This window comes from Marinobacter salicampi (assembly GCF_011074795.1).
GTDB lineage: Bacteria > Pseudomonadota > Gammaproteobacteria > Pseudomonadales > Oleiphilaceae > Marinobacter > Marinobacter salicampi.
In genome coordinates this window covers 57,672-115,342 of the sequence record NZ_JAAMPF010000002.1, presented here as the reverse complement: position 1 = coordinate 115,342, position 57,671 = coordinate 57,672, and the positions used below count along the sequence as shown (strand labels likewise).

Genomic DNA, 57,671 nt, shown 5'->3' with positions numbered 1-57,671 from the left:
TTTGTTGTTGCCTGTCTTTGTTCTTCTCATTCTCGCGGCGGCAGCTCAGCTTTTTCTGAGTCAGTGGCTGATACGCTCCCAGGTGGCTGCTCTGACTGAATCCGTTGAGACGGCAATGGAAGCCGGCCAGCAGCGGGTAGGCGGAAAGTTCAGTGAGGCGAGCGCTGATGTGGCTGAGCGACTGGTAGCCATGAGTGACCAGGCATCCCTTGAGCTGGGCCGGCAACTGGAGAGCCAACTGAACGAACGGCAACAGCAGATTGCTGGAAACCTCAAACGGGCGGTCATTGCCGAAGCACAGGGGCTGGCTGATGCCATGGCTGCGGTGGCTGCGCCCCTGATCTGGGACAGGGATACGCCTAAACTGACCGGACTGGTCGAGTTGATGGACAGTCGGGAGGCGGTCCTGTTTGCGGTCTATTTTGATCAGTACGGCGAGCGCATGACCCGTTATGTCGACCGCACCGATGCCAGGGTTAAAACCCTCATGGATGCCGGGGAAGGCCGGGGCGCAATAACAAAAGTGCTAGATGCCGCCTCTCGCGACCCGGAAGTGGTGGTTATTACGGCCGATATTGCACCTCAGGGGTCTGTCGTTGGCAAACTGAAACTGGGGCTCTCCACCCTGGCCATCGCCCGGGACATGCAACAGTTGGAAGAGCGGTTTGGTGTCACCGTGCGTGAAAGCTCTGCTGCGGTCTCCTCGGTGCTGGCCTCCCAGACCGGCGAAGTGAGCGAGCGTCTTCAGCGCCAGCTGGCGGATATTGAAACGAGCACCCGCAATGAGATCGGTGCAACCATCGAGCGCATAGAAAGCCAGACCTCTGAGCTTTCGGGCACCCTGTCCTTTTTTTCAGTACTCACCAATGTGCTCCTGCTGCTTTTAATTGCGGTAGTGCTGGGGGTCGGGGTGCTCGCCAAGGTAAACCGGCTGAATCTTGCCATCTGGGGTATTGCCCGGGGTGAGGCGGATCTCAAGCAGCGGGTCAATCTCAGTGGTAATGACGAACTTACCCACATGGCGTCTGGCGTTAACGAGTTCATCGGCCGTATTCAGGCCATGATCAGTCGGGTGAACCTGGCCGCCGGCACCGCAAGCACCCAGGCTCAGGCCCAGAGCCAGGCAAGTAGTCAGGCAGTGGTTGCCGTTAACTCCCAGCGGGAGGAAATAGATCAGGTCTCGGCCACGGTCAACGAGATGTCCGGCAGTATCCAGGAGGTGGCTGAGAACATACAGCAGGTGGCCGAATCGGTTCGGACCATCAATAGCGAAAGTGAGGCAACGGCCGAGATCTCGCGCCAGGCGCGGAATGAACTCGACCTGATGGTGGCTGAAGTGGATGCGGCCGTGGCGGTTGTGACCGAGCTGAATCAGCGCAGTGAGGAAATAGGTTCGGTGCTCGCCGTCATTGGTTCCATTGCCGCCCAGACCAACCTGCTGGCACTCAATGCGGCCATTGAGGCGGCCCGAGCTGGCGAAAGTGGCCGCGGCTTTGCGGTGGTGGCCGATGAGGTTCGCACACTGGCAAGCAGGACCCAGAAATCCACGACCGAGATCCAGGCCATCATTGATCGGCTGCAGGCCGGCAGTCAGAAAGCCGTGGAAACCATTGGAGGTGCCTCGGAGCGGGTTGTGGCGGCGACCGGGCAGTTCCGCCTTGCAGACGAGCATTTTGAGAAAATCAGCGCACTGCTGGCACAGTTGCAGGAGCGCTCAGTGACTATCTCTGCCGCCGCTGAGGAGCAAAGCACCCAGGCCAGGCAGATAAGCGACAATGTCACAGATATGGCCAGGGCCGCAGAGTCTACGGTGGACGCGATACGCCTCTCTGACCGGTCAAGTACGGAAATCAGGTCCGCCATCGGAGAACTCCGCTCGGCGGCCCAGCAGTTCAGCGTGTGACAAAATGGGGCGCCTCGCCAGAAGAGGGCACCATGTCGGGGTCCTCTTCTGGAGCAGGCGTGGGGAAGCTACAGATTCGCCTCGGCGTATTCCGCCAGCGCTGACCGCGGTACTCCCTGCAAATGGATGTGACCGCCGTGCCTGAAGCCCTTGAAGCGCTCAGTCATATAGGTCAAGCCGGAGCTCAGGGCGCTGAGATACGGAGTATCGATCTGGGCCAGGTTGCCCAGGCAGATCACCTTGGAACCATTACCGGCACGGGTGATGATGGTCTTGATCTGGTGCGGGGTCAGGTTCTGGGACTCATCGATGATAATGAGGCTGTGCTGAAAGCTGCGGCCCCGAATGTAGTTCAGGGATTTGAAGTGTAAGGGCACCTTGCTGAGGATGTAGTCGACGCTGGCGGTCATGTTCTCATCGTCTTCGTGCAGGGCCTCCAGGTTATCGACGATAGCGCCCAGCCAGGGTTCCATCTTCTCGGCTTCGGTGCCGGGCAGAAACCCGATATCCTCATCCAGACCCTGGGTGCTTCGGGTGGCGATGATGCGCTTGTACTGTTTGCTGGCCACCGTCATTTCAATACAGGCTGCCAGGGCCAGAATGGTCTTGCCGGAGCCCGCAGAGCCGGTCAGGTTGACCAGGTGAACTTCCGGATCCATCAGCAGGTTCAGGGCCAGGGCCTGGTAGATGTCCCGTGGCATCAGACCCCAGACCTCTTCACTCATCAGGTCCCGCTGGTGCAGGTCCTGAAGCACCAGTCGGTCTTCGGTGAGGTCCACAACCTTGCCTACAAAACCCTGCTCATCCACCACGTATTCGTTGATATTGAGTTTTGAAAGCTCGCCTTCCCGTCTGAGGATATGTTCGGTAACACCCTCCCTCTGTACCGTCTCGACCTTGGCAATGGTGTCCCAGAAGGAGTTCTTGAACACCTTGTAGCCCATGGGCAGCAGATCAATGTCATCAATGAGCTGATCGTTGTGGTAGTCCTGGGCCTCGACACCAAAGCCCCTGGCTTTCAGGCGCATATTGATGTCTTTGCTGACCAGGATGATATCCCGTGACTTGTGCCGGGCCTGAAGCGACGCCAGGTTGTTGATAATCTTGTTGTCGTTAAGATGCTCGGGCAGGGAGTGGTTGCCGGTATGCTCTGTACTCATCAGTATCGACAGCGAGCCCAGCGGCGCTGCTTTTTTAGCCCTCACGATAGGCACGCCCCGCTCGATCTCCTTGGGAGACGCATCTCCGAGCAGCCGGTCAATGGTCCGGATGGCCTGGCGACAGTCGGCGGCCACGGACTGCTTGCCGGTTTTAAGACCGTCCAGCTCTTCCAGCACAGTCATGGGAATAATAACGTCGTGTTCTTCGAAATTGAGAAGGGCGTTGGGGTCGTGGATGAGGACATTGGTGTCGAGGACGTACATTTTCTTCCGAGCTTGAGGTGCTCTGGGCATAAGATGCGATACCTCTCTTTTCCGGCGGCGCCCTGGTAACGGCTCCGGCACCCGGGCGTTGGTTTGGGTTCTGTTCAGTACTTCGTTCAGCTGAGCTCAGAACTTCAGGGACGGCCTCACTCGTCGCTGGCGCAGCGCTGGGTCAGCGCTTTGTCCGAGATCAGTTTTAACATGTCATAGGTGGTAATAATGCCTGTGATTTTCTTGTTATGTGTTACAAAAATGCGGTGCACGTGTTCTTTCATCATCAGGTCGGCGATGTGTTTCACCGCCGTATACTCGTCAACACAGAGCACGATTGGCGTCATGATATCGCGGACTTCCACCGGTACCTTGCCCATCTCTTCAAAAATAGCCATGCGCAGGCGGCGTGCCTCCTGTTCTTCCTCGGGAGTCAGATCAGCCTGGTGGCTATCCGGACGGCTGGAAGACCAGCGGAATTCGGTGATGTCCTTGAGGGTGGCAATGCCGACGATCTCGCCCTCGTCATCGGTGACCGGACTGCCGGTGATTTCGTTATCCGTCAGGAAGCGGGCCAGCCGCTCCATGGTCCAGGACTGAGGTACGGCCTTGACGCTGGGGGTCATGATCTCGTGGGCGAGAACAGTCATGCTACGCGGTCCTGCTGAGGTGAAACCTGGTTACCATCGAGCTTAGCGGGTCGCATCCGATTCGTCATCACCTGATTCTTCCGGGGCCACAACTGCGGTGAGATTGCCCTCCTCATCAAAGTGCAGCTCATGATTCTGGTAACGGGCTTCCTGAGCCACCGCTTCCAGTCTCAGTATCGATTTGAGGGGAATGTCCACCACCAGGGAGTTGACCAGCCAGCTCGGGATAGAGCCGTTAGGGTTGGTATGCTGCAGCCAGACCATACGAGTCTGGCCGCCCTGCGGCGTGAATCGGTAGAAGGTATCGGACTGATCCACCCGAATGCGGCCTTCCTCTTCATCCCGCATGTTGGGCACCGCATTAAGGTGCATGACCACTTCCCCTGAGCCTTCATCGCCCTCGGTCTGAATCCGGATCACATAGTCCCGGTCGGTAACGGGCCAGGGCATATCGTTAACGGAGTAGGCATAACGTTCTTGAAAGTCGCCATCACCGAACGCCTCGGACTCGACACAGCCGTGAACCCACTCCGTGCAGGAACCGGGGTTGATCATCACCGCCATAACGTTGGCAAGGGGCGCATCGAGAAGTGCCTCTGCCTTGAAGGCCTCAAACTTCGAATCAGGATGATCAATAGTGTAAATACGGATGTCCCCCTCCCGCTTCTGAAGTTGCCAGTCAGCATCTTCTGCCGGCAGTTCAGCCAGGGCGAGAGGTGACAGGGCAAGGCCCAGAATCATGAGGCCGGAGGCGATCCGGGTAAACGTGTATGGCATCGGGAAGCTCCCTGAGCTCGGCCAGCAGGCGATTAAGTGCATAGGCTCCGGAGTTTAACATGGGCTGGAAGCCGGCCAGAAAGCCAGCTCCTGGTTTGTGATGCAGGCAGGGGTTTGCAGAAAAGAAACGGACGGATTGGCCTGATTTGACGGGTGGGCGCACCGAGGCGCACTGACCCGACGTTGCCTGCCGGGGCCAGTGCGCAACAATGTCAGTGTTCCGGCAGCGTCACGTTCAGCTCAAGTACCGAACAGTCCTTGTTGCGGTCAAGTTCGACCTGCACCATGTCATCATCTATCTGCACGTACTTGCGAATGACCGCCAACAGTTCCTGCTGGAGCTGTGGCAGGTAATCCGGCAGGTCCCGCTGGCCACGTTCATGGGCAACGATAATCTGCAGGCGCTCCTTGGCCACACTGGCGGACGTGTTTTTCTTACTCTTGAAGTAATCGAAGAAACTCATCCGTCATCACCCCTTGAACATCCGTGAAAAGAATCCTTTTTTCTGGCCGGTCAGGAAGCGGTGTTCCCGCTCCTCGCCAAGCAGACGCGCCACTGCATCTTCATAGGCCTGGCCCGCATCGCTTTCGTCTTCAAGTATAACCGGTAGGCCCTGGTTGGAGGCGTTAAGCACGATCTGGGACTCCGGAATGACGCCCAGTAGAGGGATGGCAAGAATTTCTTCCACATCAGCCACCGACAGCATCTCGCCCCGTTCCACCCGTGCCGGGTTGTACCGTGTGAGCAGCAGGTGTTCCCTGACTGGCTCCAGCCCCAGTTCGGACCGCCGTGACTTGCTCTGCAGGATGCCCAGGATCCGGTCGGAGTCGCGAACGGAAGATACTTCCGGGTTGGTAACGACAATAGCCTCGTCGGCATAGTAAAGGGCCATGAGCGCGCCATGTTCGATCCCAGCCGGGGAATCGCACACGATGTAATCAAAGGTCTTGGAAAGCTCGGTAATGACTTTCTCGACCCCTTCCTGCGTCAGCGCTTCTTTTTCCCGGGTCTGGGAGGCAGGCAGGATGTAAAGCGTGTCGACCCGCTTGTCGCGGATGAGGGCCTGGTTAAGGGTGGCTTCGCCCTGGATGACGTTGACGAAGTCGTACACGACCCGCCGCTCACAGTTCATGATGAGATCCAGGTTGCGCAGGCCCACGTCGAAATCAATCACCACCGTTTTATGACCGCGACGGGCCAGTCCGGTACTGATTGAGGCGCTGGTCGTGGTTTTACCTACGCCACCTTTTCCTGAGGTAACGACAATGATTTTAGCCAAGGTTGCAGTCCTGTTTGCTGATTCGAATTAAGTCGGTTTCAGGCCTTGTCGAGGGGCGTTACCACTAACAAGTTGTCCCTGAGCTGGATCTGGACCGCGGACTTCCAGCCCTGGTCCTGAAGATCTTCCGAGATTTTATAGTGTCCCGCGATAGACACAAGCTCCGCCTCGAGGGACTGGCAGAATACCCGGGCTGTTTCCAGGCCATGGACTCCGGCGAGGGCCCGGCCCCGAAGCGGTCCGTAAACATGGATGTTGCCCGCGGCCAGCACTTCGGCACCGGCCTGAACGGGTGCCAGAATGACCAGGTCGCCTTCCGGTGCGTACACTTGCTGTCCCGAGCGCACCGGTTGGGTCACGATACGAGCGGCCACCGGGGACGCTGCCTGGGGGGTGGATGCCGGCGTTTGGACATCCTCGGTTACGATTTTGTCATCCGGTTCCGGAGCCGGACGTTCACGTACGGCGCCAGCAGGTATCAGCGCAAGGGAGGCATTCCGGGCCAGCCGGTTATGATCGTCATCGCCGCCTCGAACCCCGACCACATGGATGCTGTGTCGCCGGCAGATGCCGATCATCTGGAAGAAATCCAGCTCGTTAGCTGCACCCTGGTACTTTTCGAGGCTGATCACCAGGGGTACATCCCGGAAAAAGCCGGGGGCCTGGCGGATCTTGTCCCGCAAGGTGGCCTCAAAGGAGTCACTGTCGAAATACAGGAGCTCCAAAGATGTCATGGGAACGGTCGCACCCTTGAGCTGAAAACTCTGCTGCGCTCCGGTGGTAGCGGTTTCGGTCATGATGCGGTCTTGTCCTCGGGGGTTTGGGTCTCGTCGGCTGGCCGAGCGCGGAGCGGCATGGCGTCAAACGCAATGCCGGACCAGCCCGTGCCCATAAACTGCCGGATATTAGCATGATCACCACCGGTGGGGTTTTCCAGAACGTGGCGATAATGACGCCCAAAACAGGCCAGCGTATCCGTTTCGTTGAGATTGCAGTGCTGGGCCAGGGCAAAAAGTTTGCAGGAACCTTCGTTCTCACCGGCACCATTATGCAGGAGGCTATTGCGAAAAGCGGTCGGGGTATAGTTGAAAAAGCGTTCAACCAAAGCCAGAGTGTCCTCGAAGTCGGCACGGCCTGCACCCAGGGCAGCCAGATGAATCTGCATTGCCCGGCTCAGGATCATGACGACCCTCCTTCCGTATGAGGTTGTTTTTCTCCAGTCTGAAAGCGGGCTTTCCAGTCTTCATAGGGCATGCCGTAGATGTGCTCCCGGGCCTCATCATAGCTGACTTCGACATTCCGTTCGGCGGCCTCGGCGCGATACCATTTCGCTAGGCAGTTCCTGCAAAAACTCGCCAGATTCATTAGGTCGATATTCTGTACCTCGGTGTGGGTCTGGAGATGTTTGACCAGATGGCGAAACGCAGCGGCTTCGATCTCGGTCTGGGTAGCTGGGCGCTTATTATTGTCCATGGTATCTCGCTCTGTCGGTAAGGGGGTCCACGTAAGCAATTCTGACATTCTCGGCATGTTACCGTAAGATACAAGGCTGTATAAGCATACAGGTGCCTACTATGAGCCGCTATTGCCATGACACAGCGCAAGATAATTCACCTTGATTGCGACTGCTTCTATGCAGCGGTAGAGATGCGGGACGACCCCATCTTGCGCAATGTACCGCTTGCCGTCGGGGGCGAGGGCGGGCGCGGTGTGGTCACTACCTGCAATTACCGGGCCCGGGAATACGGCATTCGCTCGGCCATGCCCGGTGCCGAGGCCCGGCGCCGTTGTCCGGATCTGGTGACGGTGCCAGTGGACATGCCGCGGTACCGGGCGGTGTCGCAGCAGGTGATGGCCATACTGCGGGAACTGACCGACCAGGTAGAACCCTTGTCCCTGGATGAAGCCTTTCTCGATGTCAGTGAGGTTGAGAGCCATCGTGGCAGCGCTACCCTGATGGCGGAATACCTGCGCCGGCGGGTAAAGGATGAGGTGGGCATTACCATCTCCGCCGGCGTCGCACCCAACAAGTTCCTGGCCAAAATCGCCAGTGACTGGCAGAAGCCCGATGGCCTGTTCATCATCCGGCCGGAACAGGTCTTCGATTTTGTACAAAACCTCCCGGTAGAGAAACTGCATGGCGTGGGACAGGTGACCGCAGCGAAGCTGCATGGCTTGGGGCTGACCACCTGCGGCGACATGCGTCAGGTCAAACCCGAGTTTCTGGTGGAGCGGTTCGGTCGCCAGGGTGTCAGGCTCTGGGAGATGGCCCATGGGGAGGACAACCGCCAGGTCATGGTGACCCGGATCGCCAAGTCGGTAAGTGTGGAACGGACTTTTTCCCAGGATCTGCCGGATAAGTCCGCCTGTGAGCAGGTGCTCGGCGCGCTTGTGGACGACCTTGGCAAGCGGCTGGTTCGCAAGGGCGGGCGCAAACCGATCCACAAGTTGTTCGTTAAGATCCGATACAGTGATTTTTCGACCCATACCCTGGAGCGGGTTCGTGACGGCATCGCCGAGCCTGCCAGTGACGATTTTGCGCCCCTGTTATCGGAGTTGATGGTCGATGCCTCACGCCCTGTGCGTCTGCTCGGGCTTGGAGTCAGGTTCCGTAATGATGAGGCTCCTGTTACCCAGTTAAGGCTGTTCGACTGAGCCGGACTAGATTGCGAAATAGCCGACCAACGCCGGCCCGAGCATGACCGTGCCCAATGCGCCCAGGCTGCCTCCGATCAGCGCCCCGAACAGGACATCGCTGGGGTAATGGAGGCCCAGTATTACCCGCGAAGCGGCTACGCTCAGGGTGAACGGCAGTAGGGCGATGGCGAAGGCCGGCGCGGTCATGGCAAGCACCACCGTAAAGCACACTGCGTGGAGAGTGTGTCCGGAGGGAAAACTGCAGCGATCCAGCGGCGGAATGCCGCAGTTTATGGAGGGAAAGGATATAAAAGGCCGCTCGCGGACAAGGCGGCTCTTAAGGAATTTATAGGTAAGCGTGCAAGAAAGTCCGCTAACGGTCATGAGCAGGGCCAGGGCAAAGCCCTCGGCGGGTCTGATGATGGGTAATGCCAAAATCACCAGGTACCAGAGCCAGCCGTCCCCCAGGCGACTTACAACCCGGAAATAAGCCAGAATTCCGGGTACGGCCAGGCTCCGGTTCACGCTCTGGCAAAACGCAAACTCTCTCTGGTCTATGGTCTCAAATAGTCTGGAGGCTCTGCTTGACGTCATTCTGGCGGCCCTTTATATGGTTGCTGAGTACAATATTCACGAACTGGTCGATTACCTGTGTCCAACGCAGTTCAAGAGCATCCCGGCGGGCCTGGGTGCGCACGCGGCTAAGCAGGCTGGGTTGTTCCAGTAGTTTCATGGCATGGTCTGTAAAGCCTGAGTCATCATCCAGTGCCGACACCAACCCATTGTCTTCGCTACGGATATGCTCGCCTGCAGCGCCGTCGTCATAGGCCACGATACCGAGTCCGCTCGCCATGGCTTCCAAAACCACATTGCCGAAGGTGTCCGTTTTGCTGGGGAACAGGAAAATATCTGCCGAGGCGTAGTGTCGGGCAAGAGCTTCGCCCTGCAGGGTACCGCAGAAAATATAGTCCGGATGCCGGGCCGCCAGGCGGGGGCCCAGGGGGCCATCCCCCACCAGCACAAAACGGGCGCTGGGATAAAGGCTGCGGATCCTTTCGAAACTTGCCACCGCCATAGCGAGGTTCTTCTCCGGCGCCAGCCGACCAACATACAGGAAGGCCCGGTCCAGAGGCTTGAGCCCCCAGGCCTGTCGTAAGCCCATATCCCGTTTCTGGGGTGTGAAGCGCTGGCAGTCCACGCCCCGGCTCCATAGCGCTGTCGGACCTATCCCCATGGTATGGAGAGCCTGCAGGGCTTTGCGGGAGGGTGCGAGCGTGATGTCGGTTCTGTTATGGAACCACCGGCCGTACTGGCATATAAGCCCGGCAAGGAAGCCAACGCCATAGTGTCTGCTGTAGCTGTGAAAGTTGGTGTGAAAACCCGAAAAGACCGGTATGCCAAGGCGTCGTGCCGCCGCCACGGCCACCACGCCCAGAGGCCCCTGGGTAGCTACATAGACGGCATCAGGCTGGCGTTGACGCCACTGGCGAGCGAGTGTGGAGGTCCGAGCCAGTCCGAAGCGAAGCGACGGATACCCGGGCAGAGGCAGGCTATGGACAAGCTGCTCTTCAGTGAACAGAGCATTTCCGGTGTTTGTTCTCGAGGTTTTTGGGTCCGCAGCCTGTCGGGGGCGGACAACTGTGACCCGAAACCCGCGTCCCAGCAGCCCTTGGCAAAGATACTTCAGGGTATTGGCAACGCCGTTGACCTCGGGAGCGAAGGTTTCACTGATCACTACGATATTGCCATTACAGCGCTCAGTCCTGCTTTGATTTGTCATGACAGTTTCCTGCTTGCTGGTCGCTTTTCTCTCAAGCACGTATAAGCGGTTCTGGTTTTGCTACTATGAAAAACGTTTATGACATTCCCGGGGCTGGACTTTGACAATCCGTTTAAACCTGGCTTCGTAAGTTACCGGAGTTCTGAGTTATCGGAGTTCTGAACGAGGTGGCCGCTCGGCCTGAGGCATTCATTGGAGAAATCTATGCAAAACCGCAAGCTGGGACGTACCGGTCTCGAAGTAAGCCAGATCTGTCTGGGCACCATGACATGGGGTGAGCAGAATACCGAGCAGGAGGCCTTTGACCAGCTTGACCTGGCCATCTCTGAGGGCATTAATTTTATCGACGCGGCAGAGATGTACCCGGTGCCACCCCGGGCTGAAACCCAGGGCCTGACCGAGCGTTACCTGGGCAACTGGCTCAGCCGCCGGGGACGCCGGGATGACCTGATAATAGCGTCCAAGGTGGCCGGGCCAGGCAATGGCCTGAGCTACCTGCGCAACGGACCGCGCCTGGTACGAAACCAGATCAGGGAAGCCTGTGAGCAGAGTCTGAAGCGTCTACAGACCGATTATCTGGATCTGTACCAGGTGCATTGGCCCGACCGGAGCACGAATTTCTTCGGCCAGTTGGGCTATCGGCACAACCCGGATGAGGATGCGACGCCCATTGAGGAAACATTGTCTGCGCTGGCTGAGCTGGTTGCTGAAGGCAAGGTGCGGCACGTGGGGATCTCCAACGAAACGCCCTGGGGCACCATGACCTACCTCAAGCTGGCTGAACAGAGAGGGTGGCCAAGGCTGGCCAGCATTCAGAACCCCTACAACCTGCTTAACCGGACCTTTGAGGTTGGTGGTGCCGAGATCGCGCATCGGGAACAGGTGGGCTTGCTGGCCTATTCACCCCTGGCATTCGGTGTGCTGACCGGAAAATACCTTGATGGCCAGCAGCCGGAAGGTGCCAGGCTGACCCGCTATACACGGTTCAGTCGCTATGCTGGAGCGCGGGCCGAAGCGGCAAACCGGGCCTACGCTGCTCTGGCCCGCAGGCACAACCTGTCACCGACCCAGATGGCCCTGGCCTACGTAAACGACCGGGATTTTGTCACCAGCAACATCATAGGTGCGACCAGTCTTGAGCAGCTCCGGGAAAACATCGGCTCGGCCTCGGTGTGCCTGAACGACGACCTGTTGCAGGCCATAGAAGAGCTGCATTCCGAGTTCACCTACCCCTGTCCGTGATGTTCCGGGGGTGCGAACCCCCGGTTTACACGTGCTCACCTGGCCTTTACGCAAGTGTTCCGAAACCGGGTGACACGGAACCTGTTTGCAAAAGTTTACAAACAGCGCCTAAAAGTTGACAGAACGGCGTCGGTCCGTTGACAAAATTGCCGAGTAAGTGTGCGTAAAATCACAGTTAAAGGGCCTTTAAACGTTAGACTTTAGCCTGAGAGATCCCTACTATTCCTTCCTCAAATTATGGGTCAGGCCGGTTATGATTATTCGTCTTTTTCTACTGCTTCTTGTGCTGAACATGGTCGCCTTCGTGGTGCGGGCCGAGGCAGGTGAGCGAGCGACGATTGTGGCAGAGCTCTATCCTGAAGAACTGGAAGAGTTGCAGGAACGCATGTCCGGCAATTTCGACGACCAGCAGGAAGAAGATGTGATCACAACCCTGGGTTCCCGTTTGCTGAGCTGGCGCTTCAGCAAGAACCATGAAGGACGGCAATACGCCTCTTACGGAGCCACTCCGGACCATGGTCTGGCCTTGATTGAAGAAGGCGCCTGCCTTAATTTACGCTGGAACTTTTAACCTCTACCCAGCATTTGCTGTTTTGGCTTTGCTGCCTGACTGACTGATCCCGCCTGTTTCCCTGTTTGGCTATCCCCAGCCTCTGCATTGTCTGTTCCGTCCCGGCATGTGATCATTCACGCCTGAACCCAGCGCGTGGTGCGCTCGGAAATGTGCGTCTATCATTGTGTACACGGAGCGTGACCTTATGGCGGAAAGTCCAATTACGCTGGCAGACCCCGATGCCTGCATCGACAGGATTATTGATCAGGTCGGGAAAGAAATTGTGCTGGGGCTTCCGTTGGGGCTTGGCAAGCCGATTCATTTGGCGAATGCTTTTTATCGCCGCGCCTGTGACGACCCTTCAGTGAAGCTGCATATCGTAACGGCCATTTCGATGTTGGCGCCTGCAGGAAAATCGGCCCTCGAGAAACGCTTTCTCGAGCCGTTTGTCCAGCGACTGTTTGGCGACATTCCCCAGCTTGAATACGCTGCAGCGGTGACTAAGGGCAAGCTGCCAGACAATGTCAAAGTCTCCGAGTTCTTTTTCCGGGCAGGCAGTTTCCTGAATCATCGTTCACAGCAACAGAATTACGTCTGTACCAACTACACCCATGCGGTTCGCGACCTGATGAACCTGGGCGTCAATGTGGTTGCACAGATGGTTGCGCCCAGTGGCGAGGTTCCGGGCAAGAATCTGAGCCTGAGCTGTAACCCCGACCTGTCTCTCGACCTCATCATAGAGCTCGGCAAGGCCAGGGCTGACGGCAAGAGGATCGCGCTGGTAGGCGAGACCAATCGAAACCTGCCATACATGGCCCGTGACGCCGAAGTGCCATCCAGCAGCTTCGATATCCTGCTGGACAAACCCGCCCTGGACTACCCGCTGTTTCCGGTACCGCAGATGGCAATCAGCCCGTCCGATCACCTGATCGGCTTCTATGCCAGTACGCTACTGAAAGATGGCGGGACCCTTCAGGTGGGGATTGGCTCCCTAGGTGCGGCCGTGGTGCACAGTGCCATCCTTCGACACAAGCATAATCAGCAATGGCAGGCTCTGTATGCCGACCTCCAGATTGCCGAGCGCTACCCGGTAGCTGCGGAGTGGGGTGACAAAGGGGTGTTTGAGAAGGGCCTCTACGGCTGCAGTGAGATGATGGTGGATGGCTTTGTTCATCTGCTGGATGCCGGGGTTCTCAAGCGGGAAGTATTCGATCACGCTGGCCTTCAGGAACTGCTAAACCGAGGATTGATCGGGCAGGAAGTGACGCTTGAGATGCTTGATGCGTTGCGGGAGCATGAGCTCGTCGATTCACCCTTAAGGGCCCGGGATGTCCAGTGGCTCCAGCAATACGGCATTCTCGATCCTGGTGTGTCCTTCCGTGGGGGGCGCCTGGTGTTCGGAGATCATAGCCTTGAGCCTGACCTGGACGATGAGGAAGCGCGCCAGCGCCTGGTGGCGTTTGGCTTGGGGAAGCGGCTTCAGAGCGGCGTCGTACTCCATGGCGGCTTTTACCTTGGCCCGGCAGCCTTCTACCAGCGGCTGAGGGAGCTCACGCCAGCGGAGCAGGACAGCATCTGCATGACCAGTGTCAATTTCATCAATGACCTCTACAATCATCGACTGGGCGACCAACGACTGAAAACCGCCCAGCGCCAGCACAGCCGTTTCATCAATTCTGCCATGATGCATACTCTTAACGGGGGTGCTATCTCGGACGGGCTCGATGATGGTCGCGTGGTAAGCGGGGTCGGAGGACAGTACAATTTTGTCGCCATGGCCCATGAATTGCCTGGCGCCCGCTCGATCATATCCCTGCGCAGCACCCGTGAATCCGCTGGCAAAACCGTATCGAACATTGTTTTCAGTTATGGCCACTGCACTATCCCCAGGCACCTGAGAGACATCGTCATTACCGAGTACGGCATTGCAGACCTGCGGGGAAAGAGCGATGAGGAGGTCTACCTGGCCCTGATTCGCATTGCTGACTCCCGGTTCCAGCCCGGGCTCCTGAAGCGGGCCCAGAAGGCGGGCAAAGTATCGCAGTCATTCAGAATGCCGGCGGACTGGTGCCAGAACACACCGGGATTCGTGACCCGCAGCCTTCAGAAGGCCGGCCCGGAATGGTTTCCGGCGTTCCCGTTCGGCTCGGCCTTTACCGATACTGAACTTACCCTGGGCAAGGCCTTGCGAACCCTTAAATCTGCAACAAGTACTCGAAGTGGCAAGATCGCCACCCTCTGGCACGCCTTGCGGACCGATACCAATGCTCCGGAGCTGCAACCCTACCTGGAGCGGATGCAGCTGGCGCATCCCCACAGCCTGGGGGAGCGCATCAATCAGCGCCTGCTGATCCACGGCCTTCATAGCACCGGCAAACTATCAGATTCTGGGAGTCAGGAGACATAATGCAAAGACCCGCTGTATACACCGTTCATTACCGCCTCAAGAATCGCGCAGGCGAAGTGGTCGATACCTCGGAAGGGGGAGAGCCACTGTACTTCATGCAGGGCTCGGAAGGAGTTATCAAGGGCATTCAGGAAGCGGTTGTCGGACGAGGCCCTGGTGATTGCCTGGAAGTGACTGTTCCGCCCGAGATGGCCTACGGCGAGCATAATCCGGATTTTGTTCGTAAAGTCCCTCGTTCCGCGTTCGAGGGTGTCGAGGACCTGAAGGTGGGCATGACCTTTCAGACCAATACCGGCGAGCAGGCCCAGGTTGTCAAGATCGTCGCCATTGATGGCAATCTTGTGCACGTGGATGCGAACCATCCGCTGGCCGGCTTCACGCTCTACTTCGACCTTGAAATCATTCAGGTTAGGGAAGCCACTGACGAGGAATTGGCTCTCGATCGTCCCCAATAACCGGTGAGGCATGTCACACTCTGTAACCAGACGTGGCTTCCATGTATTTTTCCAAGCTGCATGTATGATTGCTGTTACAGGAAGTTGCCTGTATTGTCGCTAAGAAGAACTGGATTATCAGAAGCTTCGGTCTGGAAACTGATAACGAGTTAAACCGGGTGATGAGGGAACTGCAAGACTCGGCTATAACATGGGTCAGGCGGATCGCCATAAAGGGTCCCCTGTAACGGTAAAAACAAGATCAGAGATGGACGCGTGGAACAGACAAACGAGGGTTGGCGTATTCTCATCGTTGAAGACGATGAGAGACTTGCAGATTTAACGCGGGAGTACCTTGAGAGCAATGGTCTCACGGTAACCCATGAACCTCATGGTGGGCATGCCGTCGAGCGCATCAAGAACGAGCAGCCGGATCTGGTGGTACTGGATCTGATGTTGCCTGGTGAAGATGGCCTGTCCATCTGCCGCCGGGTACGTCCGTTCTTTTCGGGCCCGATTATCATGTTGACCGCCCGGACAGAAGATCTGGATCAGGTGCTGGGGCTGGAAATGGGTGCCGACGACTATGTTGGCAAGCCCGTCAAGCCAAGGGTGCTTCTTGCCCGCATTCGTGCGTTGCTGAGGCGGGTAACGGAAAATTCGAATGCCAATGAAGCGGCTGCCCAGAGCAAAGAGGAGCCGGTCAGGCTGCAGTTCAATGATCTGGTTGTTGACCGGGCAATGCGAGAGGCCTGGCTCAATGACGAGAGCATTGATCTGACCAGTGCCGAATTCGACCTGCTTTGGCTGTTGGCCAGCAGTGCCGGGCGGGTCCTGAGCCGGGAGGAAATCTTCACGGCGCTTCGCGGCATTGAATACGATGGTCAGGATCGTTCCATTGATGTTCGGGTGTCTCGCATACGGCCCAAGATCGGAGATGACCCTGTTCATCCCCGTCGTATCAAGACAGTGCGCAGCAAGGGCTATCTGTTCGTAAAAGAAGCCTGAATCTCCAGCTACTGGCGTCTGCCCTTGGCAGGCGTCCGTTTCCAGGGTGGGCCCCATGCCCCTGAAGTTCTTCCTGAAACTGTTCTTCCGGCTGGCCGGACTGATTCTGCTCGTGTGCGTGCTGAATGCGCTGCTCCTGACGGGAGTCAATTCTGTACGCCTTCAGGCCTGGCAGGAGCAGTTGCCAGCACCGCTGATGCGCTGGCTTACCGCTGTACCCGAGCCTCAGGCAAAATACCATTGGCTGCCAACCCTGTTCGACTTCCAGGCTCTGGAGCATGGCTCCCTGACGCTGTCCCCGGTGTTGAAAGAACGACTTCTTTACGGCCACGTTCTTACCCTTGATAGCCCCATAGGCCCGAGGGTTCTGGCCGCAGACCCCATGGGTGTAGTCTTGGAGATGCGTTTCAACGACCTTTACCAGGGTGTCTCTGAGGCAACGGGACTTATTGCCCTGGCACACCTGAACGCGGCTCTCCCGGCCGATCGCGAAGCGATTATGGACAACCTTGCGGTCGCGCTGGGAGTAGGTATTACGCGGGTCGACCATGCGGCCCAGGTCCCACCACCGGAAGTGCTCGGCCGGGTCATCGAGCGCAATATTGCGTATTACCAGGCTGATTCTGATAAGCGGGCCAAAGTGCTTTTGAGACTATCGGACGGAGAGCTTGTGCAAGTGACCGCGGCAGCTCCGTTCAACCCTTGGGCCTGGCCGGTCCTGTTGCTGCTGGTGCTTGTGGTAGTCGCGGTGCTGGCCCTTGGCCTTTGGTTGTTTCTACGCCGGGTTGACCATAATCTTCGCGCCGTTGAGTCGGTCGCGGTTCGTATTGCCCGGGGTGAAATGGATGCGCGGGTGGAAGCCACTGATCCGGCGATGGTCCCCAGGCTTGCTCTTGCGTTTAACAGCATGGCTTCGCATATACAGCGTCTGGTGGGCGTGCAGCGGGAAATGATCCACGCCGTGTCCCACGAGCTCAGGACGCCGGTGGCGCGGATCCGGTTCGGCGTCCAAATGATCGAAGACTGTGAAGACAGTGTGGCGCTGCAGAAGCAACTGGACGGAATTGACGGCGACATCCAGGAGTTGGATGAGCTGATCGACGAGATACTTACCTATGCACGTCTGGAGCAGGGCGGTCCTGTTTTTTCGCTACAGGAGCGCTCGGTTACCGATATTGTAAGACAGGTTGTGGACGAGCAGCGGCTGATCCACAGCGGTGTGGCCATTGAGGCCGTTATCCCCGAGCAGGCGGAGCGCTGGGCGCAATCTGATGTTGAGCCCCGGTATCTGCATCGGGCCATTCAGAACCTGGTAGGCAATGCAGCCCGTTATGCCGACAGCCGGGTGCGGGTCCAATGTCAGCTTGACGAGCATACCTGCCGTGTTGATGTGGAAGACGACGGCCCCGGCATTCCTGAGCAGGACTGGGAGAAAGTGTTTACGGCATTCGCACGGCTAGACGATAGCCGGACCCGGACATCCGGAGGCTATGGCTTGGGCCTGTCCATTGTCCGCCGCATTCTCTATTGGCACGGTGGCCAGGCCTTTGTTAATCGCAGCATCGAACTGGGAGGTGCCCGGTTCAGCCTTGTATGGCCGCGCAAAAAGCCCGATGACGATGAGGTGTGAACAGGGTCTCGCAGGCTCACCTGATGTAACAAAGTCACTACAGAACCACCACTGATGAAAGCCGCCGGACGGGCAATAATTCAAAGCGTAAGGGATGACTTTTGAGGTTGTAGTTCTTACGAACTTTCCTTGTTTCATTCGTCATTTAGGGGCCGGTTTTTCCGGCCCTTTTTTTATGCCTGCCGTTCAGGCCCGTGCAAAGGCAATAAGATGTTCTGCTTCAACTCGGACAGGTACCTGTTCACCCAGGTGAAAGTCCAGATGGCTGCGAAAGAGGGCTTCGAACTCGGTATCTTCCGATACCCTGAAGCGGTATAGGGTCGAAGTCCCGGCGAAGGTTTTCTCGATCACTTTCGGTTTCAGGTCCGAATCAGGATCGTAGACGATGTCGTCCGGTCGGATGAGCACATCCACAAGCGTACCCTCCGGCCAATGTGAGAGCCGGTTACCCTTGATCCGGCCCAGCTCCGAGTCAATCGAGTCATCCCTGGCAGTCGTGCCCGGAATGAATCCGCCCTGTCCGACAAAACCGGCCACGAAACGATTGGCAGGTTCGTGGTAGAGATTGTAGGGCACGTCCCACTGCTGTATTTCGCCGTCCTTCAGAACCGCCACCTGGTCGCACATGGCGAAGGCCTCCTGCTGGTCATGGGTAACCAGTATGGCGCTGATCCCGAGGGTCTTGAGGATGTCCCGGACGTCCAGGCTCAACCTGCGCCGCAGATCGGCGTCCAGGTTGGAGAAGGGCTCGTCAAGCAGTATCAGGGTCGGTTCTGGCGCCAATGCCCGGGCCAGAGCCACTCTTTGCTGCTGCCCACCGGAAAGCTCGTGGGGGAACTGATTGGCCAGATCCTGTAGGTGGACCAGTTTAAGCAGCTCAGAGACTTTCTGGCGACGGTCGGCCTTGCTTTGGTGGCGCAATCCGAAGCCGACATTGTCGGCAATACTGAGGTGTGGAAAGAGTGCGTAATCCTGGAACACCATGCCGATACGCCGCTTTTCGGGGGGCAAGCTACGCCCTGGCAGACTGATCACTGATTTTTCCAGGCGGATCTCACCATGGGTAATGCCCAGGAAGCCCGCCAGGGCCCTCAGGATCGTGCTTTTACCACAACCGCTGGGGCCCAGCAGACAGCCGATGTCACCCTGACCCAGGGCGAAGCTGACGTTATGGACAATGGTGTCGTCCCCATACCCGCAAGACAGGTGGTCGACTTCCAGCAGCCAGTCGGCGGGTATCATCTCGTCAAGGGCCATGGCCTATTCCAGCTCCCCTAGAATAAGGAATTCCAGCAGGGCCTTCTGGGCATGAAGCCGGTTCTCCGCTTCGTCCCAGACCACCGAGGCTGGATGTTCAAGCATATGCTCGGATATTTCTTCTCCCCGGTGGGCTGGAAGGCAATGCATGAAGATGGCATCCGGGTGTGCCATGGCCATGAGGTCCGGGTTTATCTGATAGCTGGCAAAGGTGCGTGCCCGGGTGGTCTGCTCGTCTTCCTGGCCCATGGAGGCCCATACATCGGTAACCAGCAGATGCGAATCACGTGCCGCCTCGTGGGGATCATTGAATACAGCGACGCGGTCGCCAGCCGATTCCAGCAACTGTCGGTCCGGCTCATAACCCGGGGGGCAGGCTATTCTGAGCTGGAAGCCGAACTGCTGGGCGGCGTTGACGTAGGAGTTGCACATGTTATTGCCATCGCCAACCCAGGTCACGGTGGCACCTCGAATGTCTCCTCTGTGCTCCCGGAAAGTCTGCATATCTGCCAGTAGCTGGCAGGGATGATAGTCATCGGTTAGAGCATTGATGACCGGGCAGTTAGCAACAGAAGCGAATCTTGTGACTGTCTGATGGTCGAATGTCCGGATCATCACCGCATCCGCCATACTGGAAATAACCCGGGATGAGTCTTCGATAGGTTCGCCCCGGCCAAGCTGGGTATCACGGGGAGACAGAAACAGTGCCGAGCCGCCCAGTTGGGCCATACCGGCTTCGAATGAGACCCGGGTGCGAGTTGATGACTTTTCGAAGATCATCGCCAACACGCGGTTTTTAAGGCTATCCCTGACGTTTCCGGCGCGCCAGTCCCGCTTGAGCTTGCTCGCATGGTCGAGGACGTCGTAGAGCTCGTCGGTCGAGAAGTCGTTCAATGTCAGGAAATGTCTTACTGGCATAGCTTTGCCTTTCATCAAGATATTAGAGAGTTGTTAATGGCTCGCGGATGTCGCTGACTCAGTGGCTGGTACCACGTCTGCCTTCAGGGGGAGGAGGCGTGCGGGGTCGCTGACGGTCATCTCCGGCGTAAAGCTTGATAATGCGGACCACCCGCTCAACCATGAAGTCCGCTTCTGCATCGGTTAGGGTCAGTGCTGGCAGGAGTCTTATGACCCGCTCCGAGGTTACATTCAGCAGCAGGCCCTGGGTTTTTGCCAGTGGCACCAGTTCCGGGCACTCCGACGTCATTTCGATGCCTATCATTAACCCCAGCCCTCTTATGGCCTTTACGTAATCAACGCCGCTGAACGCTTTTTCAAGCTGCGCGACAATGCGTGTACCCAGATCGCGGGCCCGTTGCATCAAGTGTTCGCTGTGCAGTGTGTCGAGAACCGCAAGGGCAGCAGCGCAGGCCAGAGCATTGCCGCCGAAGGTAGAGCCATGGTGCCCGGGCTTGAAAAGATGGGCTGCCTTTCCCCGGGCCAGGCAGGCTCCGATCGGGAAACCGTTGCCAAGGCCTTTGGCGGTGGTGACAATGTCCGGCAAGATACCAAAATGCTGGTAGGCAAACAGCTGGCCACTCCTGCCGTTACCGGTCTGGACTTCATCAAGCATCATCAGCCAGTGCTGTTGGTCACAGAGCTTTCGTACGTCCCGCAGCCATTGTTCGTCGGCGAGAATGAGGCCGCCTTCACCCAGCACGGGTTCCAGTAATACCGCCACCACGTTCCGGTTCGAGCTCGCCACTGCCTCCAGGGCGCCGATGTCGTTGAAGGGTACCCGGATGAAGCCGCTGACTAACGGTTCAAAACCCGCATGAACCTTGCGGTTGCCGGTAGCCGTCAGGGTGGCTAGGGTGCGGCCATGGAATGATCGCTCCATCACCACTATGGCAGGCGCATCAATTCCTCGGCCGTGACCGTAAAGTCGGGCAAGCTTGATGGCTGCCTCGTTTGCCTCGGCACCTGAATTGGCAAGAAAAACACCATCCATTCCGGAGTACGAGCAGAGCTCCTGGGCCAGTTTGTGCTGGATCGCAGTATGGAACAGATTGGAGCAGTGAAGGAGTTTCTCAGACTGGACCTGAATGGCCTTGGTGACGGCCGGGTGGGAGTGTCCGAGCCCCGAGACAGCGATGCCTGAAAAGGTATCAAAATACCGGCGCCCCTCGATATCGAACAGCCAGGGACCTTGCCCGTGATCAAAGATGATCGGCAACCGGCCGTACGTGTTGAGTAGCGGCTGATCCGCCATGGTGGGTCCCCGTGGTGCTTGTATGCCGAATCCCGGCCCATATCGTCAGAGATTTCGGAAGCAGCTGGCCCCGTCGTGACCGATTTCCGAAAACGACGACAGACCGGGTTGCGGACCGCACCGGCAAGATAACGTGACGGGAACTGCTCTGATAGCCCGAAAACCAGGCACGAATCCAAGTCTAGCGGTTAACCCTTATAATGACAATGGGATGGGCTACGGCGGGGCTGTGCCGCGCTTTCTGCCATTCACCCCTTCTCAGAAGAGGGTTGGAGAAACCAACCGTGCGTAAGGCGCTTGGTGCCGAATCGCCCCAGTGTGTACAATGAGTCAACGATAAAGATAAGTAAGCAGTCAATTTCGATACCGGTTGATTCAGAGGTAGGTGAAGCATGGACATTAACGAGACCATCAAGGGCCAGCTTGAAGAGAACCCGATCATTATCTACATGAAGGGCTCACCCCAGGCGCCACAATGCGGGTTTTCCGCCAAGACTGTGCAGGCGCTTATGTCTTGCGGCGAGCGCTTTGCATTCGTCAATATTCTTGACAACCAGGAACTGAGGGAAGGGCTCAAGGCCTACTCGAACTGGCCAACTTACCCCCAGCTCTATGTTGGTGGCGAGCTTGTCGGCGGGTGTGACATTGTCCTCGAGCTGGCTGAAAGCGGAGAGTTGGCTGAAATGGTCAAGGGCGCTGCGAACAAGGCAGAAGCTTGAGAAGGTAGCCTCCTGTCAGATCATTGGGGCAAATCGGGCTCAACCAGAAACCTGACTTGGTAGCGCAGCGCGCCAGAACGGTCCTCTTCAGGTGGTTCAGGGTAGGGGCTGGCTCTAAGGGCCGCCCTTACTGCTGACTGGTCGAGACCTTGATTGCCTGAACTGTCGGTTATCCTTGCATCTATTAACGTCCCGTTTGTCATCAATTCAACCTCCAGCTTTATGGGTTTCAGCTGTTTTCGGGCAGAGGCCGAAGGCAGGCGGACCGATGCCCTGCCCAGTTCGGCTGATATTTTTCGCGCCAGTTCAGCTTCATAATCCGTTTCTTTGTCTTCATCAGGCCCCACCTCGGTTACTTCTGCCTCGTCTTCACCAGTGACCGGGCTTGGTTTTCCTGCGGTGGATGGCGCCGCCTCTTTTGAGGCAGGAGCAGGAGCTTCAGTTGGTTTGTCCTCTGAGGGGGCTTCTGCGGAACCTGGGTGTCCGGTCGTCTCTGCTGGCGCAGGGGTTGGCAAAGTTAAGGGTTTTACAGCCTGGATAAGTTTGCCCTGGCGCCGTTCGTCAGGTTCAGGTTCATCGTTGGGGGCGGGTGCCGAGGCTGGGGATGCCTTGCTGGCGTTGGCACCTGCTGGCACTAGGATAAAGCTCAGCTCAGAAGTGTCCTGCGGCGGCTGCTCGGGGAGGTTCGATGCGATCAGTGCGCCTAGAAGAGAGTGGAAAAAAAGCGCGAGGGAGACGGCTAGAGCAATCCGGTACTTGGCCGGGATACTGTCTGGTTTGCCGGAATAGAGCATGGCGTTTCGGTCATCTCGGGTCTCAGGATAGGGTTGGGCCGCCTCAGGCCGACTTTCTCCGGAGGCTGCCCATCACCGCATCCAGTGCGCGGTCGATCAGCGCGCCCTGCTCCAGAGTGGCCAGACGTCCGCGGCGCATCTCATGAGCCAGTTCGGTGCGGGTTTTCTCGATGACCTTGAGCCCCATGCGGTTCACAAAAACAAAGCAATCGGCCTCTTCAATGACAGCTGAAAGCTTGCACCTGAAACTGGTACCGTTAACCAGCTTAAACTCTACCCAATGACCAATCTCGATGGTATCCACCTGGGTGACGTATTCCGCGATAGCGGCGTCTTCGAACTCCTGCTGTCGCTCAATAGCGCTTTTCTGGGTTGCTAGCGTCTCTTCCGGCTCGGTCATGGGCTCGGGATCGCGGGCCTCTGCCAGCGCATGGGCACGAAAAGCTTCGGTAAGCTCATGCTTGAGTTCCGACATCATGTCGTCAAGCCTGGTGGAGTTGTAGGACACTTCCTCAAGCCCTGCTCTGAGCGCCTTCAGCAGCCCGGGTACAACGCGCACCCACTGGTCACGTTCCTCATCTTCAAGATGAGGATGCAGGCACCAGATCAGGTCATCAACAACCCTGACTGCCTGGTTCCAGCGATGTTCAACGTCATTGCGAAGATAGGCCAGAAACATCACCCGGCTCCAGCCGTTGAACAGGATGTCCCGTATGGAATCAGGAACCCGATGGCGAGCCAGCTTTTCGGTGAGTAGTTGGTCAACGGTTTCCTGGGCTTTTTGCGATTTTATGCGCCCGCGCTCGGACTCCCGGGTTCTCTGCTCTACCAGCGAAGCTTTGCGGTTTTCCCTGGCCAGGAATTGGTCGAACTCCTCGCCGAGCTTTTCAAAAATAGTGACGTCGCCCTCGAACTCGTTGAGGATTCTCAGGACGATGGTATGGATCTGTTCGTAAAGTTTGTCCCGGGTCTTCTCGTCGCTGTCGCTCCAGCCAATGCCCGCCCGGGCCAGAGAGTTGAGAAGTTTCCGGGCAGGGTGGTTGGCCTTGCTGAAAAAGGTTTTATCCTTGATCACCACCTTCAGTATGGGGATTTGCAGGCGACTGATGAGCACCTGTATAGGGGCAGACAGATTATAATCATCGAGAATGAACTCGAAGAGCATGGAGACCAGGTTGATCAGGTCCTCATCCATCTCGTTCAGGGCGGGCTTTTTACCATCCTCGGTGCGGGTACCGCGAATAAGATGTTCGACAACCTCATGGAGATTGATAACCAGTGGTTCTCCAGCGCTCAGATTGCTGACACTGCCATAACTGACCGGTGCCTGGGGTAGCCCGGTCAGCAACTGTGCCAGTTCAGCACCGCCAACCACATGGAGAGCGGGATCGGCAGCCCGGGGAGCGCCGCCCTCGGCTCGTTGCTGGGCCAGCATTTGACGGATCTGTTCGAACAGGACCTCATCCTTGCGGCTCTCGTTCTCGTTCCATGCCGGCTGCTCTGGCTGCTTGGCGCTGACCTCTGCGGTCTGCGGAACCGCTTTGCGCTGGGCTTGTTCTCCGGTCTTGCCGTGAAAACGAAAATTGGGAATGATGCCTGCTTGGGCAAGAATGCGATTCGCTTCGTCCAGTAACATGCCGAGGTTGGATACCACGTACCGATCGAATTGTTTGAGCACGATCAGGCGTTCGCGAATCTGGATCTCGAGGGCCTGGGCAGCTTCCACAAATGCGCCACACAGATGTTCCGGGGAGAGCGGGTTAACCGGGTCGCTCTCACTGGCGTTGGCATAAACCTGGCTGAACCGCGCCTGAAGCTGGATTAAAGGGCCCTGAAAGTAAGCCCGGGATTTCGTGACCATGGCATTGAGCGCGACCTCTTCTTCCAGGTCGTCGTTATGAACCAGGGAAAGGCTATCAGCTGTTGGCTGGGTAGACTGGTCAGGTGCCGCCAGAGCTGCCGTTCTCGGTGGAAAGCTGAAAAGGTGGGCAACGGCCGACTGGAAGTGTTTTTCTATACCCTTGCGTTTGATCCTGATCTCGCGCATGGCTTCGAAATAGCGGTTCTGTTCGTTGTTACTGCGGGCATTATTTGCCAACTCAAACAACGAATCATCGACCGCATCAAAAGCGCCCTGAAGCAGATCGCCCAGCCCGGCTACCACCGTGTCACGAATCCGTACCAGTTCTGGTGACAAGACTGCCGCCGCTCCTGAGCTTTTACGCTCATGGAGATAATGTATGCCGGACTGCTTATTCATGACCGACTCCTGCTAACACCTCAACCGGATACATGACCGAGCTTACCTTGGTGTTTCTCATTTTTTTGGTAATTTACCGCAGAATAACATAACGAAACATAAACTCATGCTAATGAAATTACGAATTTTCGTAATAAAGTCAGGGCAGCTCACTGGCCGCCCTGGAATGGTTGCTTGCGATTGCTCGGGATGTCGACTGGCTGGCATTGCCTAGCTGACATAAACAGGGCCAATGCCCATGCTCCAGACAACCACGCTCATGGCCAGTAATCCGACGAACATGACCAGCCCTACGGTAAGAACCGATGAGGCAAACATGAAGCCGCGCTCCGGCGGGATCTTCATCAGGATGGGCAGGCCTTCATAGAGGAGATAGACGCTGTAGGTTACAGCTACCAGGCCGACCATCATGTTGATCCATACGTTCGGGTAAATGGCGATAACGCCGAGAAGGAAAACCGGGGTGGCGGTATAGGCAGCAAGAATAACGCCTCTTGGCTTGTCGTCCTTTACCTCGTAGGTAAGGGCGAAAAAGTCGATGAAGCGGCCGAGCAGGTAGATGCCGCCGAGCATGGCAACGTAGAGAAGGGCGCATAGCTGCAGTGCGCTGGTTTGGGTAAGCCGGATAACCTGGCCATCTCCGACCTGCCAGCCTACCTGTGTGGTGCCGTAGAAGCCTGCAACCGCGGGGATAAGGGCGAGTAGAAGAATGTGTCCGAGGTAAAGCATGCTGACCGTTTCGGTATCGTTGCGGATAGCTTCCCATTCGCGATCAGGGTGCGTCAGCAGCCCTAGTGTGTGGCCTAGACTCATGGATAAACTCCTGTTGTTATTATGGTGTTCTGGACTCAGTGTTGGTTGTTCTCCAGGGCAGGTCAAGCACAACAATCGAAATTTGATCTTTCTAGAAAACTATTTTTTAACAACAAAATGGAATTAGTGGCCGGGCTTGGTGCTCAGGAAATAAAGTTCCTTTTTTTGCGGCGGAGCTTGGGGTGGACAATGGCGGCCTTTACCACATTATCCTTGATCTGAAGCACTTCCACCCGGTGGCCATTGACCGTAAGGCAGACGTTCGTTTCCGGGATGCTTTCCAGGGTTTCGGTAATAAGCCCGTTCAGGGTTTTCGGGCCATCGGTAGGCAGTTTCCAGCCAAGGATTTTATTGATGGTCCTGACCGCTGCCGTTCCGTCGACGATGAAGGTCCCGTCTCCCTGCGGGATAACATCCGGGCTTGTGGCAGCGTAGTCGGTGGTGAACTCGCCCACGATCTCCTCAAGGATGTCTTCCAGCGTTGCGATGCCCAGAACGTCACCGTATTCATCTACCACAATACCGATGCGACGCTTGGCCTTCTGAAAATTGATCAGTTGGGTATTGAGAGGGGTACTTTCAGGTATAAAGTAGGGTTCCCGGCACAGCTGCAGGATCATGTCCTTGGTAATATCTTCCTGCATCAGAAGCTTTGATGTGTTGCGCAGGTGCAGCATGCCTTTGATATCGTTTATATCTCCCTTGAAAACGGGTAGGCGGGTGTGCTGACTGCTGCGAAGCTGGCGCAGAATGCCATCCATGTCATCCTCCAGATCAATGCCAGCGACCTCGTTTCGAGGCACCATGATGTCATTGACTGTCACTTTTTCCAGGTCAAGGATGCTGACCAGCATGTCCTTGTGTTTGCTGGGGATCAGCGCCCCTGCCTCGTTTACCAGCGTCCGGAGTTCTTCGCGGCTCAGGTGGTCATTGGCGACGTCGTTTGCTGAAACCCCGATCAGTTTCAGGATCATGCTGGTGAAGAGGTTGGCTGACCAGACGATAGGGTAAAGGATCTTGAGCAGCGGCCCCAGGATATGGCTTGCGGGGAACGCGATCTTCTCGGGGAACAGCGCGGCCAGTGTTTTTGGTGTTACTTCTGCAAAAACCAGGATGACAATCGTCAACAGGATGGTGGCGATGGCAATGCCGGCATCACCCCAGATGCGAATGGCTATGACCGTGGCAATGGACGACGCCAGGATATTGACGAAGTTGTTGCCGATCAGAATGACGCCAATCAGCTGGTCTGTGCGCTTGAGCAGATTGTTGGCGCGTCTGGCTCCTTTGTGGCCGGTCTTGGCAAGGTGTTTTAGCCGGTACCGGTTCAGCGACATCATGCCCGTTTCCGAGCTTGAGAAGAACGCGGAAAGGAAAATAAGAGCTACAAGTATGCTGAACAGCGCCGTGAGCGATGCCTCGTTCAAGAACCAGATCCTTATGTTGCAATAATGTAGCGAAAATAGGGCTGCGCAACCACAGTGTCAATGCTTGTGATGTTCAGGCGGCCTGTCGGAAAATGAGTTCGAGCACGAATTTGCTGCCATAGAACCCCAGCATGAGAAGCAGGCATCCGGCCAGGGTCCAGCGGCTGGCTGTGAGGCCTCGCCAGCCCTGGGTATGGCGGCCTACCAGAAGTGCCACGAACACAACCAGGGACATCAGTGAAAATATTGTTTTATGGGCAAGATGCTGGGCAAACAGGTCATTGACGAAGACTGCCCCGGTGGTGATGGCCAGCACCAACATGATCACGCCGGCCCAGACCATTTCGAAAAGCAGGGATTCCATGGTCTGGAGCGGCGGCAGATTGCGCACCAGCAGGCTGTTGTAATTGTGTTTCAGCTGGCGGTTTTGAATATAAAGAAGAACTGCCTGAGCAGCAGCCAGGGTAAACAGACTGTAGGCCGTCACCGAAAGCGCAATATGGGCCAGTACGCCCCAGTTGTCTTGGGCAATAAAGCGCGGCGGGGCCTGGAAAATGAGCGTGAAGACAATAGTCAGGGCTGCCCCCGGGTATACCCCAAGAAACAGGCTTTGCACTGGTTTGCGCAGGTTCAGCAGTAACAGCAGGGCGACAATCAGCCAGGAAATGATAATTGAGCTTTGAAAAAAGCCGAGATTAAAGGCACCCTGCGACCTCACGGTCTCCCAGATCAGGGCGCCATGGCTGGTCAGGGCAAGAAAGCCAACCAGGGTTACGACCCCAGCAGTGGTGTGGACTTTGCCGCGGAAACTGAGAGCCTGAAGGGCGGTTCCTACGCTATAAAGAAGAAGAGTGGTGACCGCGAGAATCAGGGTTCCCATGACATCCTTAACGCCAAATGACAGGTTGAGGGTAGCAGTGCGATGACTGAATTGACCGGGCCGGTCGTTTCAGGGCATTAGTCTGGGTATAATGTCTCGATTGTGCAACCGGAATCAACCGGTCCCCTCACTATCAGGGAGTGCTGAATAACGCCATGTTTGAAAACCTGACAGATCGACTGTCCGGCAGCCTGCGGAAGATATCAGGTCAGGCCCGGCTTACCGACGACAATATAAAGGATACCCTGCGTGAAGTGCGCATGGCCCTGCTCGAGGCTGACGTCGCGTTGCCCGTGGTCAAGGAATTCATTGAGGGTGTCCGGGAGCGCGCCATTGGTCAGGAGGTCATGCGCAGCCTGACGCCGGGCCAGGTCTTCGTCCGCGTGGTTCAGGAAGAGCTCGAGCGTGTCATGGGCTCCGGCAATGAAGGCCTTAACCTGGCGGTCCGACCACCAGCGGTGATCATGATGGCCGGTCTGCAGGGGGCCGGTAAGACCACGACGGTGGCAAAGCTGGCCCGCTTCCTCAAGGAGCGTCAGAAAAAATCGGTGCTGGTAGTCAGTGCCGACGTCTACCGTCCAGCGGCAATCCGTCAGCTTGAAACCCTGGCCGGTGAAGTGGGAGTCCATTTCCACCCGAGTTCTGCCGATGAAGACCCGGTTGCGATTGCCGAAGGCGCCATGGACGCTGCCCGCAAGAAACATATCGATGTGGTGATTCTTGATACTGCCGGCCGGCTGCACGTCGATGAGCAGATGATGGGTGAGATTGGCCGTCTGCATAAGGCGGTCAACCCGGCTGAGACCCTGTTCGTGGTCGATGCCATGACGGGCCAGGATGCCGCCAATACTGCCAAGGCCTTCAATGACGCCTTGCCGCTCACGGGTGTCGTGCTGACCAAGACCGATGGCGATGCCCGTGGCGGCGCGGCCCTGTCCGTTCGTCATATAACGGGCAAGCCGATCAAGTTTCTCGGGGTTGGGGAAAAGGTCGATGCCCTTGAGCCCTTCCATCCGGACCGGGTTGCCTCCCGCATACTGGGAATGGGTGATGTGCTGTCTCTTATTGAAGAGGCAGAACGCAAGATCGACAAGCAGAAAGCGGACAAGCTCACCCGAAAAATCAAGAAGGGCAAGAGTTTTGACCTTGAGGACTTCCGGGATCAGCTCCAGCAAATGAAGAACATGGGTGGCGTAGGTGGCCTGCTGGACAAGTTGCCGGGCATGGGTCAGATGTCCCAGATGGCCCAGCAGCAGGTTAATGATAAGAGCATGGGGCAGTTGGAAGCCATCATCTGCTCCATGACGCCGAAGGAGCGCCGCTACCCCGATGTGATCAACAACTCCCGCAAGCGGAGGATAGCCACGGGCTCGGGTACCCAGATCCAGGACGTCAACCGTTTGCTGAAGCAGCACAAGCAGATGCAGAAAATGATGAAGAAGTTCAGTAAAAAGGGCGGAATGGCGAATATGATGCGCGGCATGCAGGGCATGATGCCGCCCGGTGGAGGCGGAAAGCCGCCATTCGGCGGTATGTAGAAACCAGCACAGATTCGCTGTTTTCTTCAGGGCAGATTTAGCATAGAATAGCGCCCCTTTCGAGTATGGGTCTTCACGCCGGCCAGTATGGGCGGGGTGAATCGTACAAAAGTTCGCTCAACAGAACAGGATATTGGTCGAAATGGTAACAATCCGTTTGGCTCGTGGTGGCTCCAAGAAGCGCCCGTTCTACCATCTGACAGTCACTGACAGCCGCAAAGCTCGCGACGGCCGTTTCATTGAACGTGTTGGTTTCTTTAACCCGATTGCACGTGGCCAGGAAGAGCGCCTGCGCGTCGACCGTGAGCGCGTTGAGTTCTGGCTGGGCCAGGGCGCACAGCCCAGCGAGCGCGTTGCCCAGTTGCTGAAAGCAACTGCAGAGTAAGACTGATACTACATACCAAGAGCAAGGCTGATCCGAACCGGGGTACAGGCATGACACAGGGTTCACAGGAAACTGTGGTAGGCCGGATAACCGCGGTGTTTGGGATCAAGGGGTGGTTGAAGGTGTATTCTTACACCGCGCCCCTGGACGGCATACTGAATTACCGGAACTGGACCGCGGTCTTTGAAGGTAAGCGGGTGCCGGTCAAGCTCGAGGAGGGGCGCAGGCATGGCCCCGGGATCGTCGTAAAGCTCAAGGGCGTTGACGATCGCAACACAGCAATGACTTATTGTGGTGCCGACATTGTCGTACCCACGAGTGATCTGCCCGAGTTGCCTGAAGGCGAATTCTACTGGCACCAGCTTGAAGGCCTGCGAGTAGAATCTGTCGAAGGAGAAGTGTTTGGCAAGGTGGACCACCTGATCGAAACGGGCGCCAATGACGTGTTTATCGTCAGGGCCACGGACGACTCCATTGATCAGCGGGAGCGGTTAATTCCGTATCTGCCTGATCAGGTTGTCAAGTCTGTTGATCTGGCTGCGGAGCTGATCGTGGTCGATTGGGATCCGGAGTTCTGATTGGTGTGGATCGGGGCTGTTAGCCTGTTTCCGGAAATGTTCGGGGCAGTGACCGAGGTAGGGATTACCGGCAGGGCCGTAAGAGAGGGCCTGCTGAGTTTTCAGAGCTGGAATCCGAGGGATTTCACCCATGACCGGCACCGCACCGTGGATGACCGCCCCTACGGCGGCGGCCCGGGCATGCTGATGAAGATCCAGCCCCTTCGCGATGCCATCCATGCGGCGCGAGAGGCAGCCCCAGGCCCGGCTTGCGTCGTTTATCTGACGCCGCAGGGTGAAACGCTGAATCAGAGTCTTGTTGAAACTCTGGCAGCTGAAGAAAATCTTATCCTCGTGGCCGGGCGTTATGAGGGCGTGGATGAGCGCCTGATTGCGACCGAGGTCGACCGGGAAGTGTCACTGGGGGATTTCGTTCTTTCCGGTGGCGAGTTGGCAGCCATGGCTGTCATTGATGCGGTTACCCGCCTCATCCCCGGAGCGCTGGGTCATGCGCAATCGGCAGAGCAGGACTCCTTTGCCGATGGTTTGCTGGATTGTCCGCATTACACCCGGCCCGAAGTTTACGAAGGCCAGAGAGTGCCGGACATTTTGTTAGGCGGTCACCATGATCAGATCCGGCGTTGGCGGCTCAAAGAGTCTCTGAGGCGAACCCGGGAGCGTCGTCCCGACCTGCTGAAAAAGCGGGTGTTTACGGACGAAGAACGTGAGCTGCTGGAAGATAGTTTTAATGAACCGGGTGCCTCTGAAAAATCAGGGCATTAAAAGATTGAGTATCAGGAGCATACGATGAGCGGCAAGAACAACATCATCAGTCAGATTGAAAACGAGCAAATGACCCGGGAAATTCCGGCATTTGCGCCAGGCGATACCGTTGTTGTCCAGGTACGTGTTACCGAAGGCAACCGTGAACGTCTACAGGCGTTTGAAGGCGTGGTGATCGGCAAGCGTAACCGTGGTTTGAATTCTTCGGTCACCGTGCGCAAGATTTCCTACGGTGTTGGTGTTGAGCGGACTTTCCAGACTCACAGCACGCTGATCGAGAGCATTCAGGTCAAGCGCCGCGGCGATGTACGCCAAGCCAAGCTGTACTACCTTCGCGACCTGTCCGGTAAGGCAGCGCGCATCAAGGAAAAGCTGGGCTAAACTGCTGTCAGTCAGCAGGATTGATGTCTGTGTGCAGCAACATCCGGCACAGCGCAAAAAGGCAGCCACAGGCTGCCTTTTTTTTGCCATTATGGAACGGTTCGCTCTAGCGGGTTTGAACTACAGTGAATCAAAACCAGGTCAGACGCATCAGTAAATTGCCGTGAATAAAGAACATCCCTGTCCCGACGACCAGCAGCTGATAGTCCGGTTTCTGGATGCGCTCTGGCTTGAGGATGGCCTTGGCGAGAAAACTCGCAGTGCTTACCGCAGCGATCTGGTTCAGTTGTCGCGCTGGCTGGGGGAGAAACCCCTGTCTCCCAGGTTGATTTCGGTGACACGGGGTGACCTTCTTGACTGGATTTCCCAGGGTCTTATGGAGGGGCGAAAAACGTCGACCGCTGCCCGTCGGTTGTCCGGAGTCCGTCGCTTTTACCGATATCTTCTTCGTGAGGGTCTCATTGTTGAAGACCCGACGCTGAGAATCGATAGCCCCAGGCTGGTCCGAAGGCTGCCTGATTCCCTTTCGGAGCAGGATGTGGAAGCCCTGCTTCGGGAACCCGACACCGACGTCCCTCTTGAGCTGCGAGACCGGGCAATGCTTGAAATTCTGTATGGCTGCGGCCTGCGCGTTACCGAGCTGGTGTCCCTGAGAGTAGATCAGGTAAACATGCGCCAGGGGGTTGTCCGGGTTGTGGGCAAGGGCAACAAGGAGCGGATGATCCCGCTCGGGGAAGAGGCGGTGGACTGGCTGTTCAGTTATCTGCGGATGGGACGCTCAGAGCTATTGCGGGGCAAGGCGTCCGATGCACTTTTTCCAGGCAACCGGCCGGAACCGATGACCCGTCAGACTTTCTGGTACCGAGTCAAACTTTATGCCAGGCGGGCTGGCATCACGAAAAAGCTCTCGCCCCACACCCTGCGGCATGCATTTGCAACGCACCTGCTGAACCATGGTGCTGACTTGAGGGTGGTGCAAATGCTTTTAGGTCACTCGGACCTGTCCACCACCCAGATTTACACACATGTGGCGCGACAGCGCTTGCAGTCCTTGCATCAAGCCCATCATCCTCGAGGTTAGCTGCGCCGGGACTTGACTGAACTTTTGCAGACAAGGGGGGTCCGATACCGAACGGTGTTGGTTACTGGCAGCTGCTGATGATGGTGACTGACCAACGCTCTGCCATGACAACCGCTCTTCTAATGACAACAGGAAAGCCCATGACTTATAGATTAGTTTGCCGAACTCTATTGATTGCCCTGGTTACCCTAGGTACGTCCGGGGTAGCGTCCCTGGCAGTGGCCGAGGAAGAGAAAAGTGCCCAGCAAACGATCCGGGAGCGTATTTCCGAACGCGTGCCGGGGCTGACTATTACAGGAGTTCGGCCTTCACCTGCCGCTGGCCTGTATGAGGTTGTGACCTCTACGGGGGAAACAATCTACGCCACCGAAACCGGCGAGTATCTGTTAACCGGCGATATGCTCCAGCTAACCGAAACCGGAATCGCCAATGTCAGCGAAGCAGGCCGGTCCGACAGACGGGTGGAAACACTGCAGGCGTTCGGCGACGAGGGACTTATCACTTATCCGGCGAAAGGTCAGCAGAAAGCGGAAGTGGCTGTGTTCACCGACATCGACTGTCCCTATTGCCGCAAGCTTCACGATGAGATGGAACGTATGAATGCCCACGGCATTACGGTGCATTACTATGGGTTTCCCCGTTCCGGACCCAATACGCCGTCCTTCGCCAAGTATGAATCGGTCTGGTGTGCCGACGACCAGCAGTCAGCAATGGACGCCGCGAAGCAGGGCAGGAATGTAGAGTCCCTTTCCTGTGAAAATCCTGTTGGTGAGCAGTTTGAACTTGGGGGTGAAGTCGGCGTTACCGGAACCCCGGCCATTGTTCTCGAGGATGGCGATATGGTTCGCGGTTATGTGCCTGCCGACGAGTTGGCCCGCAGACTTGGTTTGCTTTAAAGCCGACTGCGCTGGCATGGGCGTTTTTTTAGATGACCAAACGGTATATTATGCCGGCGCATAGTCATTTTTCTGAAACAGGGGTGTACGTGTGAAAGAGGTCAGGGTTGGAATCTGCGGGTTGGGGACGGTAGGCGGTGGCACCTTTCGGGTACTGGCCCGTAACGCCAGCCTGATTGCCGGACGTGCCGGGTGTCAGATTCGGGTTGCCCGTGTGGCCACCCGTACCCCCAAGGAAGAGTTCGATCTGGGCGATATACCGTTCAGCACGGACGTTTTTGATGTGGCCACTGACCCTGACATCGATGTCGTGGTTGAGCTCATCGGAGGTTACGACACCGCCAAGGAGCTGGTATTTGCGGCCATCCGCAACGGCAAGCACGTAGTGACCGCCAATAAGGCGCTGATAGCTGTCCATGGCAACGAGATTTTTGCCGAAGCTGAAAAACACAATGTGATTGTTGCCTACGAGGCCGGGGTTGCCGGCGGCATCCCGGTGATTAAGGCCATTCGTGAAGGTATGGCGGCAAACCGGATTGACTGGATTGCGGGCATCATCAACGGCACCGGTAATTATATCCTCACTGAAATGCGGGCAGGACGTGAGTTTGATGAGGTGCTCCGTGAAGCCCAGGCACTGGGCTATGCTGAAGCCGACCCCACCTTCGATGTGGAGGGCATCGATGCCGCCCACAAACTGACCATCCTTGCGTCGGCGGGCTTTGGGGTGCCCCTGCAGTTCGAGCATGCCTACACCGAAGGCATTGCCAATGTAACGCCTTACGATATTGCCCACGCTGAACTGCTGGGTTACCGGATCAAGCACCTGGGCATTGCCAGGCGCCGTGACAACGGAATCGAGCTGAGGGTGCATCCGACCCTGGTACCCCGCAGTCATCTTATTGCCCAGGTCGATGGGGTGCTGAACGCCATCCTGGTCGACGGCGACGCCGTCGGCCAGACCATGTACTACGGACCGGGCGCAGGCGACGAGGCGACTGCTTCGGCCGTCATTGCTGACATCGTTGACGTGGCCCGTACCGTTCTGTGCGGCAACAGCCAGCGGGTTCCCTACCTCGGCTTCAACCCGTCCGCAATGGAAACCCTTGAGGTGCTGCCCATGGAAGACGTGCAGTCGGCCTACTACCTGCGCATACAGGCTCTTGACCGACCGGGTGTTCTGGCTAATGTAGCGTCTATTCTGAGCGAGCACGGTATCAACATCGAGTCGATCATGCAGAAAGAGTCCGAGCTGCAGGATGGCAAGATTCCGGTCATTATCCTGACCCATACAGTGCAGGAACGTCAGATTAACCGAGCCATCGAAGACCTTGAAGCCCTCGCCGACATTGAAGGCCAGGTAGTCCGCATTCGGGCAGAAAACTTTAATTAATCTATCGGTTAACAGGAACATACGGTGAGATACATCAGCACACGCGGCAAGGCGCCGGCCCTGGGGTTTGAAGATGTTCTGCTGACAGGACTGGCGACGGACGGCGGCCTCTATGTGCCCGAATCCCTGCCTCACTTCAGTCTGGAAGAGATCAGAAGCTGGCGGGGTCTGTCCTACAGTGAGTTGGCATTCAAGGTGATGTATCCGTTTGTGGAAGACGCAGTGCCGGCGGACGACTTCAGGTCCATGCTTGATGACACCTACCAGGTGTTTGCCCATGACGCAGTCGCCCCCCTTGTGCAGCTTGATACCAACGAGTGGGTGATGGAGTTGTTCCGCGGCCCGACCCTGGCATTCAAGGATTTTGCCCTGCAGTTGTTGGGCAGGCTGCTTGATTATGTGCTTGAGAAGCGTAATCAGCATGTTGTCATTATGGGTGCCACGTCCGGAGACACAGGTTCAGCCGCTATTGAAGGCTGTCGCAAGTGCAAGCACGTGGACATCTTCATTCTTCATCCCCACGAGCGGGTGTCGGAAGTCCAGCGCCGGCAGATGACCACCGTAACCGGCGACAACATTCACAATATCGCCATCCGCGGCAACTTTGACGACTGTCAGCGTATGGTCAAGGCCAGCTTTGGGGACCAGTCCTTCCTGGGTGGCAAGACCCAGCTGGCGGCGGTGAACTCGATCAACTGGGCGCGCATCATGGCCCAGATTGTCTACTATTTTCACGCCTCGCTTGCCCTTGGTGGGCCGGACAGGAGCATGGCCTTCTCTGTTCCCACCGGTAACTTTGGTGATATTTTCGCAGGCTATCTGGCCCGACAGATGGGGCTTCCCATCAGTCAGCTTGTGATCGCAACCAATCGTAATGACATTCTTCACCGTTTCCTGAGCGGCAACCGCTACGAACAGCACCAGCTCGAGCATACGATTTCGCCCAGCATGGACATCATGGTGTCGAGCAACTTTGAGCGCCTGCTTTTTGACCTTCTTGGCAGGAATGGTGATGAGGTCAGGTCGCTGCTGGAGGAGGCCCAGTCAGGGCCGGTCAGCATTGAAGATTACCGCTGGAAGCACATGCGCAAACTGTTCGACAGCGCCGCCATTGATGATGACACTACCTGCGCGATGATTCGCGAGATATTCGAGCACAACGAATACCTGCTTGATCCCCATACCGCGATCGGGGTCAAGGCTGCCAGGCTGTGCCGGCGCGACAAGGCGGTTCCGATGATCACCCTCGGCACCGCTCACCCGGCCAAGTTCCCTGATGCGGTGGCCCGTTCCGGCGTCGTGTCCCAGCCGTCCCTGCCCAAGCACCTGTCGGATCTGTTTGAGCGCGAGGAGCGTTTTACCGTACTCGATCACGACCTGAAGACCGTCCAGCAATTCATGGCGGAACACTGGAAACATGCCTGAGAGTCTGAGCCCTGAATGATCAACCCCCGCAAGATTCTACGCCGGGCGGTTCCTGACGCTGTTACACACTGGGGCGGGCGACTGCCTGATCTGCTTCGGCGGCTCTATGCGGCTCGTGGCGTCACTTCCGAGGATCAGCTCAGTTACACCCTGAAGCACCTGGCGTCACCCATGGACCTGCGTGGCATTGAACATGCTGTGGAGTTGATGGCCCAGGCCATTGCCAGCCAACAGCGGGTAATGATTCTGGGTGATTTCGACGCCGACGGCGCCACCAGTACCGCCGTTGCCATGCTCGGTCTCTCGATGCTGGGCCTACAAAATATCGACTTCCGGGTTCCCAGCCGGTTTTCAGATGGCTATGGCCTGACTCCGGGTATTATCGACCGCCTCCAGGCCGAGGGAAATATCCCGGATCTGCTGATCACGGTAGATAATGGCATCGCCGCAGTGGATGGCGTGCGGGCAGCCCGTGCGCTGGGGATCCGGGTTGTGGTGACCGACCACCACCTGCCTGGTGAAACCCTCCCGGACGCGGACGCTATTGTTAACCCAAATCAGCGAGGCTGTGACTTTCTGAGTAAGAACGCAGCCGGGGTGGGGGTAATGTTCTATGTGCTCACGGCCCTCCGGCGCCATCTCCGCGAAAGCGGCCAGATGACCGAAGCCCAGCAGCCGAACCTGGGTGTTCTGCTGGACCTGGTCGCCCTGGGCACTGTAGCGGATGTGGTGCCGCTGGATCATAACAACCGGATTTTCGTAGAGCAGGGCCTCAGACGCATCCGCCGAGGTGAAGCCAGGCCGGGCATACTGGCCTTGCTGGAAGTTGCCGGTCGCGACCATCAGGTTATATCAGCTGCTGATCTCGGCTTCGTGGTCGGGCCCCGGCTGAATGCTGCGGGCAGGCTGGATGACATGGGAGTGGGCATAGCCTGTCTTCTGGCAGACTCGCCGGACGAAGCCCGCCGCCTGGCGGTTGAGCTGGACAGCCTGAACCGGGAAAGACGAAGTATAGAAACCGGCATGAAAGCCCAGGCCCAGGATCTGCTGGCTTCCCTGGCGCTGGATCTGGAGGGCCTGCCCTGGGGGCTGGCTTTGTTCGACCCGGATTGGCATCAGGGCGTGATCGGGATTCTGGCAGCCAGGCTACGGGAGCAGACCCACCGGCCGGTTATCGCCTTTGCTCCGGGTGAAGGTGGTACCGAGCTGAAAGGGTCGGCCCGGTCTATCCCCGGCCTGCACATCCGGGATGTACTTGCATCGGTTGACGCCCACCACCCGGGCCTGCTGAAAAAATACGGTGGCCATGCAATGGCGGCCGGCATGACCATAGCGCCTGACGATCTGGACCTTTTCTGTCAGGCATTCGATCTGGCCGTGCGGGCCGCCGTGACGGCAGAAGACCTGGAAGCGGCAATCACAACCGACGGCGAACTTGCTGCCCACGAGCTCTGCCTGGAGACAGCGTCGCTGCTGCGCAGGGCTGGCCCCTGGGGGCAACATTTCCCAGAGCCCCTGTTTGACGGCGAGTTCGATGTCCTCCGCCAGCGCATAGTGGGCGAAAACCATCTCAAGCTGGTGCTGAGACCTCGCAATGGTGGCGAGATACTCGATGGCATAGCCTTCAACACGGGGGCGAGTGTGCCCGACTTTACCCGTACCGGAGCGCGGGTGGTCTATAAACCCGATGCCAATACATTCCGTGGCAAGACCAGTCTCCAACTGCTTATTGACTACCTGGAGCCGGCCTGAAGGCTGGGAACCCTGCATTTCAAACGACGGCTGATTTACCGCTGGGTTTTCGGTAAAATGCCGCGTTCTATCAGTTCGTTCGGTTCGTCACATTCTTTGTAAGACGAACGCCACCATTTCGAAATCGTGAGAAGCTGTTGCATGGAAATCAATCCGATTGTGATGACAATTAAAGACCTGCGTGAGCGCACCAATGCGCTTAGGGGGTATCTTTGACTACGATCAGCGCAGTGAGCGTCTGGTCGAAGTAGAGCGGGAGCTCGAAGACTCTAAAGTCTGGGAGGATCCGGAGCGGGCCCAGGCGCTGGGCAAGGAAAGGTCCGACCTTGAGCTGATCGTCAGAACCATCGACAACCTGACCTCCGGACTGGACGACGCCGAAGGTCTGCTGGATATCGCTGCGGAAGAAAACGACCAGGCTACTGCCGACGAAATCGTGGCTGACCTGGAAAGCCTCGACGCCGAGCTCGAAAAACTGGAATTCCGCAGGATGTTTTCCGGCGATATGGATGCCAACAATGCCTATCTTGATATCCAGGCAGGCTCTGGTGGTACCGAAGCCCAGGACTGGGCCGAGATGCTATTGCGCATGTACCTGCGGTGGGGCGAGCGCAGGGGCTTCAAGACCGGCATTGTAGAGCTTCAGGAAGGGGATGTCGCAGGCGTGAAAAGTGCCACCATCCATTTCCAGGGTGATTACGCCTACGGCTGGCTGCGGACAGAAACCGGTGTCCATCGCCTGGTACGTAAATCGCCGTTCGATTCCGGCAATCGCCGACATACGTCTTTCTCTTCAGTATTCGTATCGCCTGAGGTTGACGACAGTTTCGAAATCGAGATAAATCCGGCAGATCTACGGGTCGACGTCTACCGGGCATCCGGTGCCGGTGGCCAGCATGTAAACAGGACCGAATCGGCAGTAAGGCTTACCCACAATCCGACAGGGATTGTGGTGGCCTGCCAGGCCGGGCGCAGCCAGCATCAGAACAAGGACCAGGCCATGAAACAGCTCAAGGCCAAACTGTTCGAGCACGAAATGCAGAAGCGGAACGCCGAGAAGCAGCTGATGGAAGACTCCAAGTCTGATATCGGCTGGGGCAGCCAGATCCGGTCCTATGTTCTGGATGACAGCCGTATCAAAGACCTGCGGACCAAGGTTGAGACCAGCAATACCCAGGCCGTGCTGGATGGGGACATCGACAAGTTTATCGAAGCCAGCCTGAAAATGGCGCTTTGAGAAGGCAGACCTTCAACCGATCTAAATCTAGCGAGACACCATGACCGACCATACGCCGAACGCTGCGCAGCAGGACGAAAACAAGCTGATTGCTGAGCGCCGTGCCAAACTGGCTGAACTGCGGCAGCAGGGTAATCCCTTTCCCAACGATTTTCGTCGCGACGCCACCGCCTCGCAGTTGCAGTCCCAATACGGTGACAAGAGCAAGGAAGAATTGGCTGAGTTGCAGATAACCGTAGCGGTGGCAGGTCGGATGATGCTGGACCGGAAGGCATTCAAGGTGGTCCAGGACATGACTGGACGGATTCAGGTCTACGCCACCAAGGATGTCCAGAAAAGCACCCGGCATTGGGACCTCGGTGATGTGATCGGCGTGCGGGGAATCCTCTGCAAGTCCGGCAAGGGCGATCTTTATGTCTCCATGGACGAGTACGTGCTGCTCACCAAGTCCCTGCGTCCTTTGCCTGAAAAACACAAAGGCCTGACCGATACCGAGGCCCGGTACCGCCAGCGCTACGTGGATCTGATGGTGAATGAAGATACCCGTCGGGTCTTCCACGCCCGCTCGAAAATCATCAACTGCATCCGCAATTTCTTCACCGAGCGGGATTTCATGGAAGTCGAAACGCCCATGTTGCAGGTGATTCCCGGCGGCGCCACCGCACGTCCGTTCGTTACGCACCACAATGCCCTCGGCATCGACATGTATCTGCGAATCGCCCCGGAGCTCTATCTTAAGCGGCTGGTAGTAGGCGGATTTGAGCGCGTTTTCGAGATTAACCGGAATTTCAGGAATGAAGGTCTGTCCACCCGGCATAACCCGGAATTCACCATGCTGGAGTTCTACCAGGCCTACGCTGACTACAACGACCTGATGGATCTGACCGAAGCGATGTTGCGGGAAACCGCTGAATCAGTGCTGGGTACGACCACAGTGGTCAACACCCGACTCAAAGCTGACGGTGAAGTCGATACCATCGAGTATGACTTCGGCAAGCCTTTCGCCCGGCTGACGGTGGTTGAATCCATTCTCAAGTACAATCCTGACCTTACTGAGCACCAGGTCACTGATGACGCCGCCGCACGCCTGCTGGCAAAGGAACTCGGCATCGCCCTCAAGGACGCCTGGGGGCTTGGCAGAATCCAGGTGGAAATCTTCGATAAAACCGTCGAACACCGACTGCTCCAGCCTACGTTCATCACGGAATACCCCACGGAAGTGTCGCCCCTGGCGCGACGCAAAGACAGCGATCCGTTTGTGACCGAGCGGTTTGAGTTCTTCGTGGGCGGCCGGGAAATCGCCAACGGGTTCTCTGAGCTGAATGATGCCGAGGACCAGGCCGAGCGTTTTCGCGAGCAGGTCGCCGAAAAAGAAGCGGGCGACGATGAGGCCATGTTCTACGATGAGGACTACGTCACGGCCCTGGAATACGGCCTGCCACCCACCGCAGGCGAGGGTATCGGAATCGACCGCCTTGCCATGCTGTTGACCGACTCAGCCTCTATTCGCGATGTGATCCTGTTCCCGGCCATGCGTCCAGAGCATCGATAGGCTGTGTCTGCGGTAGAGGGTCTGGCCAGTCAGCTCAAGCCCGGCAGAGGATGGGCCGAGCATCTGTCTGGGGAGTTCCGCCAACCCTACCTGGTGAAGCTGGCGGAGTTTCTGGCCGCCGAAGAGCAGGCGGGCAAGGTGATCTATCCGGCCCGCCACCACTGCTTTAACGCGCTGAACAGTACACCGCTGGATCAGGTGGCGGTAGTGATCCTTGGCCAGGACCCCTACCACGGCCCCGGCCAAGCCCACGGCTTGTGTTTCAGTGTACGCCCGGGCGTACCCTTGCCCCCATCGCTGGTGAACATCTTCAAGGAACTGGAGTCAGACGTCGGTGCCATCCGGCCGGATCACGGCTGTCTTCAGCCATGGGCGGAGCAGGGCGTCTTGCTGCTCAACAGCGTCCTAACCGTAACCCAGGGTCAGGCTGGCGCGCATCAGGGCCGGGGCTGGGAAGTGTTTACCGACAGGGTAATAGAGACAGTGAACCGGGAGCGGGAGGGGGTAGTGTTCATCCTTTGGGGCAGCTATGCCCGAAAAAAGGGGTTGGCCATCGACCGCAACCGCCACCATGTGCTGGAGGGTCCGCACCCGTCCCCTCTGAGCGCCTACCGTGGGTTTTTCGGCTGCCGCCACTTCTCACAAACGAATCAGCTGCTTAGGAGGGAAGGGCGGACACCGATCGAATGGCAGCTCCCTTCTGAGGACCGGTTGCTGGCCCGCTACCAAAACGTCGAAAAGAGCTCTGTCTGAACCGTTTTACTTGAGCAGTGCCATGGCTGCTTCCATTTCGGCATTCAGGTCTTCCTCCTCACTCATGTCGAGTTCCGGGTCGAGTCCCAGACGACCAAATGCTGTGACTGTGTTCCAGTTCATCTCGGTCAGAGGGTGACCGGTGCCGGCCAGCAGCTGGAGGTTGGCCACGGTAACCAGGTCCGCGTAGTCCACCTGTGGTAGCTCACGCTGGTAGCGAGTGTATTCCAGCGGAACCTGCTGAAGATCGGACGGGAAATCCCATTTCTTCAGAATACGGGCCCCAATCTGTGGATGCAGTTCGTCAATGACGTTGTCCAGCATGATGCTGCTGATCTGGATGTCCTGATCCTCCACGTAGCGCAGAATCGGGAGAACACCAATCAGGTGTACAAGTCCGGCTAGCGTGGCCTGGTCCGGCTTGAGCTTGGTGTAATGCTGGGCCAGTACATGACAGATACCGGCAACCTCGGTGCTGGTCTGCCAGGTTGAGCGCAGGCGTTTATCGACCATGTCGGAGGTGGCCTGGAACATCTGTTCCATAGCGAGGCCCATGGCAAGATTACTGGTATAGGACATACCCAGGCGGCTGACCGCCATGTTCAGGTTTTCAATCTGGCGCGCGCCACGGAAAAGCGGGCTGTTACAGACACGAATCAGGCGTGCGGACAAGGCCGTGTCCGTACTGATGACCTTGACCAGATCCAGTATCGATGAATCCTCAGACTCTGCAATTTCCCGAACCTGAAGCGCCGCCTCAGGCAGCGTGGGCAGCACCAGCTTGTCGTTCTCGATAGCGGTGATGAGGTCGGTCTTGATAGTCTCGGCAATCGTCGACATGATTTGTCAGGATCCAGGCAGTTTATGAATGGTCGTACCCGCTATTTATAGCAAAAACTCCTGCTTGTGCCTGTCAACTTATGTATCTGCCGTCGCCCCACCATCACGTTCTGTAACGATGTAGGGCAGCGGTAGCAGGGCCACTGGCGTGTCGGTGTCACCCAACGTAAGAGATGAATTCACGCTGTCGTGGCGCAGCACCGCCAGCATCTCGACCGAGCCATCGGGTAGGCTTACTGCATTGACGACTTCACCCGCAGGACGGCTTTCTGCCATGACCGGGGTTCCGCTCGCCGGCGCGGTCTCGCGGGACTCGGCTCTCAAGCGGAACAGGCTTTTCTTTAGCTGTCCGAGGAAATGCATGCGGGCAATAACTTCCTGTCCGGTGTAGCAGCCCTTATTGAAATGGAGGCCGTCCAGGTGCTGCCAGTTCAGCATCTGGGGCACATACTTCTCCCGGGTCTCCGGATCAAGGGCGGCAACGCCAGCGGCGATTTCCGAGGCACGCCACTGGCTTTGTGTCCCCTGGCGCTCGGGAGTAAAGACGTCTGCCAGTGCCTCATCAAGTGGCTCCAGTTGCCAGAACTCAAAGCGGGAAAGGCCCTCGGCGGTATCTTGGGTGCGGATGAGGCGGTGGTTGCCCAGGCTCATGGTCGCCCCCGCCCGATCAAGTTTATGCGCAGCCCCCGACTGCAGTGCTTCAGCCAGGGGTGTCCCGATAATGCCCAGTAAACGGCCATCGGGTTCAACGCTCATTTCAGTGCCACGAAAGAGCATCAGGTATTTGTTCAGATGCGAGAGTATGGGGTCTGCTGACGATGCCGGCAGGTTGAAAAGGATGTCGTCACCATGCCTGACCAGGCGGACAAGGGCAAACGCCCGACCTTTGGGAGTTGCTGCCGCAGCGCGGGGGGAATTGTTGGCCGTGACATCGTCCAGGTTCTGACTGAACTGGCCATGAAGGAACTTGTCTGTTCCCGGTCCCGAAACCCTCACAAGGACCTGGTCCTGTAGCTCGATCCAGGCGCCGTCTGGGTTTGAGGCTTCGGACTTTGAAAAGTCGGCTGCGGACATGGGCGTCTCCGTGGTGGACTCGGTGGTCTTTGTGGCTCGCGGAAAACTCAGGCAGGAGCTTTCGGACCCGAAGGCGGGGCCAGCCTGAGCCAGACCCGTAAGCGGCGACAATCGTCGGCGGGTACATTGCCCGCCAACCTTCCACTAGCGCCTGATGCATAGATGACCACCAATGGTGGCTTTACAGTGGAGCCTTCAAGGGTCAGTTTCAAGAGCCCGAGCCCACCGAACAGGCGACTTTCGGACGCTGGCAGCGCAGCAAACCGACGGCCATCGGCCAGCTGAGCCTGAAGGAAACCTTCCTTTACGGTGAGCCTGACCACGGAATGAGGGGATCTTAGCAGGCCGCTCACAGCGGTTTGCCATCCGGCTCCCAGCAGCGCCAGTGGGCTTATCAGCCAGAGCCAGGGTGCCTGGAGCGAGCCCAGGGCGGCCGCTGCAACCGTAAGCACAAGCCAGGGCGCAGCGGCAATCAGCCCAGCACCAAGGCATGGCTCAAGCGTCAGATCAATCCGGCTGGACACGGGTAATGATCATGTCGACGATGCGCTGCAACTCCGGGTCATCGGGCTGGTCCCTTTGCATGAACCATTGCCACATGTCGGCATCTTCACAGGCAAGGAGTTTCTTGTACAGGGCCTGGTCGCTTTCAGGCAGTGTGCGATAGACCTGCTCCAGGAAGGGTAGGAGCAGTACATCCAGCTCCAGCATGCCGCGGCGACTGTGCCACCAGAGGCGGTTGAACTCGGTTTTTTCGTCCATCAGGTTCTCGCTTGTTGCTCGGTATGGGAATCAGCCAATGCGCGACGTTCAGGGCGATTGGGTCCGGAAACTGGTGGGAACCAGAACGGTATCCCGGGCCTCGTGCAGCAGGCCGGGAAAATCAAGAGTGTAATGCAGGCCACGACTTTCCCGGCGCTGGAGTGCCGAGCATATGATCAGGTCCGCGACGGTCACCAGGTTGCGCAGCTCCAGCAGGTCACTGGAAACCCGGTAATTGCTGTAGAACTCGCCAATCTCACGGTCCAGCAGGTCAATGCGATGCTTGGCCCTCTGGAGTCGTTTCGTTGTCCGCACAATGCCGACGTAATCCCACATGAAGTGCCGCAGCTCATCCCAGTTGTGGGAGATGACCACGTCTTCATCCGAGTCCCGAACCTGGGACTCATCCCAGTCCGGCGCTGGTGGAGGCGACGGAACGTCAGCACTTCGGGCAGTGATGTCCCTGGCTGCAGCCTGGCCATACACCAGGCACTCAAGCAGGGAGTTACTGGCCATGCGGTTGGCCCCATGAAGCCCGGTGAAGGCCGCCTCGCCAACAACATAGAGCTGGTTGATATCGCTGCGGGCCCGACTGTCGGTCTTAATGCCGCCGCAGGTGTAATGAGCTGCCGGCACCACCGGTATGGGTTGGCTGGTCATGTCTATGCCAAACTCAAGGCACTTTTCGTAAATAGTCGGGAAGTGCTCTTTGATAAAGGCCGCAGGTTTGTGGCTGATATCAAGATACAGGTGATCCGCACCCAGCCGCTTCATTTCATGGTCGATGGCCCGGGCGACAATGTCCCTGGGGGCAAGCTCTGCGCGACTGTCGAACCGGTCCATGAAGCGTGACCCGTCGGGTAGCAGCAGGTGTCCGCCTTCCCCCCGGAGCGCCTCGGTAATAAGGAAGGACTTGGCATGGGGATGATAGAGACAGGTCGGGTGAAACTGGTTGAATTCCATGTTGACCGCCCGACAGCCAGCGCGCCAGGCCATGGCTATGCCATCTCCTGAGGCTCCGTCCGGGTTGCTCGTATAGCGATAGGCTTTGCTCGCACCTCCCGTGGCCAACACCACGAAGCGGGCCCGGAACAGCTCAACATGACTGTCCTTGAGGTTGAGTACATAGGCCCCGACACATCGGTTGCCTGGTAAAGCCAGCTTACGGTTTGTGATAAGGTCAACTGCAACCCGGGAATCCAGCAGGTCGACATTTTTTCGGGCCGCGGCCTGGCCTGTAAGTGTGCTTGAAACCGCATGTCCGGTGGCATCGGCTGCATGGATGATGCGCCGGTGGCTGTGCCCGCCCTCGCGGGTGAGGTGCAACTGGGCATTCTCGTCCCGGGTGAAGGCGACACCGCTGTCGACGAGCCATTCAATGCTTTCGCGGCCATGCTCAACGGTGAATCTGACGGCGTCTTCATGGCACAGGCCAGCGCCGGCTGCCAGCGTGTCCTGAATATGGTCTTCCAGTGAATCATCGCTGTCGAGCACAGCGGCGATTCCGCCCTGCGCCCAGAGCGTTGCGCCGCTGGAGATTTCACCTTTACTGATTACCGCTACACTGAGATGCTCCGGTAGATTGAGTGCAACCGTGAGGCCGGCAGCGCCGCTGCCAATGATCAGGACATCGTATTCGTAAGACTGTGGCATCGGATGGTTATCGCAGGCCATAATGTGGACGTGTATTGAACTAAACTTTGTGTCTGCTGTCTATTTGGAAGCACGTAGAGGCCGAAAGCGGAACTGGCTCTGCAGTAACTCCAGAACTGATATGGCAGCGTAATGACACTGAGCAATCTAGCGATTCCAGGCCGAGAGGCCGTCATCTACGCAAGGCCCTTCATTTCTTCCATGACTGCTGATTCTGAACAGAGTCCGGATACCACGGCAGAAAGCCAGACCGATCTGCAGCTTGTACGCAAGGTCCAACGTGGCGAGAAATCCGCTTTCGATCTGCTGGTTATCAAATACCAGTCGCGGGTTGCTGCCATTATCGGACGTTATGTATACGACAGTCAGGAAGTCATGGACCTTACCCAGGAAGCTTTTGTCAAAGCTTACCGGGCAATCGACAGGTTCCGTGGCGATAGTGCCTTTTATACCTGGCTCTACAGAATCGCAGTGAATACAGCCAAGAATTTCCTCGACGCCCGCAACCGCCGGCCCCAGGGCTCTGCAGACTCTTCGGAGGCGGAGAACTTCGAGGAAGGAGGAAGGCTCCGGGACACTGCCACGCCGGAGCGTCTGCTTCAGCGCGAGCAGTTGCAGGACGCTTTACGCCAAGCGATCGGCACGCTTCCGGAGGAGCTGAGGTCGGCGTTTCTTCTGCGTGAGTACGACGGTTTAAGCTACGACGATATAGCACGAATACTCGAATGCCCCATAGGTACCGTCAGATCGAGAATCTTCCGGGCCAGGGAATCGGTGGACCGGCAGCTCGGCCCCTTACTGGAGAATTTGTGATGAAGGGCATCTCATTATTTGACGCACCTGAGGGTGAGAGAGGTTGTAACTGATGGACGAGCGTCTCAAAGAAACCCTGTCTGCAATGATGGACGACCAGGCCGACGAGCTATCCGTTCGACGCCTGCTGTCCCATGGGGATCATGGCGATATCCGGGATCAGTGGCGCCGGTGGCAGCAAGTCCGTGATCTGATGCATGACCGGGTATCGCCTGTGGTGGATGTCAGCTCCCGTGTGCGGGAATCCCTTGTCGACGGAGCGGCGCCAAAAAGCGCGCCTGCTCGCGGAAGACTCGTAACCGCAAGCGGCCGGGCCTGGCACTGGACCGGTGCTGCCGCGGTTGCCCTAGCCTTGGCAGTTGGATTCGGGGCGGGTGCGGGCTGGGATGCGTCAGAACCAGACACACCGGTTGTTGCCGGGGCGGTATCTGCCACTTCAAGCGGCAACGAGTCGGAGATTCCAGAGGTGGCTTTGCAGGGACTCAACGAGGAACAATGGGAACATTTGAGCAGGTATCTGCTCGAACATGCCCAGCACAGTAGTGTTGGTTCAGGCAGTGGCTCCATGGGTTATGCCCGGCTTGCCAGCGTTTCCGGCCCTGTCGGTCAGACCCACTGAGACGCTATGAATAAAAGCACGATGATGCCTTTCTCGCACAGTCTCCAGCCTCTGCTTGCAGTGGTGCTTGCAGCCCTGTTTGCGTTACCTGCTTATGCTGATCAGCCCGAGACCGCGGAACAGTGGCTACAGAAGCTGGCGTCGGCGATGAGTCTGAGCGCATACCGGGGAGTGTTTGTGTACGCCCGGGGCGAGCAGGTCAACTCTATGCAAATAGCCCACCGCTTTCACGATGGTGAGGTTCAGGAGCGCCTTGTTCAGCTTGATGGTGAATCAGGTGAGATCGTCAGGAAAGGGGAGCGAATTTTCTGTGTTCTACCTGACCATGGCCGTGTAAAACTCGATCAGATCATTGCGTCCGGACCCTTTGCCGAGCCGTTTACCAGGGACCTGGCTCCGGACGGCCGCTGGTACCAGGCTTCACTGATGGACGAAAGCCGGGTCGCTGGCCACGAAACGGTCGGGGTGGCGCTGGATGCCCGCGATGAGCACCGCTACAGTTATCGGCTCTGGCTGGAGAAGGGCTCAGGACTGTTGGTCAAGAGTCACGTCCAGACAGTCGACGGTAAGGTATTGGAGCGGTTTCAGTTTACCACTCTGGAATTAGTTGATGGGCTTCCTGATAGTGAATTCGAGCTTCAGTCCCAGGGCCCTGAAGTGGAGCGCCGGTTGCATACGGTAGCGGGCGACGAACGCGGTCGCCTTGAGGGCTGGCATTTGAACTGGCGTCCGGACGGATTTTCACCCTCCGCTGTGCCCCGGTCCGGCAACAAGCAGGCGGTCGCATTCTCTGACGGTCTGGCAACCTTTTCAGTATTTGTGGAGTCTGTTGGAACCCTGGTTATGCCCACCGGGGCCTCCAGAATTGGCGCCACCACCGCCTACATGCGCTATGTCAAGGCAGAGGACCAGGGTTTTTTGGTGACAGTGGTCGGGGAAATTCCTCCGGCGACCGCTATGCGTGTGGCCGAGTCGGTGGAAGTTGACAGCAGCCTCAGTACCCGGCCGCAGGCCGAGACCCATGATAACTGAGCGCGGACGGATCGTTGCCCTCAAGGGACGGCAGGCATGGGTGCAGACAATCCGTGAGAGTGCCTGCCAGAGCTGCAGCGCGAGAGCGGCGTGTGGGCAGAAAGTGCTGGCGAGCGTTTCATCGGGTCGGGCCAATCAGGTGCTGGTGAGCAATACGGTTGGTGCTGAAGTCGGAGATGAAGTGACCCTTGCCATAGCAGAAACCGCCTTGTTGAAAGCCTCGCTGCTGGTCTATGCCCTGCCGCTGTTGTTGCTCGTAATCGGAGCCCTTGCCGGCCAGATGATGTTCCCTGGGTCAGAGGCCCCTGCCATCATAGGCGCGGTTCTGGGGTTGGGCTTAGGTTTCTGGTCTGCCCACGCTCTGCAACATCGCCAGGGGGCTGATTGGAGGCCGAAGCTGTTAAACATATGCTCAGGCGCTGAGGCGACAACCAACCATTGAAATCTGATCGTTATATGACCATCTAGTAAGGAGGTTTTGCCGCGACCCGGGTCGCCATCTCAGCAAGCCGGTTGCCTGGTTATTGTCTTATTTCGAAGGGAACTTACAGGTTAAGGGGAACGATATGTCGGTTTTCATTTCCAGCCGTCCGTCAATGGCGGCGTACGTGAAAAGGCAGGGGGGCGTCACCGCTTTTCTGCTAGCCATGCTGATCGCGGCTATGCCCCTCGGGGCAGCGGATCTGCCGGACTTCACCGGACTGGTGAAAGATAACGCAGACGCGGTCGTCAACATCAGCACCACCCAGGAACGTCCGCAACGTACAAGTAACATGCCTTTCGACCAGCGCCAGTTGGAGCAATTGCCAGAATTTTTTCAGGAATTTTTCCGCGGGCCCAATTCCCCTTTCGGTCAGGGCGCTCCGGGTCGCTCCCAGCCAGTGACATCAATGGGGTCAGGTTTCATTGTGTCAAAAGACGGTTATGTTCTGACCAATAACCATGTGGTTGAAGGCGCAGATGAGATTATCGTGCGACTCAATGATCGCCGGGAAATGCCAGCCGAGCTTGTCGGCACTGACCCTAGATCCGATATGGCGGTGCTGAAGATAAATGATGAGGAAGACCTGCCGGTTGTTCGCATAGGTGAATCCGACGGCCTCGAACCTGGCGAGTGGGTCTTCGCCATCGGGTCTCCGTTTGGCTTCGATTACACGGTTACGGCCGGGATCGTCAGTGCGGTAGGGCGTGCCCTGCCCAGCGAAAACTACGTCCCTTTTATTCAGACCGATGTGGCCATCAACCCCGGTAATTCAGGGGGGCCCCTGTTCAACCTGGAAGGCAAGGTGGTTGGAATCAACTCCCAGATCTATACCCGTTCCGGAGGATTCATGGGGGTTTCCTTTGCCATACCCATCGACGAGGCGATGAATGTCTTTCAACAGATCCGTGATGAAGGTTCGGTGGCAAGGGGCTGGCTGGGCGTGTTGATTCAGGAGGTGAATCGTGATCTTGCTGAAAGCTTCGGTCTCAGCCGGCCCAGGGGCGCCCTGGTAGCGGAAGTGATTCCGGATTCACCAGCTGCAGATGCGGGCCTAAAGGCGGGCGATATCGTGCTCGAATACAATGGCAAGACAATCAATCTGTCCTCCGACCTGCCACCCATGGTCGGCACCACGCAGGTGGGCAAGACCGCAGAGCTTAAAGTTCTTCGGGAAGGCAAGACCATGAATATTGATGTTGAAATTGAGCGTCTGCCGGGCGATGAAGACCAGGCCCAGGCAACAGAGCAGCAGCCTGGCACCCAGAGTGGACCGCTAGGTCTGCAGGTGGAGCCCCTGACGGACGAGATCAAGGAAGCGATGGAGGTAGAACATGGGGTATTGGTCGCCAACGTTAGCCAGGGTCCTGCCTTGAAAGCTGGCGTCAGGCCCAATGACATCATTACGGAACTCAATCGCAAAGAAATTCGTTCAGTAGAGGACTTTCGAAAAGCGGCGACTGATTTGCCAGAAGACAAGGCCGTCTCTGTGCGAGTGGTTCGCGAAGGAAGAGCGACCTATCTGGTTATGAAGCCGTAATCATAGCTCTGCCAGGTTTCCATTTATGGGACCGGTTGCTTGAAAAGAACCCGTCTGTCGCCAAAGGCGCGAGAGACGGGTTTTTTGCTATATACTCACGGGTCTAATAAGAGCAGGCCACGGATTGGATTAACAACAACACCATGATGAATAAAAAAGATGTGCCGCTCAGGCAGCTTTTCCGGTTTCGCAATGCCCGCCTGGCCTGGCTGCTTCTGTTCGCGGGCCTGCTAATCACCTATGCGCTCTGGCATCTTTCTATCCGGATGGTGGAGGATGGCGCAGAGGCCCGCTTCAGTACCCAATCCCTGCAATTGAAGACCGCCGTGGAAGAGCGGTTGCTGAACTACGAGCAGGTTCTTGCCGGAAGCGCGGGCCTGTTTGCGGTCAAGGAAGACGTTACACGTGAGGAATGGCGTCATTATGTCAACCGCGTGCAGATTGACCGCTACTACCCGGGCATCCAGGGCATTGGTTATGCCCGACGGGTAACCAGCAGCGAGGTTGGCGAACATATTGAGACCTCGCGCAGCCAGGGCCTGGCGGACTATCTGGTCTACCCGGTCGGAGAGCGTCTGGAGTACTTCCCGATTGTGTTCCTTGAGCCGATGAGTCCGCGAAATCGGCGTGCTTTCGGATTTGACATGTTTGGTGATGCCGAGCGCCGGGCTGCCATGGAGCGGGCCCGGGATACAGCACTCCCCACCATGACCGGCAAGGTGGTGCTGGTCCAAGAGAACGTTGACGAGGATCAGGCTGCATTCCTGATGTATCTGCCGGTGTACGAGGGCGTTAGTGTGCCTGGAACCATAAGCGAGCGTCGCCGGGCGCTCGAGGGCTTCGTCTACAGTGCATTTCGGATGAACAATCTTGTAGATGGTATCGTCGGTCTTATTTCTCCCTTCCTCGATGTGCGCATCTACGACGGCAATGAAGTCCAGCCCGGTGCCCTGATGTATGGCTCGAACCTGGGCTCCCTGGACGATCTCTATACCTTCGAAATGAACCAGAGCATTGAGCATGGGGGGCGGCACTGGCTTCTGCAGACCCGCAGTACGCCTGCCTTTGATTACCTTGCCTCGGACCCCAGGCCACAGATTGTACTGGGCGCCGGTTTGCTGGTCAGTCTGCTGCTATTTGCCTTCGCCTTGTCATTGCTCCGGTCACGTCTCATGGCGCAGGTAAACGCAGGGCGTTACCGGGCTATCACCGAAGGCGCCAGCAACGTAACCATGGTGCTGGATAGCAAGGGCAGGCTCCGTTATGCCAGTCCTTCCTGTGAGCCTATTTTGGGCTTCGATCCCCAGAAAGTTCAGGAGTATGAGCTGGAGGACCTACTGCATGGCGACGATTGGCCGGCGTTCCAGGCCAGTTTCGACCAGGCGCTCAGCACCCCTGGGCGGACGGTACCGGTCTTAAGGGCGCGGGTACGGGACGCAAACGGTGACTGGCGTGACATGGAGGGTAGTTGCATCGCCATGCTGGATGAGCCCGGCGTTAACGGCGTTGTGCTGAGCTTGCGGGACCTTACCGAGCTGAAGGCAGCGCAGTCCGAGCTTCACCGGCTGGCCTTTTATGATCCTCTCACCGGACTTGCTAATCGGCAGCTGTTCCGTGACCGTCTTGCGCACACGGTTCGTCGCAGCCGTCGCACAGGCGAGCCCGCTGCGCTTATGTTTCTGGATCTGGACGGGTTCAAGCGGATTAACGACACCCTGGGCCACGATGCCGGTGACACCCTGCTTGAGCACGTGGCACGATGGCTGATCGGGTGTGTTCGTGAAGAGGACTCGGTGGCACGGCTTGGTGGCGATGAATTCGTGGTCCTGCTGTCCAGTACCAGTGGCCCCGACGCTGCGGCGAAGGTGGCCGACACCATTCTCAGGCGGTTACGCCAGAGGATCCGCCTCAATGAGCATGAGGTGGGTGTTACGGTCAGTCTCGGCATAACCATGATACCCCACGACAGCGAAGATACCGGCGCTTTGATGAAGTACGCCGATCTTGCCATGTACAAGGCCAAGGAGCGGGGGCGCAACAATTACCAGTTCTTCACGCCTGCCATGAATATTCAGGCAGCACGCCGGCTGGCCCAACAGGAAGAGCTGGCGGCAGCGTTGGAAGCCGACCGGTTTGTACTCCACTACCAGCCCAAGTTTGACCTGGCGGATGACAGGGTTGTGGGCGTGGAAGCTTTCCTGCGTTGGCAGCACCCGGAAAAAGGCCTGATTCCCGCTCAGCAGTTCATCTCTCTGGCAGAAGAGTCCGGGTTGATCATCCTGCTGGGAGAGGTGGCGCTGCGACAGGCTTGTATCCAGATCCAGGCTCTGGAAAGAGCAGGCTTCGAGAACCTGCGCGTGGCGGTGAATTTTTCGGTCAAGCAGCTGGTGGATCCTGCCTTCCTGGACATGTTTCGGCAGGTTGTTACCGAAACCGGGGTGGCGCCTGACCGTCTTGAGCTGGAAATGCCGGCTGAGCTGCTCAACCACGACCCCCGCCTTCTAAGGGAGGTGCTGGGCTCTCTGCACGACATTGGGGTGTGGCTGGTGCTTGATGACTTTGGTTCCGGCGCCTGTTCCATGGCGTCCCTGCAGCGACTGCCGCTGGATGCGGTCAAGATTGATCATTGTTTTATTCGCGACATTCCCTACAACAGCAGTGCCACGGACGTAACCTCGGCGGTGATCGCCCTGGCCCACAAACTGCACCTGACTGTCATTGCTGAGGGGGTGGAGACCGACGCCCAGCTGAGCTTCCTCAGGGCGGTAGGCTGTGCCCAGTGCCAGGGCAATCTGTTCAGTCAACCACTGGATGAAGATGCCCTGATCGGGTTCCTGGTCCGGCAACATGAGAAAGCGTTGATCTCGTGATCATGGCATTAGTCACTCACAACCGGTAAAATCATCCAGTTCAAATCTACGCTTGACCTGCCGCGTTGCCGGCCTGTCTGGAATAGCCCGTTGTCTTACGCGAGTATTTATTTTCTGTGACTGAACTGAGCCGCATCCGCAACTTTTCCATCATTGCCCACATTGACCATGGCAAATCCACCCTCGCAGATCGCTTCATCCAGATCTGTGGCGGCCTGAGCGAGCGCGAAATGGCGGAGCAGGTCCTGGACTCCATGGACCTTGAGCGCGAACGGGGCATCACCATCAAAGCCCAGAGTGTAACGCTCAACTACCGGTCCCGGGATGGTCATGACTACAAGCTCAACATGATCGATACCCCGGGACACGTGGATTTTTCCTATGAAGTCTCCCGTTCCCTGTACGCCTGCGAGGGAGCCCTGCTCGTCGTGGATGCCGGTCAGGGTGTGGAGGCCCAGTCGGTGGCCAACTGCTATACCGCCATAGAACAGGGCCTGGAAGTGGTGCCGGTACTCAACAAAATGGACTTGCCTCAGGCAGAGCCGGACCGGGTTGCCCAGGAGATCGAGGACATCATCGGCATTGAGGCAACCGCCGCTATCCGCTGCAGCGCCAAGAGTGGCATGGGCGTCGAGGACGTACTCGAGGACCTTATCCTGCGCGTGCCGCCTCCCACCGGAGATGTGGACGGGCCCCTGCAGGCACTGATTATCGACTCGTGGTTCGACAACTATCTGGGCGTCGTATCGCTTGTGCGGGTGAAGCAGGGCAGCCTGCGAAAAGGCGACAAGATCGTTATCAAGTCCACCGGGCGTGCCTGGAACGCCGACAAAGTGGGGATCTTTGCCCCGAAACCGACAGAAACCAAGGTGCTCGAGACCGGCGAAGTCGGCTTTATGGTGGCGGGCATCAAGGACATTCACGGTGCTCCGGTCGGCGATACCATTGTTCACCACAAGTTTGCCGGTGATACGGCGATGCTGCCCGGTTTCAAGAAGGTCAAGCCCCAGGTCTATGCCGGCCTGTTCCCGATTCAGGCTGAGGACTACAACGATTTCCGAGACGCGTTGGAAAAGCTGACCCTCAACGATGCCTCGCTGTTCTATGAACCTGAGACCTCCGATGCCCTCGGCTTCGGGTTCCGCTGTGGTTTTCTGGGCATGCTTCACATGGAGATTATCCAGGAGCGGCTCGAACGCGAATACGATATTGACCTGATCACGACGGCGCCCACGGTAATCTACGAGGTGGTCACCAAGCAGGGCGAAGTGCTGACCGTGGACAGCCCGTCGAAACTGCCTGATATCGGCTCCATTGAAGAAATGCGCGAACCCATTGTGGAGGCCAATATCCTTGTACCCCAGGAGCATCTGGGTAACGTCATTGCCCTGTGTGAAGAGAAACGGGGCGTACAGAAGAACATGCATTTTTTGGCCAACCAGGTGCAGTTGACCTATGAACTGCCCATGGCGGAGGTAGTTCTGGACTTCTTTGACCGCATCAAGTCTGCCAGTCGGGGCTTCGCATCGCTGGATTATCATTTCAAACGCTTCCAGACGGCCAACCTTGTGCGTCTCGATGTCTTGATCAACCAGGAGCGGGTCGATGCCCTGGCACTGATTGTGCACCGGGAGCAGGCTCACCATCGGGGCCGCGCCCTGGTGGAAAAAATGAAAGAGCTGATTCCGCGGCAGATGTTCGACATAGCGATCCAGGCTGCTATCGGCAATCAGGTGGTTTCTAGGGTTACCGTGAAAGCTCTGCGCAAGAACGTCACAGCGAAGTGCTACGGTGGCGATGTCAGCCGTAAAAAGAAGCTGCTTCAGAAACAGAAAGCCGGTAAAAAACGGATGAAACAAGTGGGTAATGTCGAGGTGCCTCAGGAGGCGTTCCTTGCCGTACTTAAAGTCGATAACTAGGGCGCTTTGATGGACATTGATTTCCCATTGATCCTTGTGGTTCTGACCTTTGCAACAGGTCTGGTCTGGCTTGCGGACAGGCTGTTTCTCAGGCCTCGCAGGCTGTCAGCGGCCCAGCCATCAGGGGCGGTAGCCAGCGGCACGGGTCAGACTCAGGCGGAAACTCTGGAAGAGCCGAAGGAGCCGTATCTGGTTGACCTGAGCCGTTCTTTCTTTCCGGTTCTGCTGGTGGTGCTGGTCTTACGATCGTTCCTGGTGGAGCCCTTCCAGATCCCCTCCGGTTCCATGCTGCCGACCCTGGAAGTGGGTGACTTTATACTGGTCAACAAGTTCGCCTATGGACTGCGATTGCCCGTTGCCGGAACCAAAATCGTGGATATCGGCGATCCTGAACGTGGCGACGTCATGGTGTTCAAGTACCCCAAAGACGGCGAAACCAACTATATTAAGCGCGTGGTCGGGCTTCCAGGGGACCAGGTACGTTATCAGAACAAGACCTTGTTTATTAATGGCGAGCAGGTGGATACCGAATTTGTCGCCAGCCTGCCGCCGGTGGAATTGCACCGGGAAGACCTTGGCGATACGGAGCATGAAATTTTTCTGACCATGGGCCAATTCAGCGGCGTCGGCGAGGGCGAGTGGGTTGTTCCAGAAGGTGAGTACTTTGTCATGGGCGACAACCGGGACAACTCCAATGACAGTCGTTTCTGGGGTACGGTGCCTGACCAACTGGTGGTAGGCAGAGCCTTTGCCATCTGGATGCACTGGGAGTCTTTAACAAGCCTGCCGAGCTTTGGCCGGGTAGGAACGATTGAGTAGTGTCAGGCCTGTCAGAACTGATTATCAAGGGAATCAACCAATGAAAAAGAACAAAACCTCCCTGGCCGGCTTTCGCAAGCAGGCCGGAGCCTCGACACTGGGCATACTGGTGGCGGTGCTGTTTTTCGGCAGTCTGCTCACCCTGGCTATCAAGCTCGGCCCCATCTATCTTGATGACCTCACCATCCAGGAGGCGCTCGAGGGTCTGGATGGCACCGACGGTCTCTCCGACATGACGCCCGGCAATGTCCGTAGCCTCATAAACAAACGGCTGAGCGTCAATAACGTTCGCGGCTTCGATGCCAAGAACATCAAGCTGGCGAAGGACGGCAATCTGGTGATCATAGATGTGGAATACGAAGTCAGAACCAGCATCATCAGCAATATCGATGCGGTGGTGTATTTTGACCACCACTACGAGATGACCGGCAAGTGACCGGTGTACCTGACCTGGACCAGCTCCAGCGCCGGCTCGGGTACCAGTTTCGCGAGCCTGAGCGACTGTTGCTGGCCTTGACCCATCGCAGCTTTGGCAACCAGAACAACGAGCGCCTCGAGTTTCTGGGTGACTCCATCGTCAACATGGTTATCGCAGAATATCTGTATGGCTGTTTTGAAGGTGCCCGTGAAGGTCAGTTGAGCCGGCTAAGGGCACGCATGGTCAAGGGTGTGACGCTGGCTGAAATTGGCCGCGAATTTGAACTCGGTCAGTACCTCAGGCTGGGGTCCGGTGAGCTCAAGAGTGGCGGGTACCGTCGCGATTCCATCCTGGCTGATGCGGTGGAGTCCATCATTGGCGCCATCTATCTGGACAGCGATTTCGAAACCTGCCGGACCCAGGTGCTGCGCTGGTTCGATGAGCGTTTGCAGAACCTCAACATTCAGGATACCCAGAAAGATCCCAAGACCAGGCTGCAGGAATACCTTCAGTCCCGGCAGTTTCCCTTACCCCAGTACGACGTCATTTCCGTTGAAGGTGAGGCCCACGCCCAGACATTCCATGTGTCCTGCGCCCTGTCATCACTGGACCGGACCACTACAGGCGTTGGCAGCAGCCGACGCATTGCCGAACAGCAAGCCGCCCGGAGTGCGCTCAAAGCTCTGGGCGTGGAGAGCGTTTAATGAACACCGACGTCACACAGCCGGAAAATCCCGACAGCCGCTGCGGTTTTGTCGCCATTGTCGGGCGCCCGAATGTGGGCAAGTCCACATTGCTCAATCATATTCTCGGCCAGAAGCTGAGCATCACGTCCCGCAAACCCCAGACCACCCGACATCAGGTACTGGGAATCAAGACCGAGGGGCCGGTGCAGGCGATCTATGTGGATACGCCTGGCATGCATGAGGAGGAGCCTCGGGCCCTCAACCGCTACATGAACCGTGCAGCCACATCCGCTTTAAAAGGTGTCGATGTTGTGGTTTTTGTAATTGACCAGAC

At 57.3% G+C, this 57,671-nt stretch carries 56 protein-coding genes (2 of these 56 cut by a window edge); 33 read left to right on the top strand and 23 right to left on the bottom strand.

All coding sequences use genetic code 11. The features are described from left to right. On the top strand, positions 1-1,903 hold the 3' portion of the coding sequence (locus G7W63_RS00825; protein WP_166251686.1) for a methyl-accepting chemotaxis protein. Its footprint begins 38 nt before the window's first position; the window shows 1,903 of its 1,941 coding nt (coding positions 39-1,941); its start codon lies off the left edge, out of view; its stop codon occupies positions 1,901-1,903. A gap of 68 nt (positions 1,904-1,971) precedes the next feature. On the opposite strand, the gene G7W63_RS00820 is transcribed toward G7W63_RS00825, so the two are convergent. From G7W63_RS00820 to G7W63_RS00785, 8 genes are all read right to left on the bottom strand, one after another. Next, positions 1,972-3,357 carry a PhoH family protein gene (locus G7W63_RS00820; RefSeq protein ID WP_207308851.1) on the bottom strand — a complete coding sequence of 462 codons (1,386 nt, stop codon included), beginning with the start codon at positions 3,355-3,357 and terminating at the stop codon, positions 1,972-1,974. Between the two features lie 116 nt (positions 3,358-3,473). Then, positions 3,474-3,968: a CBS domain-containing protein gene (locus G7W63_RS00815; RefSeq protein WP_166251680.1), complete on the bottom strand. Its 495-nt coding sequence runs from the start codon at positions 3,966-3,968 to the stop codon at positions 3,474-3,476. 42 nt (positions 3,969-4,010) lie between these two features. Further along, positions 4,011-4,745 carry an START domain-containing protein gene (locus G7W63_RS00810; RefSeq protein WP_166251677.1) on the bottom strand — a complete coding sequence of 245 codons (735 nt, stop codon included), beginning with the start codon at positions 4,743-4,745 and terminating at the stop codon, positions 4,011-4,013. Between the two features lie 212 nt (positions 4,746-4,957). Then, positions 4,958-5,209, bottom strand: a complete 252-nt coding sequence (gene minE / locus G7W63_RS00805; RefSeq protein WP_166251674.1) for a cell division topological specificity factor MinE — start codon at positions 5,207-5,209, stop codon at positions 4,958-4,960. Positions 5,210-5,215: 6 nt separating this feature from the next. Continuing rightward, a complete protein-coding gene (gene minD / locus G7W63_RS00800; RefSeq protein WP_166251671.1) occupies positions 5,216-6,025 on the bottom strand; it encodes a septum site-determining protein MinD in 810 nt (269 codons plus the stop codon). Positions 6,026-6,063: 38 nt separating this feature from the next. Then, positions 6,064-6,822, bottom strand: a complete 759-nt coding sequence (gene minC, locus G7W63_RS00795) for a septum site-determining protein MinC (RefSeq protein WP_166251668.1) — start codon at positions 6,820-6,822, stop codon at positions 6,064-6,066. Continuing rightward, positions 6,819-7,208 (bottom strand): HopJ type III effector protein, encoded by a 390-nt coding sequence (locus tag G7W63_RS00790; RefSeq protein WP_166251665.1) that lies wholly within the window; start codon positions 7,206-7,208, stop codon positions 6,819-6,821. The genes minC and G7W63_RS00790 overlap by 4 nt, the downstream gene beginning before the upstream one ends. Next, entirely contained in the window at positions 7,205-7,498 is a 294-nt protein-coding gene (locus G7W63_RS00785; RefSeq protein WP_166251662.1) for a DUF1244 domain-containing protein, read from the bottom strand. The genes G7W63_RS00790 and G7W63_RS00785 overlap by 4 nt, the downstream gene beginning before the upstream one ends. A gap of 117 nt (positions 7,499-7,615) precedes the next feature. Between G7W63_RS00785 and dinB the strand changes: the two genes are divergently transcribed. Beyond that, on the top strand, positions 7,616-8,680 hold the full coding sequence (gene dinB / locus G7W63_RS00780) for a DNA polymerase IV (RefSeq protein WP_166251659.1): 1,065 nt from the start codon (positions 7,616-7,618) through the stop codon (positions 8,678-8,680). A gap of 6 nt (positions 8,681-8,686) precedes the next feature. Here dinB and G7W63_RS00775 read toward each other — a convergent pair whose 3' ends face one another. Both G7W63_RS00775 and G7W63_RS00770 read right to left on the bottom strand, forming a co-directional pair. After that, the gene (locus G7W63_RS00775) at positions 8,687-9,256 is read right to left on the bottom strand and encodes a phosphatase PAP2 family protein (protein ID WP_166251656.1); all 570 of its coding nucleotides are present in this window, start codon (positions 9,254-9,256) and stop codon (positions 8,687-8,689) included. Continuing rightward, positions 9,225-10,442 carry a glycosyltransferase family 4 protein gene (locus G7W63_RS00770; protein WP_166251653.1) on the bottom strand — a complete coding sequence of 406 codons (1,218 nt, stop codon included), beginning with the start codon at positions 10,440-10,442 and terminating at the stop codon, positions 9,225-9,227. Before G7W63_RS00770 ends, G7W63_RS00775 begins: the two co-directional genes overlap by 32 nt. Before the next feature lie 204 nt (positions 10,443-10,646). Here G7W63_RS00770 and G7W63_RS00765 point away from each other — a divergent pair, with 204 nt between their 5' ends. The 6 genes from G7W63_RS00765 to G7W63_RS00740 all read left to right on the top strand — a co-directional run bounded on the left by G7W63_RS00765 (position 10,647) and on the right by G7W63_RS00740 (position 17,716). Beyond that, entirely contained in the window at positions 10,647-11,684 is a 1,038-nt protein-coding gene (locus G7W63_RS00765; protein WP_166251650.1) for an NADP(H)-dependent aldo-keto reductase, read from the top strand. A gap of 253 nt (positions 11,685-11,937) precedes the next feature. Further along, on the top strand, positions 11,938-12,255 hold the full coding sequence (locus G7W63_RS00760; protein WP_166251647.1) for a hypothetical protein: 318 nt from the start codon (positions 11,938-11,940) through the stop codon (positions 12,253-12,255). Between the two features lie 187 nt (positions 12,256-12,442). Further along, positions 12,443-14,644, top strand: coding sequence for an acetyl-CoA hydrolase/transferase C-terminal domain-containing protein (locus G7W63_RS00755; RefSeq protein WP_166251644.1), 2,202 nt, complete (start codon positions 12,443-12,445; stop codon positions 14,642-14,644). Beyond that, a complete protein-coding gene (locus tag G7W63_RS00750; protein ID WP_166251641.1) occupies positions 14,644-15,099 on the top strand; it encodes an FKBP-type peptidyl-prolyl cis-trans isomerase in 456 nt (151 codons plus the stop codon). Before G7W63_RS00755 ends, G7W63_RS00750 begins: the two co-directional genes overlap by 1 nt. Positions 15,100-15,354: 255 nt before the next feature. After that, positions 15,355-16,086, top strand: coding sequence for a response regulator (locus tag G7W63_RS00745; RefSeq protein WP_166251638.1), 732 nt, complete (start codon positions 15,355-15,357; stop codon positions 16,084-16,086). Positions 16,087-16,141: 55 nt separating this feature from the next. Further along, positions 16,142-17,716, top strand: a complete 1,575-nt coding sequence (locus G7W63_RS00740) for an ATP-binding protein (protein WP_166251635.1) — start codon at positions 16,142-16,144, stop codon at positions 17,714-17,716. 186 nt (positions 17,717-17,902) lie between these two features. Here G7W63_RS00740 and G7W63_RS00735 read toward each other — a convergent pair whose 3' ends face one another. From G7W63_RS00735 to G7W63_RS00725, 3 genes are read right to left on the bottom strand one after another with little or no spacing between them, the layout of a single operon-like run. Then, on the bottom strand, positions 17,903-18,973 hold the full coding sequence (locus tag G7W63_RS00735; RefSeq protein ID WP_166251632.1) for an ABC transporter ATP-binding protein: 1,071 nt from the start codon (positions 18,971-18,973) through the stop codon (positions 17,903-17,905). Positions 18,974-18,976: 3 nt separating this feature from the next. Beyond that, complete coding sequence (gene argF / locus G7W63_RS00730) at positions 18,977-19,891, bottom strand: ornithine carbamoyltransferase (RefSeq protein ID WP_166251629.1); 915 nt, start codon at positions 19,889-19,891, stop codon at positions 18,977-18,979. A 58-nt stretch (positions 19,892-19,949) separates the two neighbouring features. Next, positions 19,950-21,185, bottom strand: coding sequence for an aspartate aminotransferase family protein (locus G7W63_RS00725; RefSeq protein ID WP_166251626.1), 1,236 nt, complete (start codon positions 21,183-21,185; stop codon positions 19,950-19,952). A gap of 392 nt (positions 21,186-21,577) precedes the next feature. Here G7W63_RS00725 and grxD point away from each other — a divergent pair, with 392 nt between their 5' ends. After that, positions 21,578-21,904 carry a Grx4 family monothiol glutaredoxin gene (grxD, locus tag G7W63_RS00720; protein WP_166251623.1) on the top strand — a complete coding sequence of 109 codons (327 nt, stop codon included), beginning with the start codon at positions 21,578-21,580 and terminating at the stop codon, positions 21,902-21,904. Positions 21,905-21,924: 20 nt separating this feature from the next. Here grxD and G7W63_RS00715 read toward each other — a convergent pair whose 3' ends face one another. The 5 genes from G7W63_RS00715 to G7W63_RS00695 form a co-directional block, all read right to left on the bottom strand. Next, entirely contained in the window at positions 21,925-22,698 is a 774-nt protein-coding gene (locus G7W63_RS00715) for an energy transducer TonB (RefSeq protein WP_166251620.1), read from the bottom strand. Positions 22,699-22,741: 43 nt separating this feature from the next. Then, positions 22,742-24,958, bottom strand: a complete 2,217-nt coding sequence (locus G7W63_RS00710; RefSeq protein WP_166251617.1) for a DUF1631 domain-containing protein — start codon at positions 24,956-24,958, stop codon at positions 22,742-22,744. 210 nt (positions 24,959-25,168) lie between these two features. Continuing rightward, positions 25,169-25,771, bottom strand: a complete 603-nt coding sequence (locus tag G7W63_RS00705) for a Yip1 family protein (RefSeq protein WP_166251615.1) — start codon at positions 25,769-25,771, stop codon at positions 25,169-25,171. A 143-nt stretch (positions 25,772-25,914) separates the two neighbouring features. After that, positions 25,915-27,198: an HlyC/CorC family transporter gene (locus G7W63_RS00700; protein ID WP_166251612.1), complete on the bottom strand. Its 1,284-nt coding sequence runs from the start codon at positions 27,196-27,198 to the stop codon at positions 25,915-25,917. A 73-nt stretch (positions 27,199-27,271) separates the two neighbouring features. Further along, positions 27,272-28,078, bottom strand: a complete 807-nt coding sequence (locus G7W63_RS00695) for a cytochrome C assembly family protein (protein WP_166251609.1) — start codon at positions 28,076-28,078, stop codon at positions 27,272-27,274. Between the two features lie 155 nt (positions 28,079-28,233). On the opposite strand from G7W63_RS00695, the gene ffh reads away from it, so the two are divergent. From ffh to ung, 13 genes are all read left to right on the top strand, one after another. Beyond that, a complete protein-coding gene (gene ffh / locus G7W63_RS00690; protein ID WP_166251606.1) occupies positions 28,234-29,616 on the top strand; it encodes a signal recognition particle protein in 1,383 nt (460 codons plus the stop codon). A gap of 142 nt (positions 29,617-29,758) precedes the next feature. Continuing rightward, the gene (gene rpsP / locus G7W63_RS00685; protein ID WP_166251603.1) at positions 29,759-30,001 is read left to right on the top strand and encodes a 30S ribosomal protein S16; all 243 of its coding nucleotides are present in this window, start codon (positions 29,759-29,761) and stop codon (positions 29,999-30,001) included. Between the two features lie 50 nt (positions 30,002-30,051). Continuing rightward, complete coding sequence (gene rimM, locus G7W63_RS00680; RefSeq protein ID WP_166251601.1) at positions 30,052-30,579, top strand: ribosome maturation factor RimM; 528 nt, start codon at positions 30,052-30,054, stop codon at positions 30,577-30,579. 3 nt (positions 30,580-30,582) lie between these two features. Next, positions 30,583-31,341 (top strand): tRNA (guanosine(37)-N1)-methyltransferase TrmD, encoded by a 759-nt coding sequence (gene trmD, locus G7W63_RS00675; RefSeq protein WP_166252027.1) that lies wholly within the window; start codon positions 30,583-30,585, stop codon positions 31,339-31,341. Between the two features lie 24 nt (positions 31,342-31,365). Further along, a complete protein-coding gene (gene rplS / locus G7W63_RS00670) occupies positions 31,366-31,722 on the top strand; it encodes a 50S ribosomal protein L19 (RefSeq protein ID WP_166251598.1) in 357 nt (118 codons plus the stop codon). 163 nt (positions 31,723-31,885) lie between these two features. Beyond that, complete coding sequence (gene xerD, locus G7W63_RS00665; protein WP_242634264.1) at positions 31,886-32,803, top strand: site-specific tyrosine recombinase XerD; 918 nt, start codon at positions 31,886-31,888, stop codon at positions 32,801-32,803. 140 nt (positions 32,804-32,943) lie between these two features. Next, positions 32,944-33,699 carry a thioredoxin fold domain-containing protein gene (locus G7W63_RS00660; RefSeq protein WP_166251595.1) on the top strand — a complete coding sequence of 252 codons (756 nt, stop codon included), beginning with the start codon at positions 32,944-32,946 and terminating at the stop codon, positions 33,697-33,699. Between the two features lie 91 nt (positions 33,700-33,790). Continuing rightward, positions 33,791-35,092, top strand: coding sequence for a homoserine dehydrogenase (locus G7W63_RS00655; protein WP_166251592.1), 1,302 nt, complete (start codon positions 33,791-33,793; stop codon positions 35,090-35,092). A gap of 24 nt (positions 35,093-35,116) precedes the next feature. After that, positions 35,117-36,517: a threonine synthase gene (gene thrC / locus G7W63_RS00650; RefSeq protein ID WP_166251589.1), complete on the top strand. Its 1,401-nt coding sequence runs from the start codon at positions 35,117-35,119 to the stop codon at positions 36,515-36,517. A 15-nt stretch (positions 36,518-36,532) separates the two neighbouring features. After that, positions 36,533-38,269, top strand: a complete 1,737-nt coding sequence (gene recJ, locus G7W63_RS00645) for a single-stranded-DNA-specific exonuclease RecJ (protein WP_242634263.1) — start codon at positions 36,533-36,535, stop codon at positions 38,267-38,269. Positions 38,270-38,410: 141 nt separating this feature from the next. Beyond that, a protein-coding gene (gene prfB, locus G7W63_RS00640; protein WP_166251586.1) for a peptide chain release factor 2 occupies positions 38,411-39,506 on the top strand; the annotation gives its coding sequence in 2 pieces (ribosomal slippage) (positions 38,411-38,482 and positions 38,484-39,506; 1,095 coding nt in all). 40 nt (positions 39,507-39,546) lie between these two features. Next, positions 39,547-41,058, top strand: coding sequence for a lysine--tRNA ligase (gene lysS / locus G7W63_RS00635; protein ID WP_166251583.1), 1,512 nt, complete (start codon positions 39,547-39,549; stop codon positions 41,056-41,058). Between the two features lie 3 nt (positions 41,059-41,061). Then, on the top strand, positions 41,062-41,811 hold the full coding sequence (ung, locus tag G7W63_RS00630) for a uracil-DNA glycosylase (protein WP_166251580.1): 750 nt from the start codon (positions 41,062-41,064) through the stop codon (positions 41,809-41,811). Positions 41,812-41,817: 6 nt separating this feature from the next. On the opposite strand, the gene G7W63_RS00625 is transcribed toward ung, so the two are convergent. The 5 genes from G7W63_RS00625 to nadB all read right to left on the bottom strand — a co-directional run bounded on the left by G7W63_RS00625 (position 41,818) and on the right by nadB (position 46,140). Further along, a complete protein-coding gene (locus tag G7W63_RS00625) occupies positions 41,818-42,651 on the bottom strand; it encodes an HDOD domain-containing protein (RefSeq protein ID WP_166251577.1) in 834 nt (277 codons plus the stop codon). Positions 42,652-42,729: 78 nt separating this feature from the next. Continuing rightward, positions 42,730-43,725 carry a CAF17-like 4Fe-4S cluster assembly/insertion protein YgfZ gene (gene ygfZ / locus G7W63_RS00620; RefSeq protein ID WP_166251574.1) on the bottom strand — a complete coding sequence of 332 codons (996 nt, stop codon included), beginning with the start codon at positions 43,723-43,725 and terminating at the stop codon, positions 42,730-42,732. 47 nt (positions 43,726-43,772) lie between these two features. Continuing rightward, positions 43,773-44,249 carry a hypothetical protein gene (locus G7W63_RS00615; protein ID WP_166251571.1) on the bottom strand — a complete coding sequence of 159 codons (477 nt, stop codon included), beginning with the start codon at positions 44,247-44,249 and terminating at the stop codon, positions 43,773-43,775. Next, the gene (locus G7W63_RS00610; protein ID WP_166251568.1) at positions 44,233-44,487 is read right to left on the bottom strand and encodes an FAD assembly factor SdhE; all 255 of its coding nucleotides are present in this window, start codon (positions 44,485-44,487) and stop codon (positions 44,233-44,235) included. Before G7W63_RS00610 ends, G7W63_RS00615 begins: the two co-directional genes overlap by 17 nt. Before the next feature lie 48 nt (positions 44,488-44,535). Next, positions 44,536-46,140 carry an L-aspartate oxidase gene (gene nadB, locus G7W63_RS00605; protein ID WP_207308850.1) on the bottom strand — a complete coding sequence of 535 codons (1,605 nt, stop codon included), beginning with the start codon at positions 46,138-46,140 and terminating at the stop codon, positions 44,536-44,538. Positions 46,141-46,272: 132 nt separating this feature from the next. Between nadB and rpoE the strand changes: the two genes are divergently transcribed. The 11 genes from rpoE to era all read left to right on the top strand — a co-directional run. Then, positions 46,273-46,953: an RNA polymerase sigma factor RpoE gene (gene rpoE / locus G7W63_RS00600; protein WP_341273673.1), complete on the top strand. Its 681-nt coding sequence runs from the start codon at positions 46,273-46,275 to the stop codon at positions 46,951-46,953. A 52-nt stretch (positions 46,954-47,005) separates the two neighbouring features. Continuing rightward, complete coding sequence (locus tag G7W63_RS00595; protein ID WP_166251563.1) at positions 47,006-47,572, top strand: sigma-E factor negative regulatory protein; 567 nt, start codon at positions 47,006-47,008, stop codon at positions 47,570-47,572. A gap of 6 nt (positions 47,573-47,578) precedes the next feature. Continuing rightward, entirely contained in the window at positions 47,579-48,604 is a 1,026-nt protein-coding gene (locus G7W63_RS00590) for a MucB/RseB C-terminal domain-containing protein (protein ID WP_242634262.1), read from the top strand. Next, positions 48,594-49,046 (top strand): SoxR reducing system RseC family protein, encoded by a 453-nt coding sequence (locus G7W63_RS00585; protein ID WP_166251560.1) that lies wholly within the window; start codon positions 48,594-48,596, stop codon positions 49,044-49,046. The genes G7W63_RS00590 and G7W63_RS00585 overlap by 11 nt, the downstream gene beginning before the upstream one ends. 154 nt (positions 49,047-49,200) lie before the next feature. Beyond that, on the top strand, positions 49,201-50,625 hold the full coding sequence (locus G7W63_RS00580) for a DegQ family serine endoprotease (protein ID WP_423202264.1): 1,425 nt from the start codon (positions 49,201-49,203) through the stop codon (positions 50,623-50,625). Positions 50,626-50,768: 143 nt separating this feature from the next. Next, positions 50,769-53,495, top strand: coding sequence for a bifunctional diguanylate cyclase/phosphodiesterase (locus G7W63_RS00575; RefSeq protein ID WP_166251554.1), 2,727 nt, complete (start codon positions 50,769-50,771; stop codon positions 53,493-53,495). Between the two features lie 116 nt (positions 53,496-53,611). Next, the gene (gene lepA / locus G7W63_RS00570) at positions 53,612-55,414 is read left to right on the top strand and encodes a translation elongation factor 4 (protein ID WP_166251551.1); all 1,803 of its coding nucleotides are present in this window, start codon (positions 53,612-53,614) and stop codon (positions 55,412-55,414) included. 9 nt (positions 55,415-55,423) lie between these two features. After that, on the top strand, positions 55,424-56,233 hold the full coding sequence (gene lepB, locus G7W63_RS00565) for a signal peptidase I (protein WP_166251548.1): 810 nt from the start codon (positions 55,424-55,426) through the stop codon (positions 56,231-56,233). Between the two features lie 40 nt (positions 56,234-56,273). Continuing rightward, positions 56,274-56,669 carry a DUF4845 domain-containing protein gene (locus G7W63_RS00560; protein WP_166251545.1) on the top strand — a complete coding sequence of 132 codons (396 nt, stop codon included), beginning with the start codon at positions 56,274-56,276 and terminating at the stop codon, positions 56,667-56,669. Further along, positions 56,666-57,355, top strand: a complete 690-nt coding sequence (gene rnc / locus G7W63_RS00555; RefSeq protein ID WP_166251542.1) for a ribonuclease III — start codon at positions 56,666-56,668, stop codon at positions 57,353-57,355. Before G7W63_RS00560 ends, rnc begins: the two co-directional genes overlap by 4 nt. Beyond that, positions 57,355-57,671: the beginning of a GTPase Era gene (era, locus tag G7W63_RS00550; protein WP_166251539.1), read on the top strand. 604 nt of this gene lie beyond the right edge of the window; only the first 317 of its 921 coding nucleotides appear in the window; its start codon is at positions 57,355-57,357; its stop codon lies off the right edge, out of view. Before rnc ends, era begins: the two co-directional genes overlap by 1 nt.

Bases quoted from the DNA above. Each gene is read 5' to 3' on its own strand.
- G7W63_RS00590 (WP_242634262.1), top strand. From the start codon at position 47,579: ATGAATAAAAGCACGATGATGCCTTTCTCGCACAGTCTCCAGCCTCTG.
- G7W63_RS00750 (WP_166251641.1), top strand. From the start codon at position 14,644: ATGCAAAGACCCGCTGTATACACCGTTCATTACCGCCTCAAGAATCGC.
- G7W63_RS00785 (WP_166251662.1), bottom strand. From the start codon at position 7,498: ATGGACAATAATAAGCGCCCAGCTACCCAGACCGAGATCGAAGCCGCT.
- G7W63_RS00755 (WP_166251644.1), top strand. From the start codon at position 12,443: ATGGCGGAAAGTCCAATTACGCTGGCAGACCCCGATGCCTGCATCGAC.
- ygfZ (WP_166251574.1), bottom strand. From the start codon at position 43,725: ATGTCCGCAGCCGACTTTTCAAAGTCCGAAGCCTCAAACCCAGACGGC.
- G7W63_RS00790 (WP_166251665.1), bottom strand. From the start codon at position 7,208: ATGATCCTGAGCCGGGCAATGCAGATTCATCTGGCTGCCCTGGGTGCA.
- lepB (WP_166251548.1), top strand. From the start codon at position 55,424: ATGGACATTGATTTCCCATTGATCCTTGTGGTTCTGACCTTTGCAACA.
- lysS (WP_166251583.1), top strand. From the start codon at position 39,547: ATGACCGACCATACGCCGAACGCTGCGCAGCAGGACGAAAACAAGCTG.
- rplS (WP_166251598.1), top strand. From the start codon at position 31,366: ATGAGCGGCAAGAACAACATCATCAGTCAGATTGAAAACGAGCAAATG.
- grxD (WP_166251623.1), top strand. From the start codon at position 21,578: ATGGACATTAACGAGACCATCAAGGGCCAGCTTGAAGAGAACCCGATC.
- G7W63_RS00610 (WP_166251568.1), bottom strand. From the start codon at position 44,487: ATGGACGAAAAAACCGAGTTCAACCGCCTCTGGTGGCACAGTCGCCGC.
- rimM (WP_166251601.1), top strand. From the start codon at position 30,052: ATGACACAGGGTTCACAGGAAACTGTGGTAGGCCGGATAACCGCGGTG.
- G7W63_RS00575 (WP_166251554.1), top strand. From the start codon at position 50,769: ATGATGAATAAAAAAGATGTGCCGCTCAGGCAGCTTTTCCGGTTTCGC.
- G7W63_RS00585 (WP_166251560.1), top strand. From the start codon at position 48,594: ATGATAACTGAGCGCGGACGGATCGTTGCCCTCAAGGGACGGCAGGCA.
- G7W63_RS00810 (WP_166251677.1), bottom strand. From the start codon at position 4,745: ATGCCATACACGTTTACCCGGATCGCCTCCGGCCTCATGATTCTGGGC.
- G7W63_RS00710 (WP_166251617.1), bottom strand. From the start codon at position 24,958: ATGAATAAGCAGTCCGGCATACATTATCTCCATGAGCGTAAAAGCTCA.
- G7W63_RS00695 (WP_166251609.1), bottom strand. From the start codon at position 28,078: ATGGGAACCCTGATTCTCGCGGTCACCACTCTTCTTCTTTATAGCGTA.
- argF (WP_166251629.1), bottom strand. From the start codon at position 19,891: ATGCCAGTAAGACATTTCCTGACATTGAACGACTTCTCGACCGACGAG.
- recJ (WP_242634263.1), top strand. From the start codon at position 36,533: ATGATCAACCCCCGCAAGATTCTACGCCGGGCGGTTCCTGACGCTGTT.
- G7W63_RS00660 (WP_166251595.1), top strand. From the start codon at position 32,944: ATGACTTATAGATTAGTTTGCCGAACTCTATTGATTGCCCTGGTTACC.
- G7W63_RS00625 (WP_166251577.1), bottom strand. From the start codon at position 42,651: ATGTCGACGATTGCCGAGACTATCAAGACCGACCTCATCACCGCTATC.
- minC (WP_166251668.1), bottom strand. From the start codon at position 6,822: ATGACCGAAACCGCTACCACCGGAGCGCAGCAGAGTTTTCAGCTCAAG.
- minE (WP_166251674.1), bottom strand. From the start codon at position 5,209: ATGAGTTTCTTCGATTACTTCAAGAGTAAGAAAAACACGTCCGCCAGT.
- G7W63_RS00595 (WP_166251563.1), top strand. From the start codon at position 47,006: ATGGACGAGCGTCTCAAAGAAACCCTGTCTGCAATGATGGACGACCAG.
- nadB (WP_207308850.1), bottom strand. From the start codon at position 46,140: ATGCCACAGTCTTACGAATACGATGTCCTGATCATTGGCAGCGGCGCT.
- G7W63_RS00715 (WP_166251620.1), bottom strand. From the start codon at position 22,698: ATGCTCTATTCCGGCAAACCAGACAGTATCCCGGCCAAGTACCGGATT.
- G7W63_RS00735 (WP_166251632.1), bottom strand. From the start codon at position 18,973: ATGGCCCTTGACGAGATGATACCCGCCGACTGGCTGCTGGAAGTCGAC.
- G7W63_RS00580 (WP_423202264.1), top strand. From the start codon at position 49,201: ATGGCGGCGTACGTGAAAAGGCAGGGGGGCGTCACCGCTTTTCTGCTA.
- G7W63_RS00770 (WP_166251653.1), bottom strand. From the start codon at position 10,442: ATGACAAATCAAAGCAGGACTGAGCGCTGTAATGGCAATATCGTAGTG.
- rpoE (WP_341273673.1), top strand. From the start codon at position 46,273: ATGACACTGAGCAATCTAGCGATTCCAGGCCGAGAGGCCGTCATCTAC.
- dinB (WP_166251659.1), top strand. From the start codon at position 7,616: ATGACACAGCGCAAGATAATTCACCTTGATTGCGACTGCTTCTATGCA.
- G7W63_RS00560 (WP_166251545.1), top strand. From the start codon at position 56,274: ATGAAAAAGAACAAAACCTCCCTGGCCGGCTTTCGCAAGCAGGCCGGA.
- G7W63_RS00760 (WP_166251647.1), top strand. From the start codon at position 11,938: ATGATTATTCGTCTTTTTCTACTGCTTCTTGTGCTGAACATGGTCGCC.
- G7W63_RS00725 (WP_166251626.1), bottom strand. From the start codon at position 21,185: ATGGCGGATCAGCCGCTACTCAACACGTACGGCCGGTTGCCGATCATC.
- rpsP (WP_166251603.1), top strand. From the start codon at position 29,759: ATGGTAACAATCCGTTTGGCTCGTGGTGGCTCCAAGAAGCGCCCGTTC.
- G7W63_RS00705 (WP_166251615.1), bottom strand. From the start codon at position 25,771: ATGAGTCTAGGCCACACACTAGGGCTGCTGACGCACCCTGATCGCGAA.
- G7W63_RS00820 (WP_207308851.1), bottom strand. From the start codon at position 3,357: ATGCCCAGAGCACCTCAAGCTCGGAAGAAAATGTACGTCCTCGACACC.
- ffh (WP_166251606.1), top strand. From the start codon at position 28,234: ATGTTTGAAAACCTGACAGATCGACTGTCCGGCAGCCTGCGGAAGATA.
- G7W63_RS00775 (WP_166251656.1), bottom strand. From the start codon at position 9,256: ATGACGTCAAGCAGAGCCTCCAGACTATTTGAGACCATAGACCAGAGA.
- G7W63_RS00765 (WP_166251650.1), top strand. From the start codon at position 10,647: ATGCAAAACCGCAAGCTGGGACGTACCGGTCTCGAAGTAAGCCAGATC.
- G7W63_RS00815 (WP_166251680.1), bottom strand. From the start codon at position 3,968: ATGACTGTTCTCGCCCACGAGATCATGACCCCCAGCGTCAAGGCCGTA.
- G7W63_RS00740 (WP_166251635.1), top strand. From the start codon at position 16,142: ATGCCCCTGAAGTTCTTCCTGAAACTGTTCTTCCGGCTGGCCGGACTG.